Source organism: Stutzerimonas stutzeri RCH2 (assembly GCF_000327065.1).
Taxonomy (GTDB): domain Bacteria; phylum Pseudomonadota; class Gammaproteobacteria; order Pseudomonadales; family Pseudomonadaceae; genus Stutzerimonas; species Stutzerimonas stutzeri_AE.
Genome location: NC_019936.1, coordinates 2,410,454 through 2,468,124 on the forward strand (window position 1 = coordinate 2,410,454; position 57,671 = coordinate 2,468,124).

General features: G+C 60.4%; 51 protein-coding genes and 3 tRNA genes (2 of these 54 running past the window's edge). 12 read left to right on the forward strand and 42 right to left on the reverse strand.

Translation table 11 applies throughout. The features are described from left to right. From PSEST_RS11040 to PSEST_RS11100, 14 genes are all read right to left on the reverse strand, one after another. A protein-coding gene (locus PSEST_RS11040) for an efflux RND transporter permease subunit (protein WP_015277058.1) crosses the window boundary here: on the reverse strand, positions 1-1,773 show its 5' portion. Its footprint begins 1,350 nt before the window's first position; 1,773 of the gene's 3,123 nt are visible here — the first part of the coding sequence; it begins with the start codon at positions 1,771-1,773; its stop codon lies off the left edge, out of view. After that, on the reverse strand, positions 1,770-3,257 hold the full coding sequence (locus tag PSEST_RS11045; RefSeq protein WP_015277059.1) for an efflux RND transporter periplasmic adaptor subunit: 1,488 nt from the start codon (positions 3,255-3,257) through the stop codon (positions 1,770-1,772). Before PSEST_RS11045 ends, PSEST_RS11040 begins: the two co-directional genes overlap by 4 nt. Continuing rightward, entirely contained in the window at positions 3,254-4,507 is a 1,254-nt protein-coding gene (locus tag PSEST_RS11050) for a TolC family protein (RefSeq protein ID WP_015277060.1), read from the reverse strand. Before PSEST_RS11050 ends, PSEST_RS11045 begins: the two co-directional genes overlap by 4 nt. A 91-nt stretch (positions 4,508-4,598) precedes the next feature. Beyond that, complete coding sequence (locus tag PSEST_RS11055; protein ID WP_015277061.1) at positions 4,599-4,943, reverse strand: hypothetical protein; 345 nt, start codon at positions 4,941-4,943, stop codon at positions 4,599-4,601. A 50-nt stretch (positions 4,944-4,993) separates the two neighbouring features. Beyond that, complete coding sequence (locus PSEST_RS11060; protein WP_015277062.1) at positions 4,994-6,691, reverse strand: NahK/ErcS family hybrid sensor histidine kinase/response regulator; 1,698 nt, start codon at positions 6,689-6,691, stop codon at positions 4,994-4,996. Further along, complete coding sequence (gene ercA / locus PSEST_RS11065; RefSeq protein ID WP_015277063.1) at positions 6,675-7,838, reverse strand: alcohol dehydrogenase-like regulatory protein ErcA; 1,164 nt, start codon at positions 7,836-7,838, stop codon at positions 6,675-6,677. Before ercA ends, PSEST_RS11060 begins: the two co-directional genes overlap by 17 nt. Before the next feature lie 107 nt (positions 7,839-7,945). Continuing rightward, positions 7,946-9,859: an alpha/beta hydrolase family protein gene (locus PSEST_RS11070; protein ID WP_015277064.1), complete on the reverse strand. Its 1,914-nt coding sequence runs from the start codon at positions 9,857-9,859 to the stop codon at positions 7,946-7,948. Further along, a complete protein-coding gene (gene pqqE, locus PSEST_RS11075; protein WP_015277065.1) occupies positions 9,856-11,010 on the reverse strand; it encodes a pyrroloquinoline quinone biosynthesis protein PqqE in 1,155 nt (384 codons plus the stop codon). Before pqqE (PSEST_RS11075) ends, PSEST_RS11070 begins: the two co-directional genes overlap by 4 nt. Beyond that, positions 10,982-11,260, reverse strand: a complete 279-nt coding sequence (gene pqqD, locus PSEST_RS11080) for a pyrroloquinoline quinone biosynthesis peptide chaperone PqqD (protein ID WP_015277066.1) — start codon at positions 11,258-11,260, stop codon at positions 10,982-10,984. The genes pqqE (PSEST_RS11075) and pqqD (PSEST_RS11080) overlap by 29 nt, the downstream gene beginning before the upstream one ends. 93 nt (positions 11,261-11,353) lie before the next feature. Beyond that, positions 11,354-12,106, reverse strand: coding sequence for a pyrroloquinoline-quinone synthase PqqC (pqqC, locus tag PSEST_RS11085; RefSeq protein WP_015277067.1), 753 nt, complete (start codon positions 12,104-12,106; stop codon positions 11,354-11,356). A gap of 86 nt (positions 12,107-12,192) precedes the next feature. Beyond that, positions 12,193-13,104, reverse strand: a complete 912-nt coding sequence (pqqB, locus tag PSEST_RS11090) for a pyrroloquinoline quinone biosynthesis protein PqqB (protein WP_015277068.1) — start codon at positions 13,102-13,104, stop codon at positions 12,193-12,195. Between the two features lie 46 nt (positions 13,105-13,150). Further along, complete coding sequence (gene pqqA, locus PSEST_RS21790; RefSeq protein ID WP_003284930.1) at positions 13,151-13,222, reverse strand: pyrroloquinoline quinone precursor peptide PqqA; 72 nt, start codon at positions 13,220-13,222, stop codon at positions 13,151-13,153. 178 nt (positions 13,223-13,400) lie between these two features. Then, the gene (locus PSEST_RS11095; protein WP_015277069.1) at positions 13,401-14,519 is read right to left on the reverse strand and encodes an NADH:flavin oxidoreductase; all 1,119 of its coding nucleotides are present in this window, start codon (positions 14,517-14,519) and stop codon (positions 13,401-13,403) included. A gap of 244 nt (positions 14,520-14,763) precedes the next feature. Next, on the reverse strand, positions 14,764-16,284 hold the full coding sequence (locus PSEST_RS11100) for an aldehyde dehydrogenase family protein (protein ID WP_015277070.1): 1,521 nt from the start codon (positions 16,282-16,284) through the stop codon (positions 14,764-14,766). A 395-nt stretch (positions 16,285-16,679) separates the two neighbouring features. Here PSEST_RS11100 and pqqA (PSEST_RS21795) point away from each other — a divergent pair, with 395 nt between their 5' ends. The 6 genes from pqqA (PSEST_RS21795) (at position 16,680) to PSEST_RS11125 (ending at position 20,744) form a co-directional block, all read left to right on the forward strand. Next, positions 16,680-16,769 (forward strand): pyrroloquinoline quinone precursor peptide PqqA, encoded by a 90-nt coding sequence (gene pqqA / locus PSEST_RS21795; RefSeq protein ID WP_015277071.1) that lies wholly within the window; start codon positions 16,680-16,682, stop codon positions 16,767-16,769. 56 nt (positions 16,770-16,825) lie between these two features. Then, the gene (gene pqqD / locus PSEST_RS11105) at positions 16,826-17,122 is read left to right on the forward strand and encodes a pyrroloquinoline quinone biosynthesis peptide chaperone PqqD (RefSeq protein ID WP_015277072.1); all 297 of its coding nucleotides are present in this window, start codon (positions 16,826-16,828) and stop codon (positions 17,120-17,122) included. Beyond that, entirely contained in the window at positions 17,091-18,236 is a 1,146-nt protein-coding gene (gene pqqE, locus PSEST_RS11110) for a pyrroloquinoline quinone biosynthesis protein PqqE (RefSeq protein ID WP_015277073.1), read from the forward strand. The genes pqqD (PSEST_RS11105) and pqqE (PSEST_RS11110) overlap by 32 nt, the downstream gene beginning before the upstream one ends. 85 nt (positions 18,237-18,321) lie before the next feature. After that, positions 18,322-18,825 carry a urate hydroxylase PuuD gene (locus tag PSEST_RS11115; protein ID WP_015277074.1) on the forward strand — a complete coding sequence of 168 codons (504 nt, stop codon included), beginning with the start codon at positions 18,322-18,324 and terminating at the stop codon, positions 18,823-18,825. Further along, positions 18,806-19,906, forward strand: coding sequence for a 3-phosphoserine/phosphohydroxythreonine transaminase (gene serC, locus PSEST_RS11120; protein ID WP_015277075.1), 1,101 nt, complete (start codon positions 18,806-18,808; stop codon positions 19,904-19,906). Before PSEST_RS11115 ends, serC begins: the two co-directional genes overlap by 20 nt. Then, complete coding sequence (locus PSEST_RS11125) at positions 19,899-20,744, forward strand: dihydroorotate dehydrogenase (RefSeq protein ID WP_015277076.1); 846 nt, start codon at positions 19,899-19,901, stop codon at positions 20,742-20,744. Before serC ends, PSEST_RS11125 begins: the two co-directional genes overlap by 8 nt. 102 nt (positions 20,745-20,846) lie before the next feature. On the opposite strand, the gene PSEST_RS11130 is transcribed toward PSEST_RS11125, so the two are convergent. The 14 genes from PSEST_RS11130 to PSEST_RS11190 form a co-directional block, all read right to left on the reverse strand. Further along, positions 20,847-22,703: a SurA N-terminal domain-containing protein gene (locus PSEST_RS11130; protein WP_015277077.1), complete on the reverse strand. Its 1,857-nt coding sequence runs from the start codon at positions 22,701-22,703 to the stop codon at positions 20,847-20,849. A 205-nt stretch (positions 22,704-22,908) separates the two neighbouring features. Continuing rightward, positions 22,909-23,181 carry a nucleoid-associated protein HU-beta gene (gene hupB, locus PSEST_RS11135; RefSeq protein WP_003282502.1) on the reverse strand — a complete coding sequence of 91 codons (273 nt, stop codon included), beginning with the start codon at positions 23,179-23,181 and terminating at the stop codon, positions 22,909-22,911. 130 nt (positions 23,182-23,311) lie between these two features. Then, positions 23,312-25,708 (reverse strand): endopeptidase La, encoded by a 2,397-nt coding sequence (lon, locus tag PSEST_RS11140; protein ID WP_015277078.1) that lies wholly within the window; start codon positions 25,706-25,708, stop codon positions 23,312-23,314. Between the two features lie 133 nt (positions 25,709-25,841). Beyond that, positions 25,842-27,122 (reverse strand): ATP-dependent Clp protease ATP-binding subunit ClpX, encoded by a 1,281-nt coding sequence (clpX, locus tag PSEST_RS11145; RefSeq protein WP_015277079.1) that lies wholly within the window; start codon positions 27,120-27,122, stop codon positions 25,842-25,844. Between the two features lie 97 nt (positions 27,123-27,219). Next, positions 27,220-27,858: an ATP-dependent Clp endopeptidase proteolytic subunit ClpP gene (gene clpP / locus PSEST_RS11150; protein ID WP_015277080.1), complete on the reverse strand. Its 639-nt coding sequence runs from the start codon at positions 27,856-27,858 to the stop codon at positions 27,220-27,222. An 89-nt stretch (positions 27,859-27,947) separates the two neighbouring features. Further along, positions 27,948-29,258, reverse strand: coding sequence for a trigger factor (gene tig / locus PSEST_RS11155; protein ID WP_015277081.1), 1,311 nt, complete (start codon positions 29,256-29,258; stop codon positions 27,948-27,950). Between the two features lie 177 nt (positions 29,259-29,435). Next, a complete protein-coding gene (locus PSEST_RS11160) occupies positions 29,436-31,457 on the reverse strand; it encodes a nitric oxide reductase activation protein NorD (RefSeq protein ID WP_015277082.1) in 2,022 nt (673 codons plus the stop codon). A 3-nt stretch (positions 31,458-31,460) separates the two neighbouring features. Further along, entirely contained in the window at positions 31,461-32,276 is an 816-nt protein-coding gene (locus PSEST_RS11165) for a CbbQ/NirQ/NorQ/GpvN family protein (protein ID WP_015277083.1), read from the reverse strand. Beyond that, complete coding sequence (locus tag PSEST_RS11170; protein WP_015277084.1) at positions 32,273-33,640, reverse strand: cbb3-type cytochrome c oxidase subunit I; 1,368 nt, start codon at positions 33,638-33,640, stop codon at positions 32,273-32,275. The genes PSEST_RS11165 and PSEST_RS11170 overlap by 4 nt, the downstream gene beginning before the upstream one ends. 46 nt (positions 33,641-33,686) lie before the next feature. After that, positions 33,687-34,529, reverse strand: a complete 843-nt coding sequence (locus PSEST_RS11175; RefSeq protein ID WP_015277085.1) for a c-type cytochrome — start codon at positions 34,527-34,529, stop codon at positions 33,687-33,689. A 9-nt stretch (positions 34,530-34,538) separates the two neighbouring features. Beyond that, positions 34,539-34,664 carry a hypothetical protein gene (locus PSEST_RS22465; RefSeq protein WP_015277086.1) on the reverse strand — a complete coding sequence of 42 codons (126 nt, stop codon included), beginning with the start codon at positions 34,662-34,664 and terminating at the stop codon, positions 34,539-34,541. 43 nt (positions 34,665-34,707) lie between these two features. Continuing rightward, positions 34,708-36,087: a copper-containing nitrite reductase gene (gene nirK, locus PSEST_RS11180; protein WP_015277087.1), complete on the reverse strand. Its 1,380-nt coding sequence runs from the start codon at positions 36,085-36,087 to the stop codon at positions 34,708-34,710. Between the two features lie 585 nt (positions 36,088-36,672). Then, complete coding sequence (locus PSEST_RS11185) at positions 36,673-37,434, reverse strand: sulfite exporter TauE/SafE family protein (RefSeq protein ID WP_015277088.1); 762 nt, start codon at positions 37,432-37,434, stop codon at positions 36,673-36,675. Positions 37,435-37,441: 7 nt separating this feature from the next. Further along, the gene (locus tag PSEST_RS11190) at positions 37,442-38,158 is read right to left on the reverse strand and encodes a FadR/GntR family transcriptional regulator (RefSeq protein WP_015277089.1); all 717 of its coding nucleotides are present in this window, start codon (positions 38,156-38,158) and stop codon (positions 37,442-37,444) included. A 362-nt stretch (positions 38,159-38,520) separates the two neighbouring features. Between PSEST_RS11190 and PSEST_RS11195 the strand changes: the two genes are divergently transcribed. Next, the gene (locus PSEST_RS11195; protein ID WP_015277090.1) at positions 38,521-39,948 is read left to right on the forward strand and encodes a hypothetical protein; all 1,428 of its coding nucleotides are present in this window, start codon (positions 38,521-38,523) and stop codon (positions 39,946-39,948) included. 150 nt (positions 39,949-40,098) lie between these two features. Here PSEST_RS11195 and PSEST_RS11200 read toward each other — a convergent pair. The 3 genes from PSEST_RS11200 to PSEST_RS11210 all read right to left on the reverse strand — a co-directional run bounded on the left by PSEST_RS11200 (position 40,099) and on the right by PSEST_RS11210 (position 40,419). Continuing rightward, positions 40,099-40,183: transfer RNA gene (locus PSEST_RS11200), tRNA-Leu, on the reverse strand. A 51-nt stretch (positions 40,184-40,234) separates the two neighbouring features. Next, positions 40,235-40,310 (reverse strand) — tRNA-His (locus PSEST_RS11205). 32 nt (positions 40,311-40,342) lie between these two features. Further along, positions 40,343-40,419 (reverse strand) — tRNA-Arg (locus tag PSEST_RS11210). 273 nt (positions 40,420-40,692) lie between these two features. Here PSEST_RS11210 and folD point away from each other — a divergent pair. Continuing rightward, a complete protein-coding gene (gene folD / locus PSEST_RS11215; RefSeq protein WP_015277091.1) occupies positions 40,693-41,547 on the forward strand; it encodes a bifunctional methylenetetrahydrofolate dehydrogenase/methenyltetrahydrofolate cyclohydrolase FolD in 855 nt (284 codons plus the stop codon). A gap of 58 nt (positions 41,548-41,605) precedes the next feature. Here the strand turns inward: folD and cysS are convergent, their stop codons facing one another. Next, on the reverse strand, positions 41,606-42,991 hold the full coding sequence (gene cysS, locus PSEST_RS11220) for a cysteine--tRNA ligase (RefSeq protein ID WP_041756994.1): 1,386 nt from the start codon (positions 42,989-42,991) through the stop codon (positions 41,606-41,608). Further along, entirely contained in the window at positions 42,991-44,658 is a 1,668-nt protein-coding gene (locus PSEST_RS11225; RefSeq protein WP_041756996.1) for a glutamine--tRNA ligase/YqeY domain fusion protein, read from the reverse strand. The genes cysS and PSEST_RS11225 overlap by 1 nt, the downstream gene beginning before the upstream one ends. Positions 44,659-44,861: 203 nt before the next feature. Between PSEST_RS11225 and PSEST_RS11230 the strand changes: the two genes are divergently transcribed. Beyond that, entirely contained in the window at positions 44,862-45,356 is a 495-nt protein-coding gene (locus PSEST_RS11230) for a peptidylprolyl isomerase (protein ID WP_015277094.1), read from the forward strand. Between the two features lie 6 nt (positions 45,357-45,362). Next, positions 45,363-46,085, forward strand: coding sequence for a UDP-2,3-diacylglucosamine diphosphatase (gene lpxH / locus PSEST_RS11235; RefSeq protein ID WP_015277095.1), 723 nt, complete (start codon positions 45,363-45,365; stop codon positions 46,083-46,085). On the opposite strand, the gene PSEST_RS11240 is transcribed toward lpxH, so the two are convergent. Beyond that, positions 46,082-46,687, reverse strand: coding sequence for a tRNA-(ms[2]io[6]A)-hydroxylase (locus PSEST_RS11240; RefSeq protein WP_041756998.1), 606 nt, complete (start codon positions 46,685-46,687; stop codon positions 46,082-46,084). The two genes, lpxH and PSEST_RS11240, sit on opposite strands and share 4 nt — an antisense overlap. Positions 46,688-46,864: 177 nt before the next feature. On the opposite strand from PSEST_RS11240, the gene PSEST_RS11245 reads away from it, so the two are divergent. Continuing rightward, positions 46,865-47,725, forward strand: a complete 861-nt coding sequence (locus PSEST_RS11245; RefSeq protein WP_015277097.1) for a universal stress protein — start codon at positions 46,865-46,867, stop codon at positions 47,723-47,725. A gap of 33 nt (positions 47,726-47,758) precedes the next feature. Here PSEST_RS11245 and PSEST_RS11250 read toward each other — a convergent pair whose 3' ends face one another. Beyond that, positions 47,759-48,235, reverse strand: coding sequence for a DUF1289 domain-containing protein (locus tag PSEST_RS11250; protein WP_041756634.1), 477 nt, complete (start codon positions 48,233-48,235; stop codon positions 47,759-47,761). 406 nt (positions 48,236-48,641) lie between these two features. Between PSEST_RS11250 and acnB the strand changes: the two genes are divergently transcribed. Next, a complete protein-coding gene (gene acnB, locus PSEST_RS11255; protein WP_041756636.1) occupies positions 48,642-51,251 on the forward strand; it encodes a bifunctional aconitate hydratase 2/2-methylisocitrate dehydratase in 2,610 nt (869 codons plus the stop codon). Between the two features lie 279 nt (positions 51,252-51,530). Here the strand turns inward: acnB and PSEST_RS11260 are convergent, their stop codons facing one another. The 7 genes from PSEST_RS11260 to ppsA form a co-directional block, all read right to left on the reverse strand. Beyond that, positions 51,531-52,523 carry an OmpA family protein gene (locus PSEST_RS11260; RefSeq protein WP_015277100.1) on the reverse strand — a complete coding sequence of 331 codons (993 nt, stop codon included), beginning with the start codon at positions 52,521-52,523 and terminating at the stop codon, positions 51,531-51,533. Between the two features lie 99 nt (positions 52,524-52,622). Continuing rightward, a complete protein-coding gene (gene sigX, locus PSEST_RS11265) occupies positions 52,623-53,213 on the reverse strand; it encodes an RNA polymerase sigma factor SigX (RefSeq protein ID WP_013982740.1) in 591 nt (196 codons plus the stop codon). Between the two features lie 84 nt (positions 53,214-53,297). Next, positions 53,298-54,122: a mechanosensitive ion channel family protein gene (locus PSEST_RS11270; RefSeq protein WP_015277101.1), complete on the reverse strand. Its 825-nt coding sequence runs from the start codon at positions 54,120-54,122 to the stop codon at positions 53,298-53,300. Positions 54,123-54,124: 2 nt separating this feature from the next. Beyond that, entirely contained in the window at positions 54,125-54,367 is a 243-nt protein-coding gene (locus tag PSEST_RS11275) for a hypothetical protein (protein WP_015277102.1), read from the reverse strand. A gap of 56 nt (positions 54,368-54,423) precedes the next feature. Further along, positions 54,424-55,419: a zinc transporter ZntB gene (locus PSEST_RS11280; protein WP_015277103.1), complete on the reverse strand. Its 996-nt coding sequence runs from the start codon at positions 55,417-55,419 to the stop codon at positions 54,424-54,426. An 83-nt stretch (positions 55,420-55,502) separates the two neighbouring features. Beyond that, positions 55,503-55,991 carry a ribonuclease E activity regulator RraA gene (gene rraA / locus PSEST_RS11285; protein WP_015277104.1) on the reverse strand — a complete coding sequence of 163 codons (489 nt, stop codon included), beginning with the start codon at positions 55,989-55,991 and terminating at the stop codon, positions 55,503-55,505. 166 nt (positions 55,992-56,157) lie between these two features. Continuing rightward, a protein-coding gene (gene ppsA, locus PSEST_RS11290) for a phosphoenolpyruvate synthase (RefSeq protein ID WP_015277105.1) crosses the window boundary here: on the reverse strand, positions 56,158-57,671 show its 3' portion. Its footprint extends 856 nt past the window's final position; the window shows 1,514 of its 2,370 coding nt (coding positions 857-2,370); its start codon lies off the right edge, out of view — the gene reads right to left on this strand; it ends in the stop codon at positions 56,158-56,160.

A 57,671-nucleotide genomic window follows, 5' to 3' on the forward strand; every position in this document is an offset into this window, starting at 1 on the left:
CTGCTGCAGCAGCTGGGCTGCCTTCTGTGCCGACAGGCCCGGCAGCGCCGAAGGCATGTAGAGCAGATCGCCCTCGTCCATGGGCGGAAGAAACTCACCTCCGAGGCGCGACATCGGCCACAGCGTGGTAGCCAGGACCAGCACGGCTACCGCAATGGTGGTCTTCGGGTGGTCGAGAACGGTGTTCAATGCGGGGCGATAGACCCGGATCAGCCCGCGATTGAGTGGATTACGCGCCTCGTCCGGCAACTTGCCGCGAATCCAGTAGCCCATCAATACCGGCACCAGCGTCACCGAAAGCCCGGCCGCGGCCGCCATTGCGTAAGTCTTGGTAAACGCCAGCGGTCCGAACAGACGCCCTTCTTGTGCCTCGAGGGTGAATACCGGGATGAACGACAGCGTGATGATCAGCAGGCAGAAGAACAGCGCAGGACCGACCTCCTCTGCTGCGCTGGTCATCACTCGCCAGTGCTCATCGCCTGCCAGCGCCCTGCCGGGATTGGCGTGGCGCCAGGCCTCAGCCTTCTTGTGCGCGTTCTCGATCATCACCACCGCGGCATCAACCATCGCGCCAATGGCGATGGCGATCCCGCCGAGCGACATGATGTTGGCGTTGATGCCCTGGTAACGCATCACGGCGAAGGCGATCAGAATCCCGATGGGCAGCGAGACGATGGCCACCAGCGATGAACGCAGGTGCCAGAGGAAGATGCCGCACACCAGCGCGACGACGATAAATTCCTCCAGCAGCTTGAAGCTGAGGTTCTCCACCGCGCGATCGATCAGCTGGCTGCGGTCGTAGGTGGTGACGATCTCGACCCCCTTCGGCAGGCTGCGCTTCAGCTCCTCGAGCTTGCCGTGCACGGCGGCAAGCGTTTCCCGTGCATTCTTGCCGCTTCGCAGGATGACCACGCCGCCAACGGTTTCCCCCTCCCCATCGAGTTCGGCGATACCCCGACGCATTTCCGGACCAAGCTGCACATGCGCGACATCACCAAGCGTGATCGGCACGCCCTTGGCGCTGAGCTGCAGAGGAATCTGCCGGAAATCATCAAGGGTCTGCAGGTAACCCGAGGCGCGCACCATGTATTCAGTCTCAGCCAGCTCCAGCACGGCACCGCCGGTTTCCTGGTTGGCCATGCCGATGGCCTCGATCACCTGAGCCTGGGTTACTGCAAGGCTGGCCATCTTCAATGGATCGAGCACGACCTGGTACTGCTTGACCATGCCACCGATGGTCGCCACTTCAGCCACGTTTGGCAGCGTGATCAGTTCGTACTTGAGAAACCAGTCCTGCAGGCTGCGCAGTTGCGCCAGATCGTGCCGGCCGCTGCGGTCGACCAGCGCGTACTGAAAGATCCAGCCGACCCCGGTGGCATCGGGCCCGAGTGATGGCTTGGCGCTGGCCGGCAGGCGACTCTGGACCTGGCTCAGATACTCCAGCACCCGCGAGCGCGCCCAGTAGAGGTCGGTGCCGTCCTCGAAAAGTACATAGACGAAGCTGTCGCCGAAGAACGAATAGCCTCGCACGGTCTTCGCGCCGGGCACCGAGAGCATCGTCGTGGTCAGCGGGTAGGTCACCTGGTTCTCGACGATCTGCGGTGCCTGCCCCGGATAGGGCGTGCGAATGATGACCTGCACATCGGAGAGGTCTGGCAGCGCATCGATTGGCGTGGTTCGTATCGCCCAGACCCCAACGGCAGTCATCAGCAGGGTCGCCAGCAGCACGAGAAAGCGGTTCAGCACGGACCAGCGGATCAACGCGGCAATCATGGCTGCTTCTCCATGAGCTGAACGCGCTCGATCAACAAGCCCTGATCGGTTTCCCGCACGGCAAAACGAATCCGGTCCTGCGCCTGAACACCGCGCAGCAACTCCGAGTCGGCCACCGCGAAGCTCATCGTCATGCCCGGCATCCCCAGCGTATGGAATGGCCCGTGGGCGATCTTCAGCCGGTTTTCGCTCAGCGCAAGAACGCGGCCTTCGGATTCATGCAGCGCCGGTGCTATCTGCGCATGATCGTGCGCATGCCCCGTATCGCCGGTAGCCGGTGACGCCACGATTCCACGCAGGCTGGCTTCCGAATCCAGCAGGAACTGCCCGGAGGCCACTACCTGTTGCCCCTCTTCGAGGCCTGCGACGATGGCGGTCTGATTTCCGCTGTCGCGGCCCGTTTCGACCTCTACCGGCCGGTAACGCCCGCCCGCCTCGGCGAGCATTACCAGGCTGCGCCGGCCGGTTCGGATCACGGCCTCGCTGGGAATCAGCAGAACCGAAGTGTCGTCTGCGCCCTTCAAGGTTGCCTGCGCCGTCAGCCCGGGCCTCAGCAGGCCTTGCGGATTGGGCAGCTGCACGCGCACGCGCAGGGTACGGCTGGCGGCATTGGCCTCCGGCAGCACGGCAGTGATGGTGCCTTCGATGCGCTCTCCAGGCATGGCCGGCAGGCGCGCTGTAGCTCGTTGCCCTACGCGTATCCCTGTGCTCTGCGCCTCCGGCACGGCGACTTCCAGCCAGACGCTGTCCAGACCATTGATCCGCGCCAGCGGCGCGCCGGCCGCAAGGCTCATGCCCTCACGCACGTCCAGCTCCTGCAGCACGCCGGCAATGGGTGTGGAGATGGTGATCGAAGCACTGACCTTTCCAGTGCGTTCAAGCTGGCTGATGGTCGCGGCTGGCATTCCGGCCAGGCGCAGCCGCTGGCGGGCGGCCTCCAGCAGTGCCGGTTCGCCAATACGGCGCAGCGCCAGATATTCCTCCTGGGCGGCCGACCACTCGGGAATCAGCAGATCGGCCAGCGGGGTGCCCTTGTCGAGCAGATCACCCGGCGCATGATGGTAGACGCGCTCGACGAAGCCACCCGCCCGGACCTGAACCACTGCCACGTCGCGCGCGTTGTATTCGAGTACGCCAACCGCTTCGATCTGGCTGGCCAATTGCCCGCGCGTCACTGATGCCAGGCGCACGCCAAGGTTCTGCGTGATGCCTGCATCGATGTTGATGGCTGCCGCGTCGCCATCCTCGCCGGCGTAACGTGGCACCAGATCCATATCCATGAATGGCGATTTGCCCGGTTTATCGAAGCGATGCTGCGGCACCATCGGATCGTACCAGTACAACACCTGGGCCTGGCTTGCGACGGCTGGCTCCAGATGCTCTGCGCCGTGCTCATTCTGACTGGCAAGCCAGTAGCCGGCAGCGCCACCGAGCAGCGCTGTCAGGGCGGCCAAGCTGAGGTTTGCGAACGTATTCCGGCTCATTTGGCTTCTCCGTAGGCGAGGTGCAGCCGAGATGCGGCGATGGCCACCAATCCCTGCAGGTCGATCTGTTTCAGGCGGGTTTCAATCAGCTCATTGCGTGCGCCGAGTACCGCCTCCAGGTCATTGCTGCCGGCCCGGTAGCCAGCCATGGCCAGTTCGGTCTTTTCTCGCGCAAGAGGCAGCAGCACTTCTTCGTTTCGCTGCTGGGCGCGCTGCAGGCGATCCAGTTCAGCCAGCTCCACGTCGAGCTGCTCGGCGAATTCACGCACCATGGCTTCTCGCTCGGCCTCCAGCTGGTCGAGCTCCGCATAGCGCGCCGCGATCCGCGGGTTCTGCCGCGACCGCTGGAACACTGGCAGATCGAAGCTGAATTGAAGATTGACCATATCGCCGTACTCGCGACCGCGCTTGAGGTAGCTGACCTCCCAGCTCCAGTCGATCTGCTTCTCGGCGGTCGCCTCGCGAATGCGTGCGCGGGCCTCTTCGGTCATCGGTGCATAGGCGCTCAGCTGAGGATGGCTGACGACGCGGCGGTTCAATTGATCGTGCTCGATCGTCCACCGTGGCGGCTCACCGCGCAGCGGCTGGTTACCATCCTCGCCAACCCAGCGCACCAGCGCCGCGCGGGCCTGACGATATTGCTGGTGCAGTTCGTCCTGGCGCTCCGCCAGAAGCGCTGCTTGCTGCCTTGCGGTGACACTGTCGGTCAGTTGCCCTCTCCCGCCGGCGATACGTGCCCGAATCGCTTCGCCGAGCAGGCGGTTTTCCTCGAACAGCTCGTCGAAGAGCTGAATCTTGCGCTCCACGGAGTGGGTAGCGATCCACGCCTGGGCCGCCGCCAGATGCACCCTGAGCATTTCGACTTCGCGCGCCGCATCGGCGCGTCCGATAGCGGCGTGGGCTACATCGGTACGCGCCTTGCGCTTGTCGCGATTCGGTACTTCTTGCATCAGGCCAACCATGCGCATGGTCATGCCATCGTCGGTGAGGCTCCAGCGCTCAGCACCCTCGATGGGCAGGTTCTGCACGCCGAGCAGCAGCTTCGGGTCCGGTAGCTCACCTGCCGCAACGGCTTCGCTGCGCGCTGCGCTCAACCTGGATGCCTCGGCACGCAAAGATGGTGCTTGCAGCTGTGCAAGGTTGAGGGCGTCGTCGAAGGTCAGGCCCGTAGCGGCGACTGGCCAGGCGAATGCGCAAATGCACGCCAAGGCAGCGACGGGCCGATACTTCCCTATGAGTTGGAAGTTCATGGATTGGATTCCTCGATATTCCTGCATGCCGCAACGGCATGCTTACAGCGCCTCACGCACGGATGCGGGGCGAGTCAGGTCAGCGAAGGAATCAGTGACGCGGTGGGCGCCAGACATCGGCGCCGGAACGGGTAGGAAAAAACTCGGAATGGCTCACGACGAGCAATGGCACCGAAGCGCCAAGACCCGGCTTGAGTACGGTGGACTGCAGCATGCTGCCGGACTTGCACTGATGGCCGCTTTCACACGAGGGGTTTCCATCGTGCGTATGTTCGTCGTCATCCTGCGTCACGAGCAAATGCCCAGCGTGCTCGGACACCTGCGAATCATCCTGCATCTGGCACGGCTCCGCGCTCAGCTCCAGTGCCGCCATCCCGGTAACGGGAAGCGCAACGCTGATCAGCAGGACGAGAAACAGACGCAGATAGGCTTTCATGGAGAGCAGTCTAACCGCCTGGTGTCTTCGGAAACTTGATCCAGATCGTCTCAGACCTCATTCGACCCATCCGTTCCGTCGCCGCTCAGCAGATGACTGAGCACAGAACGCATCTTTCCAGGTTTGACCGGCTTGTTCAGCACCGGCACGCCAACGCCTTGCAATTGGCGCCGGCATTGATCGCTGCGATCGGCGGTGATCATCACCACCGGCAGTCGCGTGGAAAAACGTGCTCGCAGTGCCAGCACGACGTCCCAGCCAGTGCTGCCATGGTCAAGGTGATAGTCCGCAAGAATCGCATCCGGAGCGACGCCCCCCAGCGCCGCAATCGCGGTTTGCTCGTCGGTCGCAGTCACCACCGTACAGCCCCACTGTTCGAGCAGCGCCGCCATGCTGTGCAGAATGCTGGTTTCGTTATCAATCACCAAAAGGCGCCGGCCGGGCAAGGGGTCACCGAGCTGAGGGGCGATCACCGGTGTGACGGCGCTGCGTGGCGGTACTGTCGCGGCCATGGGTACATCGATACTGAACACCGAGCCGCGCCCAGGGCGGGAGCGCACCAGCACGCGGTAGTCCAGCATGTTGGCGATACGGTCGACGATTGCCAGTCCTAAACCGACGCCGCTGCGTTCTGCCGCGCGGCTGACACCAAGCTGGTTGAATTCGAGGAAGATCGAATGCAGGTCCTCTTCCGGAATGCCACGGCCGGTGTCCCACACCTCGATACGCAACATGTCGCCACGCTTGCGCGCGCCCAGCAGCACGCCACCGGCATCGGTATAGCGGCAGGCATTGCTCAGCAGGTTGCGCAGAATCCGCGTCAGCAAGCGGAAATCGCAGCTGATGGCGCAACGCGGCAGGTAATGCGACAGCTGCAGGCCCTTCGCCGCAGCGACCGGCTGGAACTCGGAGATCAGCGGCAGCAGGATGTCGTCAAGCGAATAGGCATCGATGTCGGGTTTGATGGCGGCCTGATCAAGCTTGGAAATATCGAGCAGATCGGTAAGCAGATCCTCGGCGCCCTCCAGCGCCAGATGCGCCCGCTCCACCAGATGCAGCTCACTCTGCGGCAGCTGGCGTTCACGCAAGGTCGAGATCAACAGGCGTGCCGCGTTGAGCGGCTGCAGCAGGTCGTGGCTGGCAGCAGCGAGGTATTTGTCCTTGCTCAGATTGGCCGCTTCCGCCGCATCACGAGCCTCGCGCAATTCGCAGGTACGCTCGGCGACGCGCTGCTCCAGCTCTTCGTTGAGCTGCAACAGGCGCAACTGCGCCAGCTTGCGCTCGGTTACATCGGCGACGAAGCCCTCCACCAGGCCGTCTTCGTCGGGCTTGAGCAGCAGGTTCATGATCACGTAGATGGCACTGCCATCCTTGCGGCGTAGGCGCGTCTCGTAGCCGAACAGCCCGTTCTGCTGACTCAACGTATGGCGAATCTGGCGCAATTCCTCCTCACCGCCGATGAACAGGTGATGGGACAGATCGGTCAGGGTCCACAGTGCGTCTTCCGCGGTTTCGTAGCCAAGCATGCGCGCAAGCGCCGGGTTGGCGGCTCGGATGCCTTCCTGCAGGCTGGCCTGGAAGATGCCGTGCACGGCGTGCTCGAACAGCCATTTGTAGCGATTGCGCTCGGCTTCGAGCTCCTCCAGCCGTGCCACCAGCTCCGGATAGTGGCTCTTGCGCGCGGAGTGACTACCGAAACCGAGTAGCTGCGTCAGCGCCTGATGCTGGTCATCAGAGGGCTTCGGCATAGACGACCTCGACGTCCCGCTGCGTCGACGAGCGTGGATTGGTGAGAATGCAGGGATCCTGCATGGCGTGCTGGGAGAGGAACGGGATATCTGAAAGATTCACGCCGTGCAGGCCAAGGGTCTCTCTGAAGCCGATCTGCTGTTTGAGATCGATCAGGTGCTGCACCAGGCGTTCACGCACCTGCCGGTGGCTCAGCCCGCGGGAGTCGATACCCAGAGTTTCGGCAACCATGCGGTAGCGATCCGGCGCGGCATCGTAATTGAACGCAACCACGTGCTCGACGAGGACGGCATTGCACACTCCGTGTGGCAGGTCGAGATAGCCGCCAAGGCTGTGGGACATGGCGTGTACCGCGCCAAGAATCGCATTGGAGAAGGCCAGCCCGGCCTGCATGCTGCCGAGCATGATCTGCTCGCGCAGGGCGATATCGGCCGGATTGGCGATCATCTGCACCAGATTGCCATTGATCAGCCGCATGGCTTCCAGGGCGTGGGGGTCGGTCAGCGGGCCGTGGCCAGTCGAAACGAAGGCCTCGATGGCATGCACCAGCGCATCGATGCCGGTACAGGCCGAAAGAAACGGGTCCATGCTCAGGGTGGTTTCCGGATCGATCAGCGATACATCCGGCACGGCAGCCTTGCTGACGATGGAGAACTTCATCCGCTCCTGTTGATTGGAAATGATCACGAACTGCGAGACATCCGCCGACGTCCCGGCCGTGGTCGGAATCAGGATCAATGGCGGGCTGGGCACGCGCAGCGTGTCCACGCCTTCGAACTCGTAAATGTGACGGCCATGGGCTGCGACGATACCGATGCCCTTGGCGCAATCCATTGGACTGCCGCCGCCAACTGCAACGATGACGTTGCAGCCTTCGCTACGGTAAAGCTCGGCGCCGAGCATCACCTCTTCACATCGCGGGTTGGGGGATACGCCGGTGAACAGGCAATGCCCGATGTTCTGGCGTTCAAGGCTGGCCTGCACGTCGGCTACCCACCCGGCATGAACCACGCCGGGGTCAGACACCAGCAATACCTTGCGTGCGCCGAAATTGGCGGCGCAATTGCCGACGCTATGCCGACAACCCGCACCGAAGATGATTTCAGGGGAGACAAACTTGCGCTGAAGGCTGATATTCGGGCTCATCACTGCGGCCTTTTTATTTTTTGTAACAACTGGCGCAAGCCTACTGCATTACTCGGGCAATGCAATGCGCCGAATGGAGGGCGATTGCCCCCGTCTGGCGGAAAGGCCTACAGCAGGCACTGATAGAAGCGCAATTCCCGCTCCAGCGCATCCGCAAGATTGGCAGCCTGGCGGAAGCCGTGGCGCTCGTCGGGATACAGCCGGTAGTCGACCGTGACTCCTCGGCTGCGCAGAGCCGCCACCATCGACTCGGTCTGCTCGGGCAGCACGACGGCGTCCTGTCCGCCCTGCAGGAAGATCACAGGGGCGTTTATGCGCTCGGCGTTATACAAAGGCGCACGCTCACGAAAACGCTCTGACACCAGCCGAGGATCGCCGATCAGCCAGTCAAGATAGTCACCCTCGAACTTGTGCGTCGCCCGACGCAAGGCCAGCGGATCGCTGACGCCATACAGGCTGGCTCCACCACGGAACAGATCAGTGGCGGCCAGCGCGCTCAGCGCGGTATAGCCGCCAGCGCTGGAACCGCGGATGAACACTCGCTGCGAGTCAATCTCCCCCTGCCCCACGAGTGCTCGAACCGCCTGGCAGGCATCTTCCACATCCACCACGCCCCATTGCTCGCGCAGACGTTGCCGATAGGCGCGACCGAAGCCGCTGCTACCGCGGTAATTCACGTCGACCACGGCGAAACCGCGCTGGGTCCAGAACTGGATGCGCGGATCGAATACCGGATAGCTCGCCGACGTCGGGCCGCCGTGGGCGAACACCACCAGCGGCGGCAATGTAGCGGTCGGACCATGGCAATGCGCATTGCGCGGCGGATAGAAGAAGGCATGGGCGACTTCATCACCTCCGGTCGCAAAACGCAGCGGTTGCGGACATGACAACTGATCGGTCACCAGTGGCATCGCCCCACCAGCCAGAATCTGCAGCGCACCGCTGGCACGCTCGATAGCCAGGACAGCCGGAGTTCGCTCCGGCGAGCCGGCGATGCAGAACACATGGCTTTCGTTCGCGGAAAGCTGGCGGCAACGGGTGAACTCCGTGGCCAACTGGCGCTGGTCGCCGTTGTTAGCGTGTTCGAATAACCAGCCATAGCCGTCGACCATATGGGTCAACAGCAGAGCGCCGTCGTGCAGCGGCAGATAGCTGCTGGTGCCCAGTTGCCAGGGCGCCGGGGCGCAATCGTAATCCCCGCACGCTTGCGCAAGGCTCGAAGGCCTCACCAGTTTTCCGTCCGCCTCGACCCACGGCTGCCAGAAGCCGGAACGGTCGCTTAGACAATGCAATCGACCATCGGCGGCAAAGCGCGGCTGCTGCAGGGATTCGCCGCCCGCGGCGCCAGCCAGGACCTGCCTGCCACCCCAACGCCCATCCGGCATGCGCGTGGCGACGCACAGACGCGTCGCTGTCCAGGGCTGCTCTGGCCTATCCCATTCGATCCAGGCCAGTCGCGTTCCGTCCGGACTGAGCACTGGAGACGAGTAGAAATCAGCACCTTCGACGAGAACCTCACGCCCGCCATCGGCAATGGTCAGGGAAACCAGACGATGCTCGACGCCCTCGGCGCCGTGGGATTCTTCCAGCGCGATAATCGCCTCAGCGTGCTGGTCATGCTGCAGATCGCCGTATCGACAGCCGGATCGATCAGTCAGCGCCACAGGATGTGCTGCCCCGCCGGTGGACTCGGTTGCCTGCAGATGGATCTGCTGATCCTCCTCGTTGACGAAGGCGAGCCCCTCCGAGGTCAGACAGAACGCACCGCCGCCGTATTCGTAAACGCGGCTGCGGACCGAGAATCGCTCGGGTGTCAGGCAATGCGCATTGCCGCCCCGCCACAACCACAGCGTGCAACGCCCATGGGACGGGTCATATTCGATCCAGTACAGCCCACCGTGTCCGGCACGCAGCTCGGCAAAGTCCCGGCTGGCCACCGCCGCGGCTTCGGCGCTCCAATCGCTGGGCCAGAAACCGTAGGGAATGCTGTCTGGAGTCGGACGGGTATTGGTGCAACTCATACCTTGAGGATCAGCTTGGAAGCCTTTTCGTTGCGGTGCTGCAGCTGCTCGAGGCTCAAGGCGCCATGCTCTGCCTGCGCCCGCGCGGCAAGGATCTTGTCGTGATGCAGCGACTTGCTGCACACCGGGTCGGCGTTGGCGGCATCACCGGTGAGCATGAAAGCCTGGCAGCGGCAGCCGCCGAAGTCGCGTTCCTTCTCGTCGCAACTGCGGCAGGGTTCGGGCATCCAGTCGTAGCCGCGGAACTTGTTGAAGCCGAAAGAGTGTCGCCAGATGTGCTCGATGCTGTGCTCGCGTACGTTGGGGAACTCCACCGGCAGCTGTCGCGCGCTGTGGCAAGGCAGCGCCGTGCCGTCCGGGGTGATGTCGAGGAACAGGTTGCCCCAGCCGTTCATGCAGGCCTTCGGCCGTTCTTCGTAGTAATCGGGCGTCACGAAGATCAGCTTGCACGGATGGTTTTCCGCGGCGAGCTTGTCGCGCCACTCGTTGGTGATGCGCTCGGCACGTACCAGCTGCTCCTTGCTCGGCAATAATCCGGCCCGGTTCAACTCGGCCCAGCCGTAGAACTGGCAGGTAGCGAGTTCGACGAAGTCGGCTTCGAGCTCGATGCACAGGCGGATGATCTGCTCGATGTTGTCGATGTTGTGCCGATGCGTGACGAAGTTGAGCACCATCGGATAGCCGTGCTTCTTCACCGCACGGGCCATTTCCAGCTTGTGAGCGAAGGCCTTCTTCGAACCGGCAAGCAGGTTGTTCACCTCCTCGTCGGCCGCCTGAAAGCTGATCTGAATATGGTCCAGCCCGGCCTCGGCGAAACTGGCGATCTTCTCTTCAGTGAGGCCGATGCCAGAAGTGATCAGGTTGGTGTAATAGCCGAGTCCGCGTGCCGCTTCGATCAGCTCTACCAGATCCTGGCGCACCAGCGGCTCACCGCCTGAGAAGCCAAGCTGGGCCGCGCCCATCTCGCGTGCCTGGCGGAATACTTCGATCCACTCGGCGGTGCTCAGCTCGTCGTGGCTGCGGGCGAAGTCCAACGGATTGGAGCAGTACGGGCACTGCAGAGGGCAACGATAGGTCAGCTCCGCCAGCAGCCAGAGCGGCGGGCCAGGCTCGTAGCCAGGTTTAGCGAAGCTCGATCCAGAACCGTTCAACGGCGACCTCCAGAAACGCGACGATATCTTCTTGAATCCCTTCGGCCTCGGGATAGCGGACCTGCAGGTCGGCGACGATTGCGCCGACGCTGCGGGTTCCATCCACCTCGGTCAGCACTGCCGCGGCGCTCTCGTTGAGTTTGATCATGCCTTCCGGATAGAGCAGTACGTGGCAGTTCTGCGCCGGCTCCCACTGGAAGCGGTAGCCTCGGCGAAAGGCTGGAATCTGGGTCAGTTGGATATCGCTCATGGTCGTTGTCTCGCCAGTAGGCAGGCGGGCAGCCCGGCCAAATCAATTGTGCTCGCTGGCGGTGGGCTCAAGCCCACCCGTGGACGCACGTTCCTAGACGCTGATGCCTTTGTGCCAGATCCGTTCACGCGTCACGGTGTGGTACGGCGGGCGATCCAGCTCGTAGGCCATGCTCATGGCGTCGAGCATGCTCCACAGCACGTCGAGTTTGAACTGCAGGATCTCCAGCATACGCTCCTGCGCATCACGGGTGCGGTAGTGGTCCAAGGTGATGCGCAGGCCGTGCTCGACGTCGCGGCGCGCCTCCTTCAGCCGCTTGCGGAAGTAGTCGTAACCGGAGGCATCGATCCACGGATAGTGCTGCGGCCAACTATCCAGACGGGATTGATGGATGGTCGGGGCAAAGAGTTCGGTCAGCGAGCTGCTCGCGGCTTCCTGCCAGCTGGCGCGGCGAGCGAAGTTGACGTAGGCATCCACCGCGAAACGCACACCGGGCAGCACCAGCTCCTGCGACAGCACCTGCTCGCGATCCAGCCCGACGGCTTCGGCCAGCCGCAGCCACGCCTCGATACCGCCCTCTTCGCCTGGCGCACCATCATGGTCGATGATGCGCTGAATCCACTCCCGGCGGGTATCACGGTCCGGACAGTTGGCCATGATCGCCGCGTCCTTTACCGGGATACAGACCTGGTAGTAAAAGCGATTGGCGACCCAGCCCTGAATCTGCTCGCGCGTCGCCTGGCCGGCATACATGGCCCGGTGAAACGGGTGATGAATGTGGTAGTACTCGCCCTTGGCGCGCAACGCCTGTTCGAATTCGGCGGGACTCATGGCTGGCAGGTTCATGACGGTGTCGTTCCTTTTTCTTCTCGTTCCGTTGTTCTTTACTCGAGCTGCCTCACGGTCTGTAGCCGCGTCTTGGCAGCGCGTCGCTACAGCTCGATGTTCATGCCGTCGAAGGCGACTTCGATTCCGTGCTCGCCGAGGATTTCCCGCTCGACGGAGTCCTCGTCGAGGATCGGATTGGTGTTGTTGATGTGGATGAGGATCTTGCGAACCGCAGGCATGCCATCGAGCACCTCGATCATGCCGCCCGGGCCGCTCTGCTGCAGGTGTCCCATTTCGCTGCCGAGCTTGGTGCCGACTTCGCGCACGAGCATTTCATCGTCACGCCAAAGGGTGCCGTCGACCAGTAGGCAATCGGCCTGGCGCATGGTTTCGAGCAACTCATTGCTGACCTTGCCCAGGCCCGGCGCATAGAACAGCGTGCCACCGCTTTTACGATCCTCGATCAGCAGGCCGATGTTGTCGCCGGGATGCGGATCGTTGCGATGCGGTGAATACGGCGGCGCAGAGCTACGCAGCGGGATCGGCGTGATATGCAGGTTCGGGCAGCACGGGATGCTGAAGCTATCCGTCAGGCCGATGCGGTTCCACTTCAGCCCGCCGTTCCAGTGCTCGAGCATGTTGAACAGGGGGAAGCCGGTGGTCAGGTCCTGGTGGACCATCTCGGTGCACCAGACTTCGTGCGGGCAGCCTTCGCGCAAGGTCAGCAGGCCGGTGGTGTGATCTATCTGGCTGTCCAGCAGAACGATCGCGCCAATGGCGGTATCTCTTGGCGCCCGGGCCGGCTGCAGCGCCGGGAAGGATTCCAGCTGCGCGCGGATATCGGGCGAAGCGTTGCACAGGACCCAGTCGACGCCGTTGTCGCTTATGGCAATCGATGACTGGGTACGCGCCTTGGCGTTGAGCGTGCCGGCACGCAGCCCCGCGCAGTTGGCGCAGTTGCAGTTCCACTGCGGAAAACCTCCGCCCGCAGCGGAACCTAGAATTCGGATGAACATGGACAGCCCCCAAAGCAAAGCCCCGGCCGGAGCCGGGGCTGATCGATCAACGGTTTGCGAAGTACATGGTGACTTCGAAACCAATACGCATGTCGGTGAAGGCGGGTTTAGTCCACATAGGTCGGTCCTCTTTTTATGGTGCCGGAAGATTCCGACAGCCCAATTAAGCCCCCTGTTCTGCCTAAAGCAGAATGGTACTTTGGAAGGAGACAGCGCCGTGCCTTGGTAGTGCCCGACAGACGGCCGTCCGTTGTTACACCGTTACTCATTCAGCTAACGCCTGCGGCGAGAGGCTGTCAACTTGAGCCCAGCGCCGGCCGATCATTGGCGTTTCGCCAGGCCAGTTCGTTGGTAATGGTCGCCATGGGGACGAACATCGTGCCGTCGAACTTGCTGAGCTCCAATCCCTGCTGAATACGCTGCGGCCAGTCGTTATTGGCCAGCGCAGCCTTGCCTATCGCGACCAGGTCCATGTCACCATCGACGAGTAAGCCTTCAGCCTGCTCGCCCGTGACGATGCCGCCGTTACCAATCACCGGGATCGTGACGCAGCTCTTGGCGATCGCAGCAAAGCTCGGCCCGCTGCCGAAAGCCGGCGCAGCGGCATCCGGTTCGGTGACGTGCAGATAATCGAGACCGGCATCGACCAGCGCGCGAAAACGCTGCCCGGCTTCGTTCACTCCACCTTCCCATTTCATCTTGCTATCGCAAACCATGCTTTGGGACAGACGCATACCAACCACGAAGTCATCACCCACTTCGGCGCGTACCGCGCGGATCACCGCCAGAGGCATGTTCAGGCGCTGCAGGTAGTCGCCGCCCCACTGATCAAGTCGCTGATTGAATTCGGCACTGATGAATTCGTGCAACAGGTAACCATTGGCACCATGCAGCTCGACGCCGTCGAAACCGGCCTCACGCGCGTGACGCGCGGCCTGGGCGAATCCCTGGATGGCCTCCTGAATCTCCTGCTCGTTCATTTCGGCCGGAGTCGCGTAGGGACCCTCGCCGCCGTAGAACGTCAGCTGAGACCCGCTGGGCTGCACCGCCGAAGGTGCAATGTGGCGGGCATGATGGATATTGCCCTGGGTCTGCGCGCCCCCATGCATGAGCTGAGCGACGAAAGCGGCTCCAGCGTCGTGCACGGCATCGACGACTATCCTCCAGCTGTCCCGGTGCGCCTCGGTCGCGAGCCCCGGCTGGTTGAAGTAACCCTGACTGAAGGCCGTATCGGTATAGATGCCTTCGCTGATGATCAGAGCAAAACCACCCTTGGCGAATGATGCGTAGTAGTCACGCATCAACTCGTTGGCGTCACCCTCCGCTTCGGCGCTGACCCGGGTCATGGGTGCAACGACTGTACGATTGCGCAGACTCATATGCTTCAGTGTGTAGGGTTCGAACAGTTGCGACATGGTGCTCTCCTTATCCAGCCGATATTGGGGGCATGCTGATGGGAGGCGTGTCGGTGACCGGTAGTTCGATAAGCGCGATGGCTGGTTTGCTGCCGGCCATAAAAAAACGCGGCCGAAGCCGCGTTGCGATAGGAACCTTGCGCTCGGTTCGAGGGGGATTACAGCAGAAGCGGCGCAGATTCCTGCACATGACGTGCATAGCAAAATAAGCCGGCGCGCTGGAGCTAACGCGCCGGGGCCCTCATCAGAAGAATCCGAGTGGATTGATGTCGTAGCTGATCAGCAGGTTCTTGGTCTGCTGGTAGTGGTCGAGCATCATCTTGTGGGTTTCGCGACCGACGCCGGATTTCTTGTAGCCACCGAACGCAGCATGCGCCGGGTACAGGTGATAGCAGTTGGTCCAGACACGGCCGGCCTTGATGCCGCGACCCATGCGGTAAGCGCGGTTGATGTCGCGGGTCCAGACGCCGGCACCCAGGCCGAACTCGGTGTCGTTGGCGATCGCCAGGGCTTCAGCCTCGTCCTTGAAGGTCGCCACACCGACTACGGGTCCAAAGATCTCTTCCTGGAACACGCGCATCTTGTTGTGGCCTTTGATCAGCGTTGGCTGCACGTAGTAGCCGGTCGACAAGCTGCCTTCCAGCTTCTCGGCGGCACCGCCGGTAAGAATCTGGGCGCCTTCCTGCTGAGCGATCTCCATGTAGGAGAGAATCTTGTCGAACTGCTGCTCGGACGCCTGGGCGCCGACCATGGTGTCGGTATCCAGCGGGTTGCCACGCTTGATCGCCTTGATCTTCTTCATCACCACTTCCATGAAGGGCTCGAAGATCGATTCCTGGATCAGCGCACGCGACGGGCAGGTGCAGACCTCACCCTGGTTGAAGAAGGCCAGCACCAGACCTTCAGCGGCTTTCTCGATGAATGCAGGCTCGGCATTCATGATGTCTTCGAAGAAGATGTTCGGGCTCTTGCCACCCAGTTCTACGGTGCTCGGGATGATGTTCTCGGCGGCGCAACGCATGATGTGCGAGCCGACTGGAGTCGAGCCGGTGAAAGCGATCTTGGCGATGCGGGTGCTGGTGGCCAGCGCCTGACCGGCTTCGCGACCGAAGCCCTGGACGATGTTCAGCACGCCCGGCGGCAGCAGATCACCGACCACTTCGATGAACACCATGATCGACAGCGGGGTCTGCTCGGCCGGCTTGAGCACGATGCAGTTACCGGCGGCCAGGGCCGGAGCCAGTTTCCAGGCGGCCATCAGCAGCGGGAAGTTCCACGGGATGATCTGGCCAACAACGCCCAGCGGCTCATGGAAGTGATAGGCCGCGGTATGCTCGTTGATCTCGGCAGCGCTGCCTTCCTGGGCGCGGATGCAGCCGGCGAAGTAGCGGAAGTGATCCGCAGCCAGCGGTACGTCGGCGTTCAGGGTTTCACGGACGGCCTTGCCGTTGTCCCAGGTTTCAGCGACCGCGAGCTTTTCCAGGTTGGCTTCGATGCGATCGGCGATCTTCAGCAGAATCAGCGCGCGGTCCTGCACCGAGGTCTTGCCCCAGGCGTCGGCGGCAGCATGAGCGGCATCCAGCGCCTTCTCGATATCTTCGGCACCAGAGCGCGGGAATTCGGCAATGACCTCACCATTGACCGGCGAGGTGTTGACGAAGTACTCGCCTTTGACCGGCGGGACGAATTCACCACCGATGTAGTTGCCGTAGCGCGGCTTGAAGGATACGACGGCGCCTGGGGTACCGGGCTGAGCGTAGATCATGATGGGCCTCTCTTCTTCTGCTTGTCGGAGCCTGTGCCGGGAAGTGCACAGGACATGGACCGATCTTAGGCAGCGGGGTCTTCGCTCCGGTATGCACCCATGGCAGCGGAGGACTCCTCATTTGGTAGTAGATGGCAAGGCGCAGAGGCAGAGCTGATGGCGGTTTGCGATTGATAGGACCAGCCTGGAACGGGAGAAAAAGCCGAGCAGGATAGACCCTGGATCGCACCCTAAAAATGACGCTGAACAAGGGTGCCTGCCCAGAGCGAAAATTCTCCTGTAACGCAAGAAAAGCGCGACCAAAAGGCGGCAAAACCAACCCCAAAGTCTTATTAGCCCACCTGCCAAAGCGCCTTAGCTTCGGGGTGCGACATCGCTTTTCCTGACAACAACCAATGAGGAGATACGCCATGCAGTGGATCGATCCGGACTTCTGCGACCTGCGTCTGGGCTTCGAAGTCACCGCGTACGTCTACGTACGCTGAGCCCCTGACCGGCGTGATCGAACATCGCTTCACGCCGGTCGAGCGAGGATATGGACATGACGACAACAACAATGATTTCACCAGCCTGCCGCTACGAGATCCGCCCGCCCTTCCTCTTTCGCTGGGAAGACTCGCAGCAAGCCCACGTGCTGCTCTACCCAGAGGGCATCGTCAAGCTCAACGTCACCGGCGGCGAGATTCTGCGGCGCTGCGACGGCAAGACCAGCGTCGCCGAGCTGATCGATCAGCTCGCGCTTAGCTACAACGCATCCGACGTCGACGCGATTCGCAACGGTGTCCTGAATTTCCTGGAGGTATCCCATGGCAAGGGCTGGATCCGAGCTAAGGCTTGATGGCAGCGGCAACCCGGTCTGGCTGCTGCTGGAGCTGACCTACCAGTGCCCGCTGCAGTGCGTGTTCTGCAGCAACCCGCGCAACTTCACCGATTACCGCCAGGACGAATTGAGCACCGCCGAGTGGATCGATGTAATGGCCCAGGCCCGTGCCATGGGCGCGATGCAGATCGGCTTCTCGGGCGGCGAGCCCACGCTGCGCAAGGATCTCGAAACGCTGGTCGCCGAGGCTGACCGCATGGGCTACTACACCAACCTGATCACATCCGGTATCGGCCTGACCGAAGCGCGCCTGCGCGCCCTGAAGGATGCCGGGCTGCGCCACATCCAGCTCGGTTTTCAATCAACCGACCGTGAAGTGGCTCGTCAGCTGGCCGGCGTCGATGCCCTGGAGCGCAAACTGCGCATGGCGCGGCTGATCAAGTCCATGGACTTTCCCATGGTGCTCAACGTTCCGATCACTCGGCAGAACATCGCTCAGGTGCCGGAGATCATCGCGTTCGCCGTCGAGTTGGGAGTCGAGTATCTCGAACTGGCGAACGTGCAGTACTACAACTGGGCACTGCTCAACCGCGATGCGCTGATGCCGACCCATGCCGAACTGCAGAGAGCCGAAGACGAGGTACATAAGGCACGCGAGCGTTTCGGTGATCGACTGACCATATTCTTCGTCATTCCAGACTATTACGAAGGTCGTCCAAAGGCCTGCATGAACGGCTGGGGCGCGATTCACGTCACCATCGCGCCAAACGGCAACGTGCTGCCCTGCTCCCAGGCCAGCAACTTCAAGAACCTGACCTTCCCCAACGTGCGTCAGCAACGGCTGGAGCAGATCTGGCACGACTCGCCGGTATTCAACCTCTACCGTGGCGACGCCTGGATGCCCGAACCCTGCCGCAGCTGTGACGAAAAGGAACAAGATTTCGGCGGCTGCCGCTGCCAGGCCTTGCTGCTGACCGGCAATGGTGCCAACACCGATCCGGCCTGCAGTAAATCTCCACATCATCAGCTGATTCGCCAGGCCGTGGCGCTGGCGCAGGAAGCTACGCGCCCGCAGGGCACGCTGATCGCCAGACAGGCCAGTCAGGGGGTGGAACTTGAAACTGCCCCATGATTCGTTCGGCGGCACCGTTAGCACAGGCCTCGCGCTAACGCTTGGTTGTTACCTGCTACTGCGTTACTGGTTGGTGGGTTGAGCCATGCAGCTACCCGTTCTCGATCTGCTGGCCCGCTATGCGCATCTGCTGTTCGCGTTGGTCTGGGTTGGTCATAACTACGCCAACTTCATCCAGAACCCGCGCTTCGTGCCACTGCAGAACGGTATCGATACCGCCACGTTGAACCGCGATCTGGAAGTGCGGATGAAACGTGAGCACGGCATCTTCCGCTACGCCTCCGTGGTGGTCTGGGTATCCGGCATGTTCATGCTCTGGCAACGCGGCTGGCTGGCTGATGCATTGCTGCTACAAGGCCCGCTGGCAGTGATCGGCCTGGGCGCCTGGATTGGCACGCTGATGCTGCTCAACCTCTGGCTGGTGCTGTGGCCGCATCAGAAAAAGCTGCTCGGTTTCGTGCCGGCGACTTTGGAAGAGCGGGTGCGCTGCTCGCGGATTACCTTCCTCTCCTCACGCAGCAACACCATTCTGTCCTTTCCCCTGCTGTTCCTGATGGCGAGTGGCGGTCATGGCCTGCACTTCTTCTGAGCGCGCCGAACGCTACAACTTCGCCTCGGGCCCGGCCATGCTGCCGGCAGAGGTCCTCGAACAGATCCGCGATGAGCTGCCGAACTGGCGCAATACCGGCTCGTCCGTGCTTGAGCAGCCCTTCACCAGCACAGACTTCAAGCAGCTGATGGCCGAGACCGAAGCCGACTTGCGTGCATTACTGACGATACCCGACAACTATCGCGTGCTTTTCATGCAAGGCGGCGCCTCGGCGCAGTTCGGCCTGTTGCCGCTCAATCTGCTGCAGCCAGGACAGAGTGCGGACTATCTGGAAAGCGGCCACTGGGCACGCAAGGCAATCACCGAGGCCCGCCGTCATTCACCAGTCAATGTCGTCGCCAGTGGTGCAGATCAGGCTTTCACCGCCCTGCCCCCACTGGATCATTGGCAGCTCGATCCGGCTGCCGGCTATTGCCATGTGACCAGCAACGAAACCGGTAATGGGCTGCAGCTGCAGAAGTTTCCGGAACTGGTGGTACCACTGGTTGCAGACATGACCTCAGACTTTCTCACCCGGCAGCTTCCGCTCGAACGCTTCGGCCTGATCTATGCCAGCGCGCAAAAGAATCTAGGCATCGCCGGGCTGTGCATAGTGATAATCCGCAACGATCTTCTGCGAGCGCCCCCTCCCGGTCTGCCGACCGCGTTCAGTTATGCGACGCAGGCCGAGCAGCAGAGCCGCTTCAACACGCCGCCCACCTTCGCCGTCTACGTGACCGGGCTGATGCTGCGCTGGATGGGACGTAACGGCGGCGTTCCAGCCATGGCTGCCGCAGCGCAGCAAAAAAGTTGCCTTTTGTACCGTTGCGTTGACAACAGCGACCTCTACCTGTGTCCGCAACGCCCCGCAGACCGTTCACCGATCAATGTCTGCTTCCAACTGACCAAGCCCGGACTGACCGAAACCTTTCTGACCGAGGCCGAGCGTAACGGCCTAACCAATCTGCGCGGCCACGCAGCGATCGGCGGCATACGAGCCAGCCTGTACAACCCGATGCCACTGAGCGGAGTGGCGCGCCTGGTGGAATTCATGACTGATTTCGAGCGTAAGCATGGATAGAAGGCACGGCCTGCACGCTTTACGCCGCTCACTGGCACAGCAGCTGTCACTGACTCTGGTCGACGTTGCCTGTCGTCTGCCGCACGCCGTACCGGGCCGGCCTCTTACCGTGATGGGCCTAAGCTTTCCGTCGCCGCTAGGTATCGCCGCCGGCTTTGATCGCAACGGGCGTCTTGCCCGGCGGGTGGCGGCGCTGGGATTCGGTTTCAACGAGATCGGTAGCCTGACTGCGGATGAACTGGCGCAACTGGAGCCGATGTCACGTGGCGAGGCGCGTCTTGGAATAAACCTGACCCTGGATGCGGGAAGCTCGGTGGCGGAGAGCTGCGCGCTGCTGCGCAACGCATGGCCCCAGGCCGACTACCTGGTACTGAACCTGATCGGCCCGGCCAGCGCACCTCTGCTCTCAAATGCCGTGCGCCTGCGCAACCTCCTGACCGCTCTCCGCGAGGAGCATCAGCAGCTGAACCTGGAGGGCAAGCGCCAGGTACCGCTGGTAGCGAAGCTACGCTGCCTGCCAAAGCAGGTTCCCTTCTTGCTAGCCAGCATGCTGCTCGACCTCAAGTTCGACGGGCTATTAGCCGCCCATGACCCAGGACCACCAGCGACGCGCGAGCGCTACCGTGCCTGGCAGGACCCACAACAACAGGCACTGGCTTGTGAACAAATCGAAGGCTTGCGGCGCTTTTGCGGCCAGGGCATGGCATTGATCTCGGTGGGCGGCATCCAGACGGCGAGCCACTTGCAAGCGCGTATGGATGCCGGCGCCGAGCTGGTGCAGGTTCACACAGCACTGCTGCATCAGGGGCCGTGGCTAGCACGCCACCTGCTCCGCTGAGCGACAATTCTGCAGCAAAAACGACAACGCCCCGTACTAGCCGGGGCGTTTTCAAAATGATCGACCGAAAAAACCGGCCGATCATTGCTGATCAAGTCGCGATCAGAACTTTTCGATTTTCGCCTCGGCGTGCAGCTTCTGGCGAAACGCTGCAAAGTCCTGCTGGCCAACACGCGAGGCCAGGAAGCGACGGAAATTCAGCTTCTCCTCATCCGATAGCGCAGCCTCGGGCTCGTTGACGCCGTTCAGGCGCACCACGACGTAGTCCCCATTGCTCAAGGCAACACCGGAATAGTTCGGCTTGTCCTGTTGCTCCGGACGTGGCATGCGGAACACGGCCTGCAGCAGCGCCGGCGCAACACCTTCCTGACTCCGCGTGGCGGCTTCCACCGACTGCCATTGGCCATCCGGCTGCTGCCCCTGACGCAGATCCGCCAGCAGTTGCTCGCCTTGAGTACGAGCCGTTTCGGCTGCCAGACTGCGCTGAAGCTGCTGAACGATATCGTCACGTACATCCGCCAGCGGGATGGGGGCCGGCTTCAGGTGCTCCTTGACGCGTAGTGCGATGGAAGTATCAGGATCGAGTTCGATGACGCTGCTATTGGCACCGTCGACCAGCACCTCTTCGCTGAAAGCAGCCTGGATAACCTGGCGATTGGCAGTGATGCCTTCGCCGCCGTCACGGCCGAACGCTTCGGTGGTCTGTACCATCAGGCCAAGATCCTGCGCCGGCTGCGTCAGGTCGGACGCCTCGAATGCGGCATCCTCCAATTGCTTGCTGGTTTCCACGAACCGCTGCTCGACCTGCTGCGCCTTGAGTTCGCGAACCAGCTCGGGCTTCATGCTTTCGAAAGACGGCACCTCAGGTGACTGGACGCCCAGCAGCTTGATGATGTGCCAGCCGAACTCGGACTGCACCGGCGCAGACACCTCGCCATAGTTCAACGCATAAAGTGCATCTTCGAACGCAGGGTCATAGACGCCGGGGCCAGCGAAGCCGAGGTCACCGCCTTCGTTGGCGGAGCCTGGATCCTGCGAGACCTCCTTGGCGACGACGGCAAAGTCTTCACCGCCCTTCACTCGTTCAGCTATTTCATCGATCTTGGCCTTGGCCTCAGCATCGCTCAGCTCACCGCCAGTTTCGATAAGGATATGCGCGGCGCGGCGCTGCTCGGCCAGATTGGCGATCTGCTTCTGATACAGCTCCTGCAGCTCCTCATCGGACGCTTCGACCTGGTCGAAGAATGACTCCTTCTTCAGTTCGACATACTCGACGATCACCTGCTCAGGTGTGAGAAAACGGTCAGCGTTGTCATCGTAGTATTTCTGGATCTGCTCATCGCTTACATCAATCGTCTCGTGCTGCGCCGGCACGGTGAACAGCGCGAAATCACGCGTCTGCATTTCCAGACGTGCGAAATTTTCGACCTGCTGGTCGGTGACGAAACCGGTACCGGAAATGCCTGCACGCAGCTGACCAATCAGCATCTCCTGCTCAAGCAACTGGCGGAACTGCAGGCGGGAGTAGCCCATCTGTTGAATGACTTGATCGAAACGTGCAGAACTGAAAGCGCCTTCCACCTGGAATTCGGGGGTCTGCAGAATCAATTGATCAAGCGCTTCGCGGGAGAAAGCGAAGTCAGCGCTCTTGGCACCCTGCAAAAGCAGCATGCGATCGATCAGCGAACCGAGCGCAGCGTCACGCAGCAAACGATCATCGATCAACGAGGCGTCGAAGTCCTGACCCAGCTGTTGAGCCAGCTGGCGTCGTTGCATGTTCATCGCCTGATCCAGGTCGTAGCGGGAGATTTCCTCACCATTGACCGCAGCGGCGTTCTGGCTGTTGCTGGAGGCGTTGAAGATGGCTTCGAAGCCAGTCAAAGCCAGCAGCACCACGATGATGCCGATGATGGTTTTGGCTATCCAGCCTTGTGAATTGTCCCTGATGTTCTGAAGCATGCGACCCCCAGGAGTCTGCGGCGCGGTGGGCTGCGCAACGCGGTTGGAACCGGATAAAAGAAAGGCGCATCCAGGGATGCGCCTTCTCGGAGCTTTTGGAGCGGTTGGGCTTATTCCCCCAAGCCTGAATGCAGCAGGGCAAGCCTGCTCTACAACCGCTCCGAGCCAGCGCAGCTAACTGCTGACTGGCCGCATTGAAAAACGCTTAGTTAACGGCGTCTTTCAGAGCCTTGCCAGCTTTGAAGCCCGGGATCTTGGCGGCGGCGATGTTGATCGGCTTGCCAGTCTGCGGGTTGCGACCGGTGCGCGCAGCGCGCTCCTTGACAGCGAAAGTACCGAAACCAACCAGTACAACGGAGTCACCAGCCTTCAGGGCACCGGTGACGGATTCGATCACTGCATCCAGCGCGCGGCCAGCAACAGCTTTTGGGATATCAGCAGATGCAGCGATAGCATCGATCAGTTCCGACTTGTTCACTCTAAGTCCCCTTATTTCTGTTGAGTCGTATCTTTAATTTTCGGGTGTAAGCAAAGCGGTGCTAGATGGCTATGACACAAGAGGCCGATTAAACAAGGGCACCTGAAGTGTGTCAACGTGGCCATCCAGACTAATGCGTGCTGATTCGCTCCTTGGAATCAGGCTCGCGCTTGTCGTCCTTTGCAACAATCTCGGGAGCCGCATCGGGCAAGGGCTCCGGCGCGTATTGCAGCGCAATTTGCAGGACCTCGTCAATCCACTTCACCGGTTTAATCTGCAGGTCCTGCTTAATATTTTCAGGAATCTCTTTCAGATCACGCTGATTCTCTTCCGGAATGATCACAGTTTTGATCCCGCCGCGATGAGCAGCGAGGAGCTTTTCCTTCAATCCACCAATTGCAAGCACTTGGCCGCGCAATGTGATTTCACCCGTCATTGCGACATCGGCGCGCACCGGAATCTGAGTCAAGGCGGAAACCAATGCAGTGCACATGCCGATACCGGCGCTCGGGCCGTCTTTCGGCGTCGCACCTTCAGGCACGTGAATATGTATGTCCTGTTTCTCATGGAAGTCCGCGGCTATGCCGAGGCTGGTAGCTCGGCTACGAACCACCGTAAGCGCCGCCGTAATCGATTCACCCATGACCTCACCAAGTGAGCCGGTTCTGGTCAATCGCCCCTTGCCGGGCACGACAGCCGCCTCGATGGTGAGCAATTCCCCGCCAACCTGGGTCCAGGCCAAGCCAGTCACCTGCCCGACCTGATCCTGTTGCTCAGCAAGCCCGTAGCGGAACTTGCGTATACCAAGGAAGTGCTCCAGCGAATCAGCGTCCACGACGACGTGGAAACGCTTCTCTGCCGCGTGTTCCTTGACGACCTTCCGGCACACCTTGGCCAGCTGACGCTCCAGGCTGCGCACGCCCGCTTCGCGAGTGTAGTAGCGGATGATGTCGCGAATCGCCGCTTCCTGAAACTCCAGCTCGGTTTTCTTCAGGCCATTGGCCTCGATCTGCTTGGGCGCTAGGTAACGGGTGGCAATATTGATCTTCTCGTCTTCGGTGTAACCCGGCAACCGAATGACTTCCATGCGATCGAGCAACGGCGCTGGGATGTTCATCGAGTTGGCGGTGCAGAGGAACATCACATCCGAGAGGTCATAGTCGACTTCAAGGTAGTGGTCGTTGAAGTTGTGATTCTGCTCCGGGTCCAGCACCTCGAGCAGCGCCGAAGCCGGATCGCCGCGCATGTCGCTGCCCATCTTGTCGATTTCGTCGAGCAGGAACAGCGGGTTACGCACTCCGACCTTGGTCATCTTCTGGATCAGGCGACCGGGCATGGAGCCGATATAGGTACGGCGATGACCGCGGATCTCCGCCTCATCGCGCACACCACCGAGCGCCATGCGGACGAACTTACGGTTGGTCGAGCGCGCAATGGACTCGGCCAGCGAAGTCTTGCCGACACCCGGCGGCCCGACCAAGCAGAGCACCGGCCCCTTGAGCTTCTTCACACGCTTCTGAACGGCGAGATACTCGAGAATGCGGTCCTTGACCTCTTCGAGGCCATAGTGATCAGCGTCGAGCACCTCTTCAGCCTTGGCCAGATCCAGGCGGACCTTGCTGGCGGCCTTCCACGGCACGTTCACCAGCCAGTCGATATAGGTGCGAACAACCGTGGCCTCAGCTGACATCGGAGACATCTGCTTCAGTTTGTTGAGTTCAGCCTGAGCCTTGGCGTAGGCATCCTTGCTGAGCCCGGCATTCTCGATGCGCTTCTTCAGCTCATCAACTTCATTGTGACCTTCATCGATATCGCCGAGCTCCTTCTGAATGGCCTTCATCTGCTCATTCAGGTAGTACTCGCGCTGGCTGCGCTCCATCTGCTTTTTCACGCGGCCGCGAATGCGCTTCTCCACCTGCAGCAGGTCGATCTCTGCGTCCAGCAACGCCAGGACGTGCTCGACGCGAGCTGCTAGGTCGGTGATTTCGAGAATCTGCTGTTTCTGCTCGATCTTCAGCGCCATGTGCGCAGCCATGGTATCGACCAGGCGCGCCGGCTCATCGATGCTGTTCAGCGAGGACAGGACCTCAGCGGGAACCTTCTTGCCCAGTTGCACGTACTGCTCGAACTGGCTCAGCAGACTGCGGGTGAAGACTTCGGATTCACGCGCCTCGACTTCCGCTTCCTCGATCAGCGAAACCTCAGCCCTGCAGTGGTCATCCACCTCGACGAAGCGCTCGATCACGCCGCGCTGCTCACCCTCGACCAGCACCTTGACCGTACCGTCTGGCAGCTTGAGAAGCTGCAGCACGGTAGCCACTGTGCCCACACGATACAACGCGTCTTCGGCCGGATCGTCATCAGCAGGGTTTTTCTGCGCCAGCAGGAGAATCTGCTTGTCGCCGGCCATGGCGGACTCGAGCGCTTCGATGGATTTTTCACGGCCAACGAAAAGCGGGATCACCATGTGCGGGTAAACCACCACATCGCGCAGCGGCAAAAGGGGCAATTCGATGGTTGTCTTCATAATTCAGCTCTACGACGGCCATTCGGCGGTAAACGGATGGGCTATACCCTTGCAGCAAAGATGAGGGCGCGCTCCATAAAAAACAAGGCGGCGAAGCAAAATGCAAAGGGGCCCGCAGGCCCCTTTTGTTCGATCACGCCTCAGGCGCAGCCTTGGCTGGCGGTTCGGTGTTTTCGTATATCAGCAAAGGCTGAGATGTGCCTTCGATCACGCTTTCGTCGATGACCACCTTGCTGACGTCCTTCTGCGAAGGAATCTCATACATGGTGTCGAGCAGCACGCCCTCGAGAATCGAGCGCAAACCGCGCGCACCAGTCTTGCGCTCCAGAGCACGACTGGCGATTGCCTTGAGCGCATCCGGACGAAACTCGAGATCGACACCTTCCAGTTCGAACAGCTTGGCGTACTGCTTGGTCAGCGCATTCTTCGGCTCGGTGAGGATCTGAATCAGCGCCGCTTCGTCGAGTTCGTCGAGCGTGGCGATCACGGGGAGACGCCCAACGAATTCCGGAATCAAACCAAACTTGACCAGATCGTCCGGCTCTACCGCGCGCAGCGCTTCACCGATCTTCTTACCCGGATCCTTGCTGCGAACTTCGGCGTTGAAGCCGATGCCACCTTGGGTCGAACGCCCCTGGATGACCTTCTCCAATCCGGCAAACGCACCACCACAAATAAACAGGATGTTGCGTGTATCTACCTGCAGGAATTCCTGTTGCGGGTGCTTGCGACCGCCCTGCGGCGGGACGGAGGCGACTGTGCCCTCGATCAGCTTGAGCAGCGCCTGCTGCACACCTTCCCCGGACACGTCACGAGTAATCGACGGGTTGTCAGACTTGCGAGAAATCTTGTCGATTTCATCGATGTAGACGATGCCCATTTGCGCCTTTTCTACATCGTAATCACACTTCTGCAGCAGCTTCTGGATAATGTTCTCGACATCCTCGCCAACATAGCCCGCCTCGGTGAGCGTGGTCGCATCGGCGATGGTGAATGGAACATTGAGCAGGCGCGCCAGGGTTTCCGCCAGCAGCGTCTTGCCGGATCCAGTCGGGCCGATCAGCAGAATGTTGCTTTTGCCCAGCTCGACTTCTTCTTTCTTGTCGCGCTGGTTCAGGCGTTTGTAGTGGTTGTAAACGGCCACTGCCAGGATTTTCTTCGCACGTTCCTGACCAATGACGTACTGGTCGAGAATGCCGCTGATCTCCTTGGGCGCAGGCAGTTTGTGCGCGTTGCTCTCGGCCTGCGCTTCCTGCACCTCCTCACGGATGATGTCATTGCACAGGTCGACGCACTCGTCGCAGATGAAAACGGAGGGCCCGGCGATCAACTTGCGTACTTCATGCTGGCTTTTGCCGCAAAAAGAGCAATAGAGCAGTTTGCCGGAGTCCTCGCCGTTGCGGGTGTCAGTCATTCGATCGATCCAATCGGGAAGGCTTGAAACACAAGATGAAGGCAATCGTGGGCTTTTTCAAGCCCACGGCACAGCCGCATATCGCAGGCTGCAGGGATCAGACGGCGAGCTGACGCTGGGTCAGAACCTGGTCGATCAAGCCGTACTTGACGGCATCCTCACCGCTCATGAAGTTGTCGCGGTCGGTGTCGCGGGCAATCACATCCATCGGCTGGCCGGTATGGTGGGCCAGAACCTTGTTCAGGCGCTCACGGATAGTCAGGATTTCACGTGCGTGAATCTCGATATCCGAAGCCTGGCCCTGGAAGCCACCCAATGGCTGGTGGATCATCATGCGCGAATGCGGCAGGCAGTAACGCTTACCGGCAGTACCGCCTGTCAGCAGCAGGGCACCCATGGAACAGGCCTGACCGATACAGATGGTCGACACGTCCGGCTTGATGAACTGCATGGTGTCATAAATCGACATCCCGGCAGTCACCGAGCCACCCGGGGAATTAATGTAGAGGTGAATGTCCTTCTCGGGGTTTTCAGCCTCGAGGAACAGCATCTGCGCGACGATCAGGTTGGCCATGTAGTCTTCGACCTGGCCGACCATGAAGATCACCCGCTCTTTCAGGAGGCGCGAATAGATGTCATAGGCGCGCTCACCGCGTGCGGATTGCTCGATCACCATCGGGACCAGGCCGCCGGCGGCCTGAATGTCCGGAACTTGCATAAAAGGATTGCGGGACATGTTCCAACGATACTCCCTATGTCATGCCGTAAAAGACATAAGCCAGCACGAGGCTGGCTTATGTTTGTGCACTCGAATGTGTGAAGAAATCAGGCAGCTTGCGGGGCTTCCGCAGGCTTGACAGCTTCTTCGTAGGAGACCGACTTGTCGGTCACCTTGGCCTGCTGCAGAACAGTATCTACAACTTGTTCTTCGAGCACAACCGAACGGACTTCGTTCAACTGTTCGGCGTTCTTGTAGTACCAGGCAACAACCTGCTCGGGCTCCTGATAAGCCGAGGCCATTTCCTCGATCAGCTCGCGCACACGAGCTTCATCCGGCTTCAGTTCTTTCTGCTTGACCACTTCCGCAACGATCAGACCGAGAACGACGCGGCGCTTGGCCTGCTCCTGGAAGAGTTCGGCCGGCAATTGATCAGGCTTGATGTTGCCACCGAACTGCTGAACAGCCTGGACGCGCAGACGGTTCACTTCATTGTCGATCAGCGCCTTGGGCACTTCGATCGGGTTGCCGGCTACCAGCCCTTCCATGACCTGGTTCTTCACCTTGGTCTTGATGGCCTGGCGCAGCTCGCGCTCCATGTTTTTCTTCACTTCAGCGCGGAAGCCTTCAACGCCACCTTCCTGCACGCCGAACTGGGCGAAGAACTCGTCGTTCAGCTCAGGCAGTTGCGGAGCGGCAACGGCGTTCACGGTGACGGTGAACTCGGCGGTTTTGCCGGCCAGGTCGAGATTCTGGTAATCCTCCGGGAAAGTCGGATTGATCACGCGCTCTTCGCCGGCCTTGGCGCCAACCAGGGCGTCTTCGAAGCCAGGGATCATGCGACCCGAACCCAGTACCAGCTGAGTGCCCTTGGCCGAACCACCGGCGAAGGCTTCGCCGTCGATCTTGCCAACGAAGTCGATAGTCAGCTGGTCGCCGTTCTCGGCGGCACGCTCAACGTTCTCGAAACGGGTGTTCTGCTTGCGCAGGATTTCCAGCATGTTATCGACGTCGCTTTCGGCCACTTCAGCCTGCAGACGCTCGATCTCGATAGCCTCGAAACCGGCCACTTCAAACTCAGGGAACACTTCGAAAGTGGCGACGTACTCGAGGTCCTTGCCCTTTTCGAACACTTTCGGCTCGACGGACGGCGCACCGGCCGGGTTCAGCTTCTCGGCGACGACGGCCTCGTAGAAGGTCGACTGGATCAGGTCGCCCAGCGCTTCCTGGCGAGCGGCCTCTTCGTAACGCTGGCGGATCACACTCATCGGCACTTTGCCGGGGCGGAAACCAGGGATCTTGGCACGGCTGGCGGTCTGTTGCAGACGCTTGTTGACTTCGGTCTCGATGCGCTCGACCGGCACGCCGATGGTCATGCGGCGCTCAAGAGCGGAGGTGCTTTCAACAGAAACTTGCATGGATTTTCCTCGTTGCACAGACATAAGCCGGGCGTTCCGGCCCCAGAATGGGCAAGCATTCTAGTGGCTCGGTTGACATAAGTCACCCTGCCTGTCACACCGAGCAACAGCCGCACCGCGCGCGGATAATCATTGCTTGCGGCAGCCCGGTCGCAAATCAGGGACATGCGCTGCCAACTAACCCTGCACCAATCGCTTCATCCAATCGAGCAGAACGGTAGGCAGCAGGTCCGGGCGCGGCAGCAGCGCATAGCGGGTCGCACCGAATATCCGCGGCAGGTAGGCGCTGGCCTGCCGGTCGATGGTCAGGCAGAACGGCGATATGCCTTGCAGCACGGCTTCCAGAACGGCCTGACGGGTGTCCTCGATTCCGTATCGACCTTCGTAGTCATCGTTGTCACTGGGTTTTCCATCGGACAACACCAGCAGCAGCCGACGGGCCGCCGGCTGACGCATGAGATTGGCGCTCGCATGACGGATAGCCGCGCCACAGCGGGTGTAATGCTCCGGCTCCAGCGCGGCGATGCGTAGCGCCACCTCTTGGCCATAAGCCTCCTCGAAGGTCTTGATATCGCGGACCACCACCGCTTCCCTGCCCTGCCCTGAAAATGCCTGGATCGCGTAGGGGGCACCCAGGCTCTGCAGCGCGATGCTCACCAGCAACAGGGCTTCGCGCTCGACATCTATCACGCGTCGCCCCTGGGAAATCCAGCTGTCCGTCGACCCGCTGACATCGATGAGCAGCAGGATGGCCAGGTTCCGCTCTGCGCAACGCTGCGTACGGTACAGACGATCGGTCAGTCCGCTGCCCGCTCGAAAATTCGCCAGCGCATCGACATATGCATCCAGGTCCAGCTCGTCTCCATCGACCTGACCGCGCAACCAGGCCCGGTGGGTGCGCAGCAATTCGAAGCGGCGGCGAATCCCCTCAAGCAATCCTCGATGAGATTCGAGCGTTTCTGCTAGCCAGACTGGATTACCTGGGGGAGCCGTGCGTACCTGCACGAGGGCGTTCTGCTCGCGGTAATGCTGCGTGCGGTAATCCCATTCGGGATAGCTAATCCCTCGCTGCGCAGCCAAAACGCCGGGTGCAAGCGCGTTAACAGAGGCATCTGGTGGGTCATCAGCCAGCAGCACCTCCTTGGGCTGTCCGGGTGAAGCGACCAGACGCGCCTGAGGAAGATCGCCGAGCATTTCCCCGAACAGCTCTGCATCCGTGTCGTCCCGATCGATGGGCCGCTGCAGGCCCATCGGGTCCTCCGCGTGGGGATGAGGTTCGTCCAGCTGGATCATCAGCGGTCCGCTTTCCTCCGATTCATCCTCATCGGGGCGCGCCTGACGAATATCGGGTCGCCGTTCGAGCCGCACGCTCTGCGGCGCCGGCTGAGTGGGGTCGTGTGAAATCGGAGCAGCGACCGCATGCTGCTGATGGCGCATCGCAGGAGCCAGCAACGTTCCGGTCCACCAGTCCGCGAACAGTGGCTCCTGGCCGATGCGTCCTCCAGGAGCAGGTTCCAATGCCCATTCGGCCACCAATCGAGTCGCCCAGTCGCACGACGCTTCCGGCGTAGGCGACTGCGGAAAACCATCCGCCTCGCCCACCAGCAGCGCACGCACGCGGGCCTCCAGAGGGCGTCGTGCCGCACCGAACGCACTCAGCGCTGGACGACGCGCGAGTGCGCAGACCCGCAATACCTGTACCGAGTCAGCCAGCCCTGGCATTTCCTCTAGCAGCTCGCGCTCGGCCGCATGGGCTTCCAGCAGGTGGTAAAGCGCACCGGCAAGTAGCGGGAGACTGCGCCAATCGCTCAGTGCACTGCCGCGGCGAATGCGCATAGCCTGCTGCAACGCCATCACTTTATAGAGGGTCGCCGCAAGCGGGCGGTCAGGGATATCCAGCATGCGCGGCAACCAGATACTCGCGCCATCGGTTGCCGGTACTGCAGCGCGCCGCTGTGGCCTGGGACTACGCCCAAATAAGTCGGCGAGCAAGGTCGGTCGTGCGGGGGGCTGGGCGACACGCAACCGATAGCTGTTGCCGAACACTGCCGCGAGCAGCAACTCCAGGCGCTCAGCCACCTCGCTCAGCGGCAGACTTGCAGGTGCGTCCGGCGCAGGGCTGTAGCGACGCCAGAGGCGCTGGGCGAAGACCGTCGCATGCCGCGCCGCGTCGGTAAGAACTTCTTCGGCTTCGGCCATGGTCTAGATGAATGTTCCGTCGACCAGATCGCGCATCGCTCCGACCAGCGCTTCGTCGTCCGAAAGTGGCGAGACGATTGCCGCCAGGCAAGCTTCACGCACGGCTATGCCATCGGCGCAGAGGGCGCCCGCTGCTATCAGCAGACGGGTACTGGGCACCTCGGCCAAGCCGCGATCGCGCAGCACTCGCAGCCTGCGCGCCAGTGTGACCAGGGCGCGCGCGGTCGGCGCATCGACACCACTCTCACGCTGGACGATCTTCGCCTCTTCCTCTTCGCTCGGAAAATCCAGATCCATGGCGACGAAGCGCTGACGCGTGCTCGGCTTGAGGTCCTTGAGCATGCGCTGGTAGCCCGGGTTGTAGGAGATCACCAACTGGAAGCCTGGTGCGGCCATCAGCGACTCACCGGTCTTGTCGATTGGCAGCAGGCGCCGGTGATCGGTCAAGGCATGCAAGACGACCACGGTATCCTGGCGCGCCTCGACGACTTCATCCAGATAGCAGATGGCCCCCTCACGTACGGCCCGGGTGAGAGGGCCATCCTGCCAGACGGTACCGTCATGGCGAATAAGGAAACGCCCAATCAGGTCACTGGCCGACAGATCATCGTGGCAGGCCACCGTGATCAGCGGCCTGTTCAGCCGCCAGGCCATGTGCTCGACGAAGCGGGTCTTGCCGCAGCCGGTCGGCCCTTTGAGCATGACCGCCAAGCCACGCGCATGGCAGCGCTCGAACACCGCGACTTCATTGCCGCACGGTACGTAGAACGGCTCCCCCTCACTCGCTTTCGCCAGTGGCGGGTATTCGGGCAACGTCACGTCGGGTGTACCTCCGTCTCTGCAAGCACCGGCTCCGTATCATCTAGGACGAAGCGTGGCGTGTAGCGGAAGAAGTCGTAGATGAACAGGGCAACGCCCACGGTGAACAGCGACGCGGTGGCAATGAGCATCACGAAATGGATCTGGATCTTGAGCTGTGCATCCAGATAGCCCATCCCCATGATCCGCTCCAGGTAGACCTGCGCGATACCGGCCGTGGCGAACGACAGCGTCATGCCGAACATGCCGGTAATCTGCAGCCAGAACGCCCAGTAGCCCAGCGCAGTACCCTGCTCCCGGCGCCCGGCAGTCAACGATGGCAAGGCATAGCTGATCATCGCCATGACGATCATCGCGTAGGCACCGTAGAACGCCGCATGGCCGTGCATCGCGGTGATCAAGGTGCCGTGGGTCCATTTGTTGACGCTCGGCCAGGTATGCGCGAGGCCCAGCAGCCCGGCGCCGAACAGAGAGAACAGCGCGCTGCCGATCGTCCAGTGCAGCGCCAACGTATTCGGGTGCGCCAGCCCCGAGCGACGCATGGCGCCGTAGGCGTAAGCGGCCATGCCGACGAGTGCGAGCGGCTCCAGTGCGCTGAAGAACCCGCCGATGGGCAGCCAGTAGGTCGGCACACCGACCCAGTAATAGTGGTGCGCCGTACCGAGAATGCCGGCAATAAACACCAGACCGACGATCACGTACAGCCATTTCTCCATGACTTCCCGATCCGCACCGGACAAGCGGATCAGCAGGTAGGCCAGGAAGCCGCCCATGATCATCATCCAGACGCCCTCGACCCAGAGGTGAATCGTCCACCAGCGATAGAAGATCGAAACCGTGTAGTTCTCGTAGTGCAACAATGCCGGCAGATACAGCAGCGCAGCACTGACGAAACCGATCATCAGCACCGCTTCGGTCGTGGTGAAGCGCCCCGATTTCCGGATCGTCATGCCGATGTTGTAGAGAAAAATCAGCATGCAGACGACGATGACGAGCTTGTGCGGCAGCGGCTGCTCGAGCAACTTGTTGCCGGTGCCGTAGCGGAACAGATAGCTGATGATCGCCGTGACGCCCATCAGCGTCCAAAGCACCAGCTGCACATAGGCCAGCTTGGTGCTGTGCAGCTCGGCGCGGGACTCTTCCGGAATCATCCAGTACGTCGCGCCCATGAAGCCGGTCAGCACCCAGACGATCAGCAGGTTGGTGTGAATCACTTTGGTGACGTCGAACGGCAGAATGTACAGCAGCGGGTCCGGCCCGATGTATTTGGTCGCCGAGAGCAGGCCGAACACCAGCTGCAGGCCGAACAACACCATCGCGACGGCGAAGTACCAGTAGGCGACCGATTGGGACTGATAGCGCATCGTAGTTTCCCCTTGAAGCGAACGTGGGTCGGCTTGGCCGTTCGTGTCACTTGAGCGTTTCGAGATAAGCCGTCAGCTGGTCGATCTTTTCGTCCGTCAGGCTCTTGTCGTAACCGGTCGGCATGAACGAGGTGCCGTCAGCGGAGTACATCGCGCCAGGAATGATGTGCGCGCTAGGGGAAACAATGGATTCGCGGATATACCCGCGAGCATCGCTGGCCTGCCCCTGGTAGTCAGGAGATGCGACGACCTCCGCCGCGCGGGTGGCGAGCCCGGCCAGGGTCGGCCCGGCCATGTTCGCCCCAGGTGCAATGGAGTGGCAGGCGTTGCACGCAGGCACCGCAGAACGAAACACCTGTTCACCCAAGGCACGCTCATCATCGTCTGCATCCACCGGCCGCGCGCCTGGCGGCGTGTCGTCGCGCTGCCCGCCGCCAGTATCGGCACCCGGAACGAAGCTGCCGGTGACCAGGATCGGCCGCGGCGGCCAGCCCTGGTTGTCAACTTTGCTCGCCCAGTCTAGGAACGCGATCAAATCACTGATCTCGTCCTCGGCCAGATTCTGCTGGGGCATCAGCCGGCGGTGGATCTTCTCGTCGTAGAACTTGGACGGATCACGCATATAGGCCTTGAGGTAAGGCTCACCGCGGTGCTGGGTGATCTTGGTCAGATCCGGCGCGTAATAGGCGCCTTCACCGAACAGCGTGTGGCAGTTGATGCAGTTGTACTTATGCCAGACATCCATCCCGTGCTTGACCTCAGCCGTGATGTTTTCGGCGTTGGTGAGCTTGGGAAACTGCCGATGACTGTCCACTGTCAGCCCGATGAACACGAGCGTGGCGACACCGGTTGCGGCAATCGCGAAGAGCCTCGCTTGGCGGTTGTTCATGGCGTGCCCTCAGACGTTGATGCCTGTCCAGTGAATGAGCGTCATCGTGAACGCGTAGAGCATTGCGCCAAACATCAGCGCCAGCACGACAACACTCAGGATCTTCAATGGGCCGTAGAGCTTTCGAGCCTGCATGCCATCTCCTTCGCAGCATCAGCTGCAGTCTGGGAAACCGCTCTCAATGTCCGGAATGTGGATCAACCGGTTCGGGGCTGGAAAAGATCGAAGCGTCCGCTTCGCCCTTCACTGACAAAACGCCCATCAGGCCTTTCTCTGCGCGCGACAGGGCGTGGTCCACCAGGATGTACTTGCCTGGATAGTCCGCGACGAACTCGACCATGGTCGCGCCGCCGGCCGGTACCAGAGTTGTCTGCACATCCGTCAAGGGTGGGCTGGTGAGCGATCCCTGATCGAAAACCTTGTCGAAGATTTCGCCAATCACATGGAAGCTGGAAATCAGGTTCGGGCCGCCAACACCGAAGAAGATGCGCACGCTGTCGCCAGTGTTGACTTCCATCTTATGGATACTGGTCAGAGCATCCTTAGAGCCATTGAACATTAGATGTTGCGGCGTCTCGCGCAGCAGCATGTCGAGCGAGAACTCATGCAGCCCGCGTGCGCCTCTGGGGCTTGCCGTGTACAGCTCGCCTTGCATCACGTAGAACTCATGGTCGACCTTCGGCAACCCGCCCTCGGGCTCGACCAGGATCAACCCATACATGCCGTTGCTGATGTGCTGGGCAACCATCGGTGTGGCGCAGTGATAGACGTATAGGCCTGGCTGCAGCGCCCTGAAGGTGAACGAACGGGTCTGTCCAGGCGCGACCTGGGTGACCGCGGCGCCGCCGCCGGGTCCGGTAACCGCGTGCAGATCAATGGAATGAATATGCGCGCTGTCAGGCTCATTACTGAGATTCAACGTGACGGTATCGCCCTCGCGGATGCGCACCATCGGACCGGGAACAGTACCGTCGAAAGTCCAGAACTTGTAGGTGCTGCCATCGCTCAGCCGTCCCTCCTCCTCGGTGGTCCGCAGGTCGAGGGTGATGCTCTTCGGTTCGCGATTGCCAACTGGCTCACCCACCTGTGTCGGATCCTTGGAAAGGTCTTTGCCCTGCTCGACGACCGTCTCCGGGCCATCGCCCACAACCAGCTTGCCGACCATCCCGGCTGCCTTGTGGCCCGGTAGCGTGCAGTAGTACTCGAAGGTTCCATTTCTGGTTGCCCGAAAGACGATGGAGGTCGCTGCACCCTTGCCCGAAATCTCACTGGAGGTCGCTTCGAACTCAGGGACCGCGATGTCGTGAACCGCCCCGTCACCATTGATGAGGTTGATCTGTACAACAGCGCCTTCAGGAACCCGCAAGTCAGGATTTACCTGCCCCCGGGTCAATCCCGACTCACTGACATAGACCAATTTTCCATCGGCAATGTCGGTACGTAGGGTAATGGTGACGTCCGGGCGATAACTGACATCGCTACTTGATTTTGTCTGTGCCCAAAGAGCGTTTGGCAAAACAAGTAATGCAAGCAGCAGAACTCTAGATAGATAGCGCATGCCTGGCCCTCTAGACACCGAGTTAATCTCGTTCGCCAGTCTAGTCACGAGAAAAACAGTTGTCGGAACCAAGAATCTCCAGGCTAGCAAACAAATCAAAATAAGCTTATTGAAAAATCAGAATAATTGATCAGGCATTAATTCCAGTTCGTAACAGACTTACGCAGAGTCAAGCCTGGCGCGGCCAGCGCGCCAGACCGGCAAACATGGCATTAATCCCAAAACCGGAGCGCGACGAGTTTAAGCAGAGAACTTGCCGACAGACGGTAAGGTTTGACGTTCTACCGGCAATAAGCAGGCGGCTAAATTCCGGATTGTTTTAATGAAGAGCGCTAGTTTTAATTTCACCGAACGAACTTCGACGCATCATTAATTCTTCCGTTGGCGTTCAGTTATGTGAAAAGCAAATTTCACGCGCGCCGCCCGTCTGGCCCTCATCTTGTCCCTGCAGTATCAAGTGCCCCGCACTCCCGCATATCAATTAAGTGCGCGACCATTTCGGGCTTCGCTGGAAAGCACCCGGTACGTCGCGGGCCCTTACGAAAGATGAAGATGAGAACGCCCGAGCCGAGGGCATCATCTGCTTCAACTGCGGAAAAAGAGCACTGTCATAACTGACCCGGTGACGATCACAACGGCGCGAACGAGGCTCGAAGGAAGCCGTCGACCGACACGTGCCATGACATAACCGCCGACGGTTGCCGCCAGCATCATCACCAACGCCTCGCGCCACAGAATGGCACCGCCGAATGCATATACCGACACCGCGATCGCGGTCAGCACTGACGACACCAGATTCTTGAGCCCCTGCATCGAGTTGATATCCCGGTGACCGAGCAAGCTGAACGCAGCGAGCAGCACGATGCCAAGACCTCCATTGAAGTACCCGCCGTATACGCTGACAACCGCCAGGGTGAAACCCTGCACCATTGCATTCGCTTCACTCTCGGTCGAATCGCGCTTGAACCTGCGCAGCAACCATGGCCCGAAGGCGAACAGCAACGTCGCGACAAGCAGTAGCCAGGGAACGATCGCACGGAACACATCATCGGGTGTGGTCAGCAGCAACGCCGCCCCTGCGGCACCGCCGCCCAGGCTGATGGCAACGAGTGCACCCATAGATAGCGTCGCAGGCGGCCGCAGGTCCTCTCGATAGCCCCAGGTGCTTGCAAAATAGCCAGGTAAAAGCGCGAGCGTCCCTGAAGCATTCGCCGCCACAGCAGGCACGCCGGCATAAACCAATGCCGGGAACGTGAAAAAACTGCCGCCACCGGCAATCGCGTTCAGCCCGCCACCAAGAAAAGCGGCAACCAGCAGAATTGCCCACGTCGTGATCGAATGATCCATGAAAGTGCTACTCCGTTGCGTCCGGGTTACGAGAATCAATTGCCAGAGTGCTGGCTAGCGCCTCAAGCGCCGGGCTCAATAGCTCGCTGGCCGCGATGGCCGCCTGCTCCGGGTAACCGCGGGCTATGGCGTCATAGACGGCCGCGTGTGCTGCATAGGTAGGTTCCGGGAGCTGTTGTTCACCCTCCGTCTTGGCGATGGTGTTCTGCAGGCCCGCCCAGAAGAACTGATACATCTCAAGCAGCGTGGCGTTATGGCTGGCGCGAACGATGCTCAGATGAAAATCGGCATCTCTTTCTACGAACGCCTCGAGTGAGGCCTCATCGCTCCAAGTCCCCCGCGCCCCGAGAGCATCATGTATCGCTCGCAGGTCCTCATCCGTGCGTCGCGATGCTGCCAGGCGCGCGGCTTCGACCTCCAGCGCACGTCGAACTTCGAGCTGGTCATGCAGCGCGGCGTGATCAAGGCTCTGGAGCAACCCAGACGGGTCTCGACTGGAGAGCACGAACGTCCCCGCACCCTGGCGGACTTCCAGCACCCCGGTATGGACCAGCGCCCGCACCGCCTCTCTGACGGTGTTTCTGCCAACGCCTAAGGAGTCGCTGAGCTGGCTTTCGGTAGGAATTCGCATACCCGGCAACCATTCGCCGGCATTGATCTGCGATCGCATTTGCTCGATTACCCGCTCAACAAGCGAAGAGCGCGAGGTGTACTGCAGCGACATTATTGTTAATCCCTCAAATTCATCCCATGTTTCAATCATAGGATGAATTTAATACGCTATACAACTCGACGCTCAAACCGGGCCTTTCGCTATTAGCAGTACGTAAATCAATGGCTGCGGTGAACCGCAGGACAACCGCGCGCTTATCGGAGGTGCAATGGCCGCCGCCAGCTGGCGGCGGCCTGACAACCATTCACGAATGCGGCGAGCAATTGCTTCAACCTCTGCATGTAGATCGCCGCGAGGTAGCTCGTGCTAAAAGCCTTCCTCGACAAAGCCATCAGCCCAGAAGCCCGTCAGCTAAGCGTACCTGCTAGCGAAGCTTGGTAAGCTGGCCGCGTTCTACTCTCATTGGGGGTTCCGTGTTCTCTCTCAAGCGCAAAGGTGATTTCCGCCTGCAGCTGACCCGTACGCTGAAGCAGCCTGGACGGCACAAGATTGAGCTGTATCTGTTCACCCCGCACGAGAGCAACCTGTCGGCCTGGACCCTGTCGGAAGAACAGTTTTTCTTTACCACCCTGACGCACAGTTTCGGGCTGCTTGGCATGCCGTCGAAGGACCGCATCAGCAAGGCTGACCAATCCTTCGTGCTGCTCTCACCGCACTACGAAATCATGTATGGCTCCTGGTTCTTCCAGTACCAGGCCTCGATGGAGCGGCTGCGCCAGCAGATGCTCACGTCCGGGGCTGTGGCAGAGCCCGTAGCGCGTGCCCTGCGACTCAGCCAGAACTTTGCGCAACGCCTGCGCAAATCCAGCCCGAAGCAGAGCAATCAGCAGCGCTACTTCCGTCAGATGGACATCTATTTCTCGTGGCATGCCGAGCAATTCCTCCTGGAAAGCATGAGCCTCGAGAGCTACGCGACCCTCGACGAAGAGCTCAAGCAATCGGTGGCGGAGTTCCTGCGCCAGGAACGCAGATATCGCAAGGAGCGTGAGTACCTGAGCGACTTCCACGGAACCCCGACACGCATATGGAATCGCATGGCGCTGTACCACCGGCTGCTGGAGTATCCGGTAATGTTGCGCGCAAAGATCACGGAGCTGGGGGCCGGCACACACAAGCTGGTCAAGGCGATGTCGACGATGCTGATCATGTCGATTTTCACCTACTTCCTGTTCAATGCGCGCGACGCCAGCGAGAAACTCTCGCTCACTCTTCTGCTGGTAATCGCGCTGGTCTATGCCGTCCGTGATCTGCTGCGCGACGACATGATCACCGCCATCACCCGCAGGCTGCGCAAAGGCAAGCCGCGCTGGAAGGTTCGTCTGCTGATGCCCTACACCGGTAAGTTGCTCGCGCTGCAACGGGTCTGGCTCGACTACCGCAAGCTGCCCGATCTGCCGCCGTTGGTTCGGGAACACTCCGGCAAGTGGGCCACCAACGAGGAACGGCAGATCATCTGCTATCGCGTGCTGCTGATTCTGGACAAGGCAGCACTGGAGCACGACCAGATTCGAGAGCGACTCACGCTGGATTGCGAACAGCTTTGCGCGATGATCCAGGCGAGCCACAACAAGCTGTTTGTCCAGGCCGAAGGCGATGATTCCGCTGGTGACGACAGCAAAGGTTTAGTCCAGGCCCACCCCATCGAGAAGCAACACGACTACAACCTGCTGCTGCTGCACACCAATCCTGGCGAGCACTTCCCAGCAGCCCAGCGCTGGCGCCTGAGGCTTGGCACCAACGGCATTGTGCAATGCGAAAGCAAGAAGGCCCACTGGCCTGAACCACCAGAGCTGCAACGCTCCGCATGGTATCGACTGAGCCGCCTATGGCGACGAGGGTGAACCCATGCCGCCCTACTGACTCTGCCATTGAGCACGCAGACGACGGCGGATAGGTAGTCTCACGCGTCAAAACAGCAGACACAAAAAAGCCCCTATCACGGGGCTTTCAGCGATTTTCGATGCCTCTTACAGAGTCTCGAAATCATGTGATGGTGCGGACGGAGAGACTCGAACTCTCACACCTTACGGCGCCAGAACCTAAATCTGGTGTGTCTACCAATTTCACCACGTCCGCCAAGCAGGCTTAAACGAAAACGCCAGGCAGCGCCTGGCGTTTTCGGAAATATGGGGTGGACGAAGGGGATCGAACCCTCGACACCAGGAGCCACAATCCTGTGCTCTACCAACTGAGCTACGCCCACCATATTGCATTTGCTTGTGCCAGAGCCCGTAATGGCGCACCCGGCAGGACTCGAACCTGCGACCATCCGCTTAGAAGGCGGATGCTCTATCCAGCTGAGCTACGGGCGCTTTATCTGCATTCTGTTCGGAGCGCAGACTTGAAGCTCCGGCTATTGAAGAAGTCACCCTCTTCGAAAGCCATCTTACCCAGCAGCAGGCTGTGCTCGACAAGCGGGGCGAATGTTATAGAGGCTCCAAACAGTCGTCAACAGCAAATTTAAAAAAATTTCAGTTAGATAAAGGAGTTACAGGTGCTGGTAGCTGCTTCGCCTTTGCCACATCGCCGCGACATGCGAGAATACGCGCCCTTTCCAAGTCCTCTCCTATGGTTAACCAAGCGTCATGACCGCAAAACTGATCGACGGTAAAACGATTGCTGCCAACATTCGCCAACAGATCTCCGGTCGTGTTGCCGAACGCCGCGCCCAAGGGCTCCGCGCACCTGGCCTCGCCGTGATCCTGGTAGGCAGCGACCCCGCCTCCCAGGTCTACGTGGCACACAAGCGCAAGGATTGCGAGGAGGTGGGTTTCAACTCGATCGCCCATGACCTGCCGAGCGATACTCGCCAAGAGGACCTGCTCGCCCTGATCGATCAGCTCAATGACGATGCCTCCATCGATGGCATTCTTGTGCAGCTACCGCTGCCCAAGCACCTCGACGCGTCGCAGTTGCTCGAGCGGATCCGCCCCGACAAGGACGTGGATGGATTCCACCCCTACAACGTCGGCCGCCTGGCCCAACGCATGCCGCTGCTGCGTCCTTGCACCCCGAAGGGGATCATGACGCTGCTGGAAAGCACGGGGGTCGACCTGCACGGCCTGGACGCAGTAGTCGTGGGCGCCTCCAACATCGTCGGCCGACCGATGGCGCTGGAGCTCCTGCTAGCCGGTTGCACCACCACCGTGACTCATCGCTTTACCCATAACCTGGCCGAGCATGTCCAGCGTGCCGACCTGGTCGTGGTCGCCACCGGCATCACCGGGCTGGTCAAGGGCGAATGGATCAAGCCCGGCGCGATCGTCATCGATGTAGGCATCAACCGCCAGGCCGATGGGCGCCTGCTGGGTGATGTGGAGTTCGGGCCAGCCAGCGAACGCGCTGCCTGGATCACCCCTGTCCCGGGTGGCGTCGGCCCGATGACCCGCGCCTGCCTACTCGAAAATACGTTGCATGCAGCCGAACACCTGCACGGCTGATACCCAGAGCTGAAGCAAGAACGGCACCTTTCGGTGCCGTTTTTGATTACGTCGTTCCTTATTCAGCCAGACGCCAGGTCGTACCGCCTTTTCCATCCTCCAGCACCACACCCATCGCGGTGAGCTGGTCGCGGATGCGATCGGATTCGGCCCAGTTCTTTTCAGCTCGAGCTGTGAGGCGCGCAGCGATCAGTGCCTCGACTTCAGCTGCATCGACCTTTCCCGCCGCGCCAGCTTGCAGGAAGGCTTCAGGCTCGAGCTGCAACACGCCCAATACGCTAGCCAATTCCTTGAGGCGCGCGGCCAGCTGCGCAGCCGCGGTCGGATCAGACTCACGCAGGCGATTGACCTCACGGATCATATCGAACAGCACTGCGCAGGCTTCAGGCGAGTTGAAGTCATCATCCATCGCCGTAGCGAAGCGCGCGACGAACTCGTCACCACCCGCAGGCGCTACATTCGGCAGGCCCTTGAGGCCGTTGTAGAAGCGTTCCAGCGCGCTCTTCGCTTCGCGCAGACTGTCTTCCGAGTAGTTGATCGGGCTGCGGTAGTGACTGGACACCAGCAGATAGCGCACCACCTCCGGGTGATATTTTTCCAGCACCTCGCGGATGGTGAAGAAGTTGCCCAGGCTCTTGGACATCTTCTCGCCATCGACACGCACCGCGCCGGCGTGCATCCAGGCGTTGGCGTACTGCTTGCCGGTGGCCGCTTCGCTCTGCGCGATCTCATTTTCGTGGTGCGGGAACACCAGATCCGGACCGCCACCATGAATGTCGAACGTCTCACCCAGGCAGCAGGTCGACATCACCGAGCACTCGATATGCCAGCCCGGGCGACCGGCACCCCACGGCGAACTCCAGCTCGGCTCGCCCGGTTTGGCTCCCTTCCACAGCACGAAATCCAGCGGATCTTGCTTGGCCTCATCGACCTCGATGCGCGCGCCGATTTTCAGGTCCTCGATCTTGCGCCGCGACAGCTTGCCGTAACCGACGAACTTGCCGACACGGTAATAGACATCGCCGTTGCCCGGAGCGTAGGCAAAGCCCTTGTCGATCAGTGTCTGGATCATCTGGTGCATGCCAGCGATGTGATCAGTGGCGCGCGGCTCGATATCAGGACGCAACACGTCGAGGCGCGTCTCGTCCTCGTGCATGGCGGCGATCATGCGCTCGACCAGGGCCTGGAACGGCTCGCCGTTCTCGCCGGCACGGCGAATGATCTTGTCGTCGATGTCGGTGATATTGCGCACGTAGGTCACGTCATAACCTCGGTGGCGCAACCAGCGAGTCACTACATCGAACGCGACCATCACCCGCGCATGCCCGATATGGCAGAAGTCATAGACCGTCATGCCGCAGACATACATGCGCACGTTGTTGCCTTGCAGTGGGCGGAACGCTTCCTTGGTCTTGGTCAGCGTGTTGTAGATCGACAGCGCCATCATTGACCCCAGGAGTCACGCAGCGTGACGGTACGGTTGAACACGGGAGCGCCGGGCTTGCTGTCCTTCAGGTCGGCACAGAAATAGCCTTCACGCTCGAACTGGAAGCGCTCTTCCGGTTCGGCGTTAGCAAGTGAAGGCTCGGCACGGCAACCCTTGAGCACTACCAGCGACTCGGGGTTGATATTGTCGAGGAAGCTACCGCCCTCCTCGTCCTTCTCCGGATTAGCCGAGCGGAACAGGCGGTCGTACAGGCGCACCTCGCACTCCACGCTCTCGGCAGCCGGTACCCAGTGGATCACGCCTTTGACCTTGCGACCCTCGGGGTTCTTACCCAGGGTGTTGTCGTCATACGAGCAGCGCAGCTCGACGATATTGCCCGCCTCGTCTTTCACGGCCTCGTCGGCGCGGATCACGTAACTGCCGCGCAGGCGGACTTCACCGCCCGGGATGAGGCGCTTGAATCCGGCCGGTGGGACTTCTTCGAAGTCACTTGTGTCGATATAGATCTCGCGACTGAACGGCAGCACCCGCACGCCCATGTCCTGCTTCGGATGACGCGGCAGCTCGAGGTTCTCGACCTGACCTTCCGGGTAGTTGGTGATCACCACCTTGAGCGGCTTGAGCACGCACATCGCACGCGCTGCGTTGGCGTCCAGGTCCTCACGAATCGCGAACTCCAGCATGCCGATGTCGACCACACCACCAGCACGGTTCACGCCGATCATGTCGCAGAAGTTACGGATCGACGCTGGGGTGTAGCCGCGGCGCCGGAAGCCGGAGAGCGTCGACATCCGCGGGTCGTCCCAACCACTCACATGCTTCTCATCGACCAGCTGCTTGAGCTTGCGCTTGCTGGTGATGGTGTAATTCAGATTGAGACGAGCGAATTCGTACTGACGCGGCTGCGCTGGCACCGGCAGGTTGGCCAAAAACCATTCGTACAGCGGGCGATGATCCTCGAATTCCAGCGTGCAGATCGAATGCGTAATGCCTTCGATGGCATCCGACTGACCATGGGTGAAATCGTAGCTGGGATAGATGCACCACTTGTCGCCGGTCTGGTGGTGGTGCGCATGACGGATGCGATAAAGGATCGGATCACGCAGGTTCATGTTCGGTGAAGCCATGTCGATCTTCGCCCGCAGCGCGCGCGCGCCGTCCGGAAATTCGCCCGCCTTCATGCGCGCAAACAAATCGAGGTTTTCTTCGACGGAGCGCTCGCGGAACGGGCTGTTCCTACCTGGCTCGGTCAGGCTGCCGCGGTATTCGCGCGCCTGCTCGGAAGTCAGATCGCAAACGTAAGCCTTGCCCGCCTTGATCAGGTGAACTGCCCACTCGTGCAGCTGATCGAAATAGTTGGAGGCATAGCGCTCCTCGCCAGCCCACTGGAACCCCAGCCACTCGACGTCGGTCTTGATCGCGTCGATGTATTCCTGATCTTCCTTGGCCGGATTGGTGTCATCGAAGCGCAGATTGCACTCGCCGCCGAACTCTTTCGCCAGGCCGAAGTTCAGGCAGATCGACTTCGCATGGCCAATATGCAGGTAGCCATTGGGCTCCGGCGGGAAACGAGTGACGATCTTGGCGTGCTTGCCGGAGTCCAGGTCGGTCTGGACGATCGGGCGGAGAAAGTTGCTAGCGGCGGGAGTCTCGGGCTTGCTCATGATGTCCTTAACGATCAGCGAGTGCGGCTCAGGGTAGGCCGACCAAATCAAAGCGCTTATCATAGCGGACCCGTCAACCCCCTGACAGAGCAATGCGCCCAGGCGGCACTGCCATCAGCCATTGGCGGCACTCGGTATCGACGACCCCTTGCAGCGGCCTTCCCTGCACTTGGCCAGCCCAACGAAAACGGAACCTCTCCCCGATGATCAAACTGCACACCAACTACGGCGTCATCACCGTCAACCTGTTCGAAGACAAAGCTCCGGAAACCACCGCCAACTTCAAGGAATACGTGAAGAGCGGCCACTACGACGGCACCATTTTCCACCGCGTGATCAGCAACTTCATGATCCAGGGTGGCGGCTTCGAGCCTGGCATGAAACAAAAAACCACTCGCGCGCCGATCAAGAACGAGGCCAACAACGGCCTGTCGAACAAGACCGGCACCCTGGCCATGGCTCGCACCATGGAGCCGCACTCCGCTTCCGCACAGTTCTTCATCAACGTGAAGGACAACGACTTCCTCGACCATAGCGCGCCGACCGTTCAAGGCTGGGGTTATGCGGTGTTCGGTGAAGTGACCGAAGGCATGGACGTGGTCGAGAAGATCAAGGCCGTGGCGACCACCATGAAGTCCGGTCATCAGGACGTTCCAGTGGAAGATGTGGTAATCGAGAAAGCCGAAATCGTCGAGTAACGGCGTGTGATCCTGCTGATTTCGGATCTGCATCTTGAAGAGGAACGCCCGGATATTTCCCGGGCGTTTCTGCATTTTCTCGAAACACGCGCCTGCCAGGCCGAAGCGCTGTACATCCTCGGCGACTTTTTCGAGGTCTGGATCGGCGACGATGCAATGACACCCTTTCAGCGCTCAATCGCGCAGGCCCTGCGTAGCTTGAGCGGAAGCGGCACGCGCATCTATCTGATGCACGGCAATCGAGACTTCATGCTGGGCAAGAGCTTCTGCCGCGCAGCGGGCTGCACGCTGCTGGCCGACCCGAGCGTGGTCGAGCTTAACGGTGAACGCGTCCTGCTGATGCACGGCGACAGCCTGTGCACCCGCGACGAGGGCTACATGCGTCTGCGGCGCTTGCTGCGCAACCCGTTCAGTTTGTTCGTTCTGCGCAATCTACCGCTGTCCGCACGCCGAAAACTGGCGCGCAAGCTGCGCAATGAAAGCCGTACCCAGACCCGCATGAAGGCCAGCGACATCATCGATGTCACTCCGGAACTGATCCCGCGCGTGCTGGCAGAACATCGCGTGCGAACATTGATCCATGGTCACACCCATCGTCCGGCGATGCATGACCTGGTAGTAAATGGCCAGCCCGCCCAACGTATCGTGCTAGGCGACTGGGACCGACAGGGATGGGCGCTCCAGGTGGACGAAAGCGGCTTCCATCAGGCGCCGTTCGAGCTGAGCTAAGCGCTCAGCGGCACGCCGCTGTGAAAACGGAACTCATCATCCGGGCTTTCGATGAGCTCGCGCTCACGCTCACGCACCCGGATGATCATGGCATCCACGTCCGCTGCTTCACCGTACTGGTAGGCCAACTTCAAGTAATCCTGGAAATGGCGCGCCTCCGATTTGAGCAGGCCGTGATAGAACTTGCCTAGCTCCTCGTCAAGATGCGGAACCAACATGGCGAAACGCTCGCAGGAGCGCGCCTCGATGAAAGCGCCAATCACCAGAGTATCGGTCAACCGATACGGCTCGTGGTTGCGCACCAGCTCGCGCAGGCCAGCCGCATAGCGAGACGAGCCCACATTGCGCAGCGGGATTTCGCGTCGACGAACGATTGCCAGAACCTGCTCGAAATGACGCAGCTCCTCCCGTGCCAGGCGCGACATCTTGTTCTGCAGGTCGGGCTTGTCTACGTAGCGGAACATCAACTGGAACGCTGCCCCCGCAGCCTTCTTTTCGCAGTTGCCATGGTCGATTAGCATTACATCCTGATTCCGCAACGCCGCGCCCACCCATGCCGCGGGTGTAGCGCAACCGAGAAAATCATTCAGATCAGGAAGCATGTCGAACCCTGCATATTCAGGAACAAAATAAGCGGGCAGGCGCATGGCACCACTCCGCGTCGGGCGGGCATTATACGAATGCCGCGCGGAGCATCCAGCCTTGCTTGACGTACATCACGGCTGACATCCCAGGCTTGTCTATAGTTGACCAACCCGCATCTGGAAATGGAGCCGATCATGCAAGCCATTCGCTGCATCCTCGTGGTAATTGACCCGAACCAGCCACAAGAGCTGGCACTGAAACGCGCCCGCTTGATCTCGAGCGTCAGTCAGTCCCGCCTGCATCTGCTGACATGCGATGCAAAGCATGATCACAGCGCTCATCTGGCCGCACTGCGCGAACAGCTCGAGAGCGACGGACACCAAGTCAGTACGCAGCAAGCGTGGCACGACAGCATTCACCAAACGATCATCACAGTGCAGCAGGCTGAAGGCTGTGGATTGGTCGTCAAGCAGCACGTGCCGGACAACCCGCTCAAGCGGGCTCTGCTCACTCCGGAAGACTGGAAGCTGCTGCGCTACTGCCCCTGCCCGGTGCTCATGGTTAAAACCGCGAATCCGTGGACCGGGGGTAGCATCCTCGCCGCGGTAGACGTCGGCAATTCCGATCTGGAACACCGCACCCTGCATGCGACTATCGTCAATCATGGCTTCGAAATCGCCAGCCTCGCTGATGGCAAGCTGCACGTAATCAGCGCTCACCCCTCGGCGATGCTCTCGGCTGCCGACCCAGCGTTCCAGCTAAAGGAAACCATCGAAGCGCGGTACCGTGAGGCCTGCAAGCAATTCCAGGAAGAGTTCGATATTCCGGACGCTCAGCTACATATCGAGGAAGGCCCGGCAGATGCGCTGATTCCCCGCGTCTGCCACCAGCTTAAGGCAGTCGTCACGGTCATAGGCACTATCGCCCGCACCGGTTTCTCGGGCGCCCTGATGGGCAATACTGCCGAGGTGGTGCTCGATACGCTGGAAAGCGACGTGCTGGTGCTGAAGCCCGACGACATCATCGACCATCTCGAAGATCTGGTCCGCCACTGAGCCCACGAGCGAAGCCCCTGACGGGGCCTCGCTTCAAACCCTGAGATCCATGCCTTCCAGAAGAAAGCGTGGCGCGATGTACCGCTCGTAATGGGCCTCGGAGAGCAAAAAGAACTCCTGATCGATGGCGTCTCGCAACTCCGGAAGCGGCCGGTCACGGAACTCCGGCAATAGCGCAACGCCATATGCCTCGAGTTGCTGAATGACGCGGGCACCGCGAGCGATCAGCTGGTAGGCCCAACAATACGGCGACTGCTCCGCGACGAAGCGAACCCGCCTGCTCTCAAGTTGCTGGCGCAACAGCGAGGCATCGAAGACCTCGAGTTTGGCAGCCATGACCTGCGCCAGCAGGATTTCCAGCCGCCGCCAGACCGCGCGCTTTTCCTCCTCGTCATACGCATTCCAGTTCACCACCTCGTGATGAAAGCGCTTGCACCCGCGGCAGACGATATCGCCGTAAACCGTCGAGCACAGACCGATGCAGGGAGTTTTGATGCGCTGTGTGGACATAAGCGAAACAGGTCGTGGCGGGTCGAGCATCTTAGACTTTTGTCCTAGCACGGTCATCCATGTAAATGATCAGAACGTCTTCACATCACCTCGAGCCCGCGTCGGACGGGGCTGCAGCCTTACGCATAGGCGATCCTGTCACTCCCCGCCCGAGCGGCGCGACCGGCAGGCGACTTAACTTTTTGGCCTGTTTCCAGTAGTATCGGCCCGCCGTTTTTGGCGCCACATTCCATACGAAGCTGTTTTCAAAGCGTCACGAGCACAGTTGAACCGGCTGCGTGCCGGATGCGCAGATTTGCCTTCCCCCCTGCCCATCCGGCCTCGCCCGCCCGGCGTAAAACTTTGAAAACAGCTTCCGGATGCGCGTCCCGAAACACCCAAGGGACCAATGATGAGGGTAAAAACTGTGCTTGAAGCCTATCGCAAACACGTAGAAGAGCGTGCCGCCCAGGGCGTCGTGCCCCAGCCGCTGAACGCCGAGCAAACCGCAGGTCTGGTCGAGCTGCTGAAGAACCCACCGGCCGGCGAAGAAGAATTCCTCGTTGATCTGATCACCAACCGCGTCCCTGCTGGCGTCGACGAAGCCGCCTACGTCAAGGCCGGTTTCCTGTCCGCCCTGGCCAAAGGTGAAACCTCCTCGCCGCTGCTGAGCAAGCAGCGCGCCGTCGAGCTGCTGGGCACCATGCAGGGCGGCTACAACATTTCCACCCTGGTCGAACTGCTGGACAGCGCCGAGCTGGGCGCAGTTGCCGCCGAGCAGCTGAAGCACACCCTGCTGATGTTCGATGCCTTCCACGACGTAGCCGAGAAAGCCAAAGCCGGCAACGAGCACGCCAAGGCCGTAATGCAGTCCTGGGCCGAGGGTGAGTGGTTCACCAATCGTCCAGCTGTTGCCGAAAAAGTTTCCCTGTCGGTATTCAAGGTCACTGGCGAAACCAACACCGACGACCTGTCGCCTGCGCCGGATGCCTGGTCGCGCCCTGACATTCCGCTGCACGCCCTGGCCATGCTGAAAATGGCCCGCGACGGCATCAACCCGGACGTACCCGGCTCCGTCGGCCCGATCAAGCAGATGGAAGAACTGAAGGCCAAGGGCTTCCCGGTTGCTTACGTCGGCGACGTGGTCGGCACCGGTTCCTCGCGCAAGTCGGCCACCAACTCCGTGCTGTGGTTCTTCGGTGACGACATCCCGAACGTCCCGAACAAGCGCGCCGGTGGCTTCTGCTTCGGCACCAAGATCGCTCCGATCTTCTACAACACCATGGAAGATGCCGGCGCCCTGCCGATCGAATTCGATTGCAGCAACCTGGCCATGGGCGACGTGATCGACGTTTATCCCTACGCTGGCAAGGTTTGCAAGCACGGCACCGATGAAGTCATCACCACCTTCGAACTGAAAACCGACGTGCTGCTGGACGAAGTCCGTGCAGGCGGTCGTATTCCGCTGATCATTGGCCGCGGCCTGACCGAGAAGGCTCGCGCCGAGATGGGTTTGGCTCCGTCCACTCTGTTCAAGAAGCCGGAAGCGCCGGCAGACAGCGGCAAGGGTTTCACCCTCGCACAGAAGATGGTCGGTCGCGCCTGCGGTCTGCCGGAAGGCAAAGGCGTCCGTCCGGGCACCTATTGCGAGCCGAAGATGACCACCGTGGGCTCCCAGGACACCACTGGCCCGATGACCCGCGACGAGCTGAAGGACCTGGCTTGCCTGGGCTTCTCCGCCGACCTGGTCATGCAGTCGTTCTGCCACACCGCTGCCTATCCGAAGCCGATCGACGTCAACACCCACCACACCCTGCCGGACTTCATTATGAACCGCAGCGGCGTGTCCCTGCGTCCCGGCGACGGCATCATCCACAGCTGGCTGAACCGCATGCTGCTGCCGGATACCGTTGGTACCGGTGGTGACTCGCACACCCGCTTCCCGATCGGCATCTCCTTCCCGGCCGGTTCCGGCCTGGTCGCCTTTGCTGCCGCCACTGGCGTCATGCCGCTGGACATGCCGGAATCCGTACTGGTGCGCTTCAAGGGTCAGATGCAACCTGGCATCACCCTGCGTGACCTGGTTCACGCCATCCCCTACTACGCCATTCAGCAGGGCCTGCTGACCGTCGAGAAGAAAGGCAAGAAGAACATCTTCTCCGGCCGCATTCTCGAGATCGAAGGCCTGAATCAACTGACCGTCGAGCAGGCTTTCGAGCTGTCCGATGCGTCCGCCGAGCGTTCGGCTGCTGGCTGCACCATCAAGCTGCCGGAAGATTCGATCGCCGAGTACCTGAAGTCGAACATCACCATGCTGCGCTGGATGATCAGCGAAGGCTATGGCGATGCCCGCACCCTGGAGCGCCGCGCTCAGGCGATGGAAGCCTGGCTGGCCGATCCGAAGCTGCTGGAAGCAGACAAGGACGCCGAATACGCTGCAGTAATCGAGATCGACCTGGCCGAAGTGAAAGAGCCAGTGCTCTGCGCACCGAACGACCCGGACGATGCCCGCCTGCTGTCCACCGTTGCTGGCGAGAAGATCGACGAAGTCTTCATCGGTTCCTGCATGACCAACATCGGTCACTTCCGTGCTGCCGGCAAGCTGCTGGACAAGGTCAAGGGCGGCATCCCGACCCGCCTGTGGCTGGCCCCGCCGACCAAGATGGACGCTCACCAGCTGACCGAGGAAGGCTACTACGGCATCTACGGCAAGGCCGGTGCACGCATGGAAATGCCAGGCTGCTCGCTGTGCATGGGTAACCAGGCTCGCGTTCAGACCGGTTCTACCGTGGTTTCCACCTCGACCCGTAACTTCCCGAACCGCCTTGGGGACGCCACCAACGTCTACCTGGCATCGGCTGAGCTGGCTGCAGTTGCCTCGATCATTGGCAAGCTGCCGACCGTCGCGGAGTACATGGAATACGCGAAGAACATCGACAGCATGGCTGCCGATATCTATCGCTACCTGTCCTTCGACCAGATCGCCGAATTCCGTGACGCCGCGGAGAAGGCCAAGATCAAGGTTGTCGAAGTCTGATGACGCGTTAAAGCAATGAAAAAACCCCGCTTCGGCGGGGTTTTTTTATGCATGCTTTTCGCTTATGCCTGACTACGCCAGGTCGCCAAAGCAAGCCAATGCTGCCCATGTGATCAACAGCATGCGGGCCGACACATTCATCAGCGAAGCATTCGGCCGTGTACTGCAACACCTTCAACCCGAACCCCGCAAAACATGACGCTCAGCAAGGGAACCGCTTTTCTTCGGACAAAGAAAAGCCCGGGCTAGCCGGGCTCTTCCAAGAGTAGCTGACTCGGATTACTGAACCTGAGCTTCTACTTCAGCCTCAACGCGACGGTTGATCTGACGACCTTCCTCGGTAGAGTTGTCAGCAACTGGGCGGGACTCACCGTAACCTACGGAGTTCACGCGGCCACCCTCAACGCCGTACTCATTGACCAGAACGTTACGCACAGCTTCGGCGCGACGCTCGGACAGACGCTGGTTGTACTGATCGGTACCAACCGAGTCGGTGTGACCTTCAACGGTAGTGCTGGTCTGCGGGTACTGCTGCATGAAGTCAGCGAGGTTTTTGATATCGCTGTAGCTTTCTTCACGAACGCGCGACTTGTCGAAGTCGAACTTGACGTCCAGTTCAACACGTACCAGTTCCGGAGCCGGCTCTGGCTCAGTGTCGACGATCGGAGCCGGTGCCGGCTCTGGAGTCGGCTCAACCGCTGCCACCTGCCGCGCGCCGCCACCAAAGTTCAGGCCGACACCAACGCCAGCCATCCACTCGGCTTCGTCCGCATCGATGTTGTACATGCCGTCGACGCTCGCCTTGGCGAAGAAGTTCTCGGTGAAGTAGTACTTCAGGCCGGTACCAACGTTAGCGAAGGTGCTGCTATCGCGACCACCACGGTCAGCCTGACCGATGCTCTGGTGTGCAACGCCAGCGGAGACGTAAGGACGCAGGCCAACACCCGGCGCGCCGAAATGGTAAGCGGCATCGAGGGAGGTCAGGCTGCCCTTGATGTTCTTGTGGCCGCCATCAACACCGACCGGATCCTTGGAGGTCAGGTCGTGGTATTCGCCATAGGAAAGACCCAGCGAAACATCGTCGGTCAGGAAGTAGCTCACGCCAGCGCCGTAGAGCTCGCCGTCACGCTGAACGTCACGCGAGCTATCGGTGAAGTAGTGCTTACCGAACGCTTCCACCTCTACGGCACCCTGTCCTTGGGCCAGCGCGCTGAGAGAAGTGGCGGCAACCATCGAACCGATAACGACGCCTAAGGTGTTTTTAAGTTTCATCCGTAAATCCCCATCTGGTGGTTAGAATCAGAACAATCTAAGGAAACCGGCTGTCTGTATGCCCAAGCTGTTCGCAAGGTATAAGACAAGTTTCCGGAATTAAGTTTCAGCTGTATCGGAAAATTTTTCGCGAAGCTTATCGAGTGCACGCTTGTAGCGCATCTTCGTTGCGCTTAGACCCATGTGCATGATATCGGCTATTTCCTGAAACTCGAGTTCAGCAACAAAACGCAACACCAATATTTCCCGATCAATCGGATTCACATGCACTAGCCAACGGTCGAGCCCGGTCTTTTCTTCGATTTTCGGGGCTTTTTCATCTGAGGCCTCTTCAAGCGGATCCAGACTGAGCGCATCAAGCAGACGCCTCTTTCGACGCTCCTTGCGATATTGAGTAATACATTCGTTATAAGTGATGCTGTATAGCCATGTTTTAAACTTCGACTTGCCTTCAAAGTTTTTCAAGCCATAAAGAACCTTGAGCATCACCTCCTGACAAACATCGTCGGCGTCCCGCTCGTTTCCCAAATAACGCGCGCACACATTAAACAAAGTGCGCTGATAACGACGCATCAGCTCTTCATAAGCGCGCGTTATATGAAACAGCTCGACATGCGCGTGCTGCACCAGCTCTTCGTCGGTGAGCTGGCGAGGGTCGTAGCGCGATATGGACGATGGGGTTTTAGTCAAGACGCTTCGAGCCGGCAGTCAAAGTCACGGCCGCCATACATGGAAACCGGAAAAAAGGCGACGTACTTTACCAGAATCACCTGGCTACCGGCTGCCCACTCGCTGCTCCAGGAGAACTTTATTGGCGACCGAAGCCAGCTCTCCATCGTCGGTCAGTAACAGCGTTTTGACCGTACCAATCTCTTCAATCTGGCCTTCCAGATCACCAAGACTGACACGCTGCCCCACCTCATATAGTTCGCGAACATAAATACCCGCCAGTATCTGCGCGACCAGCTCTCGACTGCCGAGACCAAAAGCCAGCGCCACGGCCAGGCCGACCGTAATCAACACGATGGCGATAACGTAGTTGAGAAGCTCTGTCTTGACCTCTAGCTGTCCGATCGCGACGGAAATGCTGATGATGATCACCAGCCCCTGCGCCATTCGTGCCAGGCCGTTTGCGTAGTCCAGCCCGACGCTTTCTGCGGCGCCACGAACCAGGCCGCTGAGCAACTGCGCCAAAAGCACCCCAGCCAGCAGAATCAAAGCTGCACCAAACACTTTGGGTACGTAAAGCGCAAGCATATCCAGCGTTGCCGACACACGCTCCAGGCCCAGGGACTCAGCCGCCGAAACCAGGAAAATGAGCAGCACAAACCAGTACACCACCTTGCCGATCAGGGCCGAGACTGGAATACGTATTCCTGCTCGACCGAGCAGCTTGGTAAGACCAGTGCCCGCCATCAACCGATCCAACCCTACCTTGGCGAGCACCTTGGAGAGCAGCGTATCGAGCAGTTTGGCCACCACAAAGCCCAGCAATACCACGACCAGGGCGCCGAAAAGCCGGGGGATGAAGCCTGCGACAGAAGCCCACAGCGAACTCATCGCTGCCAGAAGACTTTGGGTCCAGGGATCGAATTCCATGATCAGTCAGCCTTATCGAATGAACGGTTGGAGGTTTCTCGACGAGAGACGGGAGCGAGATGCCCCTTGCCGCTATTGACGGCCATCATCAACGCTTGCAGCCAATGCCCGATCAGCGCGAAAAGGTCACCTGCGCCGACTTGGCGGTTGGCCGTCTTGAGAACGCGACCCAGGCAAGCATCGTCGTCATGGACAGAAGGCTTGTTGAGCAGGTCGCGCAAGGATTCTTCGAAGGGATCGCGCATGCAAACCTCGCTAAAGTATGTCGGCTAGACGGCTTGTGACCGGGTAGGAGTCACATTCAAACCCAACGCAGCCGACGCAGGATCCACCACTGAAGGAGCGCAACACCGCCGATCAGCACGCAGGCCACGACGAATCCATACGGGAAATCGGCACCGGGGATGCCCCCGACATTGATCCCGAGCAACCCGGTCAGAAAGCTCAGCGGCAGGAAAAAGCCGGTAATGATAGCAAGCAGGTACATGGTGCGGTTCATTCGCTCGCTGAGTCTGCGGTGCTCCGACTCGAGCACCAGGTTTATCCGCTCACGAACCATATCGAGCTCTTCCAGATAGCGGGTTAGCCGGTTGGTCAGCTCATTCCAGTACTCGGTATCGTCCTCGGCGAACCAGCTCAGCCGATGGCGCGTCAGCTGTCCGTAAAGCTCTCGCTGGGGTAGCAGGAAGCGACGCAGCCCTGCCGCCTGCCTGCGCAGGGAGAGCATCGAATCGTGCTCCGGTGTATAGCGCTCGTTACTTTCAAGCGCCTCCTCTTCGTCGTCGATTCGCTCACCCAGCTGCATGACCAGATCGTCTACGCGGTCCGTCATCGCCTCAGCCAGATAAAGAAGAAGCTCGGACGCCGACTTCGGCCCCCTACCCTCCGTCAGTAACCGAATGACCACATCAGTTGAGCGCAGCGGTCTCAGCCGAAGGGAGATGACCCGCTGCCGATCGGCGAAGACGCGCACGGAAACCATGTCCTCCGGCTCCGCGTCGGGATTCAGGTTCACCCCGCGCAAAAACAGCAGCAGCTCTTCATGTGGAAGCGTCAGCATGCGCGGCCGCGTGTTTTCCTCGAGCAGAACGTCACAGGCGAAAGGACTGAGCCCGCTGTGCCTACGTAGCCACTCATGCGCCTGCGGCTGCCCACGATCCCAGTGCAACCAGATGCTCTCGCAAGCGGCAAGCTGCAGCTCGGCCAGATCGCTGTAACCGACCTGCCGCGCACCACCGCTGCCATCTAAAACGAAGGCATGGATCAACCCGCACTGGTCGTTTTCGGTTTCCCGCATCTATCCGTTCCGTCGTTGCTCATGAAAAGCCCGGCATCGCCGGGCTCAAGGGTAATGACTGACGCAGCCGTTTACGCGGCCTTTTACTCCGGCACCGACAGCGGCTCAGGCGATACGATGATGCCGTTGTTATCGGCATACACGTACTCGCCCGGGCGAAACGTCACGCCACAGAAGGTCACCGGAACATTGAGATCACCGATGCCGCGCTTGTCGGTTTTCATCGGATGACTGGCCAGCGCCTGAACGCCAAGCTCGGTCTGCGCGAGGACATCGACATCCCGCACACAGCCATAAATGACCAGACCTTCCCAGCCGTTGCGTGCCGCTTTCTCTGCAAGCATGTCGCCCAGCAAGGCGCGACGGAGCGAGCCGCCACCATCGACCACCAGCACCTTGCCGGTGCCGTCGACATCAACCTGATCCTTGACCAGGGAATTGTCCTCGAAGCATTTGATGGTCACGATCTCACCACCAAAGGAATCGCGGCCACCGAAGTTGCTGAACAGCGGTTCGACGACTTGCACGAGTTCCGGATAGGCGTCGCACAGATCAGGCGTGACGTATTGCATGGAAAGCTCCTTCTGCTTGGAAATTACGGCGACATCCAGCGTACAGCCATATAGGCGCGCATATTAGCCGCTGAACGCTCTAGGCGGAACGAAATCGCTGGAATGACGATTATTCAGCACCAACAAAAACGGGGCTGACGCCCCGTTTTCGTTACCGACTCAACCGTTAGATCTCACGGTCGGCGAGGAAGAACCAGGTGTCGAGAACCGAATCCGGGTTGAGGGATACGCTCTCGATGCCCTGCTCCATCAGCCACTTGGCCAAGTCAGGGTGATCCGATGGTCCCTGACCACAGATACCGATGTACTTGCCGGCCTTGTTGCAGGCCTGGATGGCGTTGGCGAGCAGCTTCTTCACCGCCGGGTTACGCTCGTCGAACAAGTGGGCGATGATGCCGGAGTCGCGGTCCAGACCCAGGGTCAGCTGAGTCATGTCGTTCGAGCCGATGGAGAAACCATCGAAGAACTCCAGGAACTCATCTGCCAGCAGAGCGTTGGACGGCAGCTCGCACATCATGATGACGCGTAGGCCATTCTCGCCACGCTTGAGGCCGTACTTCGCCAACAGATCGATGACCTGCGAGGCTTCGCCCAGGGTGCGCACGAAGGGAACCATCAGCTCGACGTTGGTCAGACCCATGACGTCGCGGACCTTCTTCATCGCGCGGCATTCGAGCTCGAAGCAGTCGCGGAACGAGTCACTGATGTAACGCGAGGCACCGCGGAAGCCCAGCATCGGGTTTTCTTCTTCCGGCTCGTACAGCTTGCCGCCGATCAGGTTGGCGTATTCATTGGACTTGAAGTCCGACAGGCGCACGATGACCTTCTTCGGCCAGAAGGCGGCTGCCAGGGTACTTACGCCCTCGACCAGCTTCTCGACGTAGAAATTGACGGGATCGTCGTAGCCTGCAATGCGCTTCTCGACGCTGCTCTTCACATCGGCCGGCAGGCCTTCGAAGTTCAGCAGCGCCTTGGGGTGCACGCCGATCATGCGGTTGATGATGAACTCGAGACGCGCCAGGCCGACGCCTTCGTTCGGCAGATGCGCGAAGTCGAAGGCACGGTCAGGATTGCCGACGTTCATCATGATCTTGAACGGCAGTTCCGGCATGGCGTCGATGGAGTTCTGGCGAATGTCGAAGCCCAGCTCACCATCGAAGATCAGGCCGGTGTCGCCTTCGGCGCAGGAAACGGTCACGCGCTGGCCGTCTTTCAGCAGCTCGGTAGCGTTACCGCAACCCACCACAGCGGGAATGCCCAGCTCGCGGGCGATGATCGCCGCATGGCAAGTACGCCCGCCACGGTTGGTGACGATGGCGCTGGCACGCTTCATCACCGGCTCCCAATCCGGGTCGGTCATGTCGGAAACCAGCACGTCGCCCGGCTGGACCTTGTCCATTTCGCTGACGTCGTGGATGACCTTGACCGGGCCAGCGCCGATGCGTTGACCGATGGCACGGCCTTCGACCAGCACGGTGCCTTTTTCCTTCAGCAGGTAGCGCTCCATGACATTGGCGCTGCTGCGGCTCTTAACGGTTTCCGGACGCGCCTGGACGATATACAGCTGGTTGTCATCGCCATCTTTGGCCCATTCGATGTCCATCGGACGACCGTAGTGTTTCTCGATGGTCATCGCCTGCTTGGCGAGGTTGGTCACTTCTTCGTCCGTCAGGCAGAAGC

Coding starts and splice junctions, on each gene's coding strand:
- PSEST_RS11045 (WP_015277059.1), bottom strand. CDS start 3,257: ATGAGCCGGAATACGTTCGCAAACCTCAGCTTGGCCGCCCTGACAGCG.
- PSEST_RS11050 (WP_015277060.1), bottom strand. CDS start 4,507: ATGAACTTCCAACTCATAGGGAAGTATCGGCCCGTCGCTGCCTTGGCG.
- PSEST_RS11055 (WP_015277061.1), bottom strand. CDS start 4,943: ATGAAAGCCTATCTGCGTCTGTTTCTCGTCCTGCTGATCAGCGTTGCG.
- PSEST_RS11060 (WP_015277062.1), bottom strand. CDS start 6,691: ATGCCGAAGCCCTCTGATGACCAGCATCAGGCGCTGACGCAGCTACTC.
- ercA (WP_015277063.1), bottom strand. CDS start 7,838: ATGAGCCCGAATATCAGCCTTCAGCGCAAGTTTGTCTCCCCTGAAATC.
- PSEST_RS11070 (WP_015277064.1), bottom strand. CDS start 9,859: ATGAGTTGCACCAATACCCGTCCGACTCCAGACAGCATTCCCTACGGT.
- pqqD (WP_015277066.1), bottom strand. CDS start 11,260: ATGAGCGATATCCAACTGACCCAGATTCCAGCCTTTCGCCGAGGCTAC.
- pqqC (WP_015277067.1), bottom strand. CDS start 12,106: ATGAACCTGCCAGCCATGAGTCCCGCCGAATTCGAACAGGCGTTGCGC.
- pqqB (WP_015277068.1), bottom strand. CDS start 13,104: ATGTTCATCCGAATTCTAGGTTCCGCTGCGGGCGGAGGTTTTCCGCAG.
- PSEST_RS11095 (WP_015277069.1), bottom strand. CDS start 14,519: ATGTCGCAACTGTTCGAACCCTACACACTGAAGCATATGAGTCTGCGC.
- PSEST_RS11100 (WP_015277070.1), bottom strand. CDS start 16,284: ATGATCTACGCTCAGCCCGGTACCCCAGGCGCCGTCGTATCCTTCAAG.
- pqqA (WP_015277071.1), top strand. CDS start 16,680: ATGAGGAGATACGCCATGCAGTGGATCGATCCGGACTTCTGCGACCTG.
- pqqD (WP_015277072.1), top strand. CDS start 16,826: ATGACGACAACAACAATGATTTCACCAGCCTGCCGCTACGAGATCCGC.
- pqqE (WP_015277073.1), top strand. CDS start 17,091: ATGGCAAGGGCTGGATCCGAGCTAAGGCTTGATGGCAGCGGCAACCCG.
- PSEST_RS11115 (WP_015277074.1), top strand. CDS start 18,322: ATGCAGCTACCCGTTCTCGATCTGCTGGCCCGCTATGCGCATCTGCTG.
- serC (WP_015277075.1), top strand. CDS start 18,806: ATGGCCTGCACTTCTTCTGAGCGCGCCGAACGCTACAACTTCGCCTCG.
- PSEST_RS11125 (WP_015277076.1), top strand. CDS start 19,899: ATGGATAGAAGGCACGGCCTGCACGCTTTACGCCGCTCACTGGCACAG.
- PSEST_RS11130 (WP_015277077.1), bottom strand. CDS start 22,703: ATGCTTCAGAACATCAGGGACAATTCACAAGGCTGGATAGCCAAAACC.
- lon (WP_015277078.1), bottom strand. CDS start 25,708: ATGAAGACAACCATCGAATTGCCCCTTTTGCCGCTGCGCGATGTGGTG.
- clpX (WP_015277079.1), bottom strand. CDS start 27,122: ATGACTGACACCCGCAACGGCGAGGACTCCGGCAAACTGCTCTATTGC.
- clpP (WP_015277080.1), bottom strand. CDS start 27,858: ATGTCCCGCAATCCTTTTATGCAAGTTCCGGACATTCAGGCCGCCGGC.
- tig (WP_015277081.1), bottom strand. CDS start 29,258: ATGCAAGTTTCTGTTGAAAGCACCTCCGCTCTTGAGCGCCGCATGACC.
- PSEST_RS11160 (WP_015277082.1), bottom strand. CDS start 31,457: ATGGCCGAAGCCGAAGAAGTTCTTACCGACGCGGCGCGGCATGCGACG.
- PSEST_RS11170 (WP_015277084.1), bottom strand. CDS start 33,640: ATGCGCTATCAGTCCCAATCGGTCGCCTACTGGTACTTCGCCGTCGCG.
- PSEST_RS11175 (WP_015277085.1), bottom strand. CDS start 34,529: ATGAACAACCGCCAAGCGAGGCTCTTCGCGATTGCCGCAACCGGTGTC.
- PSEST_RS22465 (WP_015277086.1), bottom strand. CDS start 34,664: ATGCAGGCTCGAAAGCTCTACGGCCCATTGAAGATCCTGAGTGTTGTC.
- nirK (WP_015277087.1), bottom strand. CDS start 36,087: ATGCGCTATCTATCTAGAGTTCTGCTGCTTGCATTACTTGTTTTGCCA.
- PSEST_RS11185 (WP_015277088.1), bottom strand. CDS start 37,434: ATGGATCATTCGATCACGACGTGGGCAATTCTGCTGGTTGCCGCTTTT.
- PSEST_RS11190 (WP_015277089.1), bottom strand. CDS start 38,158: ATGTCGCTGCAGTACACCTCGCGCTCTTCGCTTGTTGAGCGGGTAATC.
- folD (WP_015277091.1), top strand. CDS start 40,693: ATGACCGCAAAACTGATCGACGGTAAAACGATTGCTGCCAACATTCGC.
- cysS (WP_041756994.1), bottom strand. CDS start 42,991: ATGGCGCTGTCGATCTACAACACGCTGACCAAGACCAAGGAAGCGTTC.
- PSEST_RS11225 (WP_041756996.1), bottom strand. CDS start 44,658: ATGAGCAAGCCCGAGACTCCCGCCGCTAGCAACTTTCTCCGCCCGATC.
- PSEST_RS11230 (WP_015277094.1), top strand. CDS start 44,862: ATGATCAAACTGCACACCAACTACGGCGTCATCACCGTCAACCTGTTC.
- PSEST_RS11240 (WP_041756998.1), bottom strand. CDS start 46,687: ATGCTTCCTGATCTGAATGATTTTCTCGGTTGCGCTACACCCGCGGCA.
- PSEST_RS11245 (WP_015277097.1), top strand. CDS start 46,865: ATGCAAGCCATTCGCTGCATCCTCGTGGTAATTGACCCGAACCAGCCA.
- PSEST_RS11250 (WP_041756634.1), bottom strand. CDS start 48,235: ATGTCCACACAGCGCATCAAAACTCCCTGCATCGGTCTGTGCTCGACG.
- PSEST_RS11260 (WP_015277100.1), bottom strand. CDS start 52,523: ATGAAACTTAAAAACACCTTAGGCGTCGTTATCGGTTCGATGGTTGCC.
- PSEST_RS11270 (WP_015277101.1), bottom strand. CDS start 54,122: ATGGAATTCGATCCCTGGACCCAAAGTCTTCTGGCAGCGATGAGTTCG.
- PSEST_RS11275 (WP_015277102.1), bottom strand. CDS start 54,367: ATGCGCGATCCCTTCGAAGAATCCTTGCGCGACCTGCTCAACAAGCCT.
- PSEST_RS11280 (WP_015277103.1), bottom strand. CDS start 55,419: ATGCGGGAAACCGAAAACGACCAGTGCGGGTTGATCCATGCCTTCGTT.
- rraA (WP_015277104.1), bottom strand. CDS start 55,991: ATGCAATACGTCACGCCTGATCTGTGCGACGCCTATCCGGAACTCGTG.